The 55265-nt window shown below is 67.0% G+C and carries 61 protein-coding genes, 1 tRNA gene and 5 pseudogenes (1 of these 67 running past the window's edge); 44 read left to right on the top strand and 23 right to left on the bottom strand.

What is annotated here, in order from left to right; translation table 11 throughout:
• The 3 genes from AB0I98_RS35600 to AB0I98_RS35590 form a co-directional block, all read left to right on the top strand.
• On the top strand, positions 1–7 hold the final stretch of the coding sequence (locus tag AB0I98_RS35600) for a TadE family protein (protein WP_362949148.1). Its footprint begins 458 nt before the window's first position; 7 of the gene's 465 nt are visible here — the last part of the coding sequence; the start codon falls outside the window, past its left edge; the stop codon is at positions 5–7.
• On the top strand, positions 4–456 hold the full coding sequence (locus AB0I98_RS35595; protein ID WP_362949146.1) for a hypothetical protein: 453 nt from the start codon (positions 4–6) through the stop codon (positions 454–456). Before AB0I98_RS35600 ends, AB0I98_RS35595 begins: the two co-directional genes overlap by 4 nt.
• A 998-nt stretch (positions 457–1454) precedes the next feature.
• The gene (locus tag AB0I98_RS35590) at positions 1455–3185 is read left to right on the top strand and encodes a BTAD domain-containing putative transcriptional regulator (RefSeq protein ID WP_362949144.1); all 1731 of its coding nucleotides are present in this window, start codon (positions 1455–1457) and stop codon (positions 3183–3185) included.
• On the opposite strand, the gene AB0I98_RS35585 is transcribed toward AB0I98_RS35590, so the two are convergent.
• The 4 genes from AB0I98_RS35585 to AB0I98_RS35570 all read right to left on the bottom strand — a co-directional run bounded on the left by AB0I98_RS35585 (position 3174) and on the right by AB0I98_RS35570 (position 5881).
• Positions 3174–3530, bottom strand: a complete 357-nt coding sequence (locus tag AB0I98_RS35585) for a winged helix-turn-helix transcriptional regulator (protein WP_362949185.1) — start codon at positions 3528–3530, stop codon at positions 3174–3176. The two genes, AB0I98_RS35590 and AB0I98_RS35585, sit on opposite strands and share 12 nt — an antisense overlap.
• A gap of 414 nt (positions 3531–3944) precedes the next feature.
• Positions 3945–4742: an SAM-dependent methyltransferase gene (locus tag AB0I98_RS35580; RefSeq protein WP_362949142.1), complete on the bottom strand. Its 798-nt coding sequence runs from the start codon at positions 4740–4742 to the stop codon at positions 3945–3947.
• A gap of 78 nt (positions 4743–4820) precedes the next feature.
• Positions 4821–5051, bottom strand: a complete 231-nt coding sequence (locus AB0I98_RS35575; RefSeq protein ID WP_362949140.1) for a DUF397 domain-containing protein — start codon at positions 5049–5051, stop codon at positions 4821–4823.
• The gene (locus AB0I98_RS35570; protein ID WP_362949138.1) at positions 5048–5881 is read right to left on the bottom strand and encodes a helix-turn-helix transcriptional regulator; all 834 of its coding nucleotides are present in this window, start codon (positions 5879–5881) and stop codon (positions 5048–5050) included. The genes AB0I98_RS35575 and AB0I98_RS35570 overlap by 4 nt, the downstream gene beginning before the upstream one ends.
• A 438-nt stretch (positions 5882–6319) precedes the next feature.
• On the opposite strand from AB0I98_RS35570, the gene AB0I98_RS35565 reads away from it, so the two are divergent.
• Positions 6320–6772: an ATP-binding protein gene (locus tag AB0I98_RS35565; protein WP_362949136.1), complete on the top strand. Its 453-nt coding sequence runs from the start codon at positions 6320–6322 to the stop codon at positions 6770–6772.
• A gap of 61 nt (positions 6773–6833) precedes the next feature.
• Positions 6834–7703 carry a hypothetical protein gene (locus tag AB0I98_RS35560; RefSeq protein ID WP_362949134.1) on the top strand — a complete coding sequence of 290 codons (870 nt, stop codon included), beginning with the start codon at positions 6834–6836 and terminating at the stop codon, positions 7701–7703.
• Between the two features lie 210 nt (positions 7704–7913).
• Here AB0I98_RS35560 and AB0I98_RS35555 read toward each other — a convergent pair whose 3' ends face one another.
• Positions 7914–8261 carry a hypothetical protein gene (locus AB0I98_RS35555; RefSeq protein WP_362949132.1) on the bottom strand — a complete coding sequence of 116 codons (348 nt, stop codon included), beginning with the start codon at positions 8259–8261 and terminating at the stop codon, positions 7914–7916.
• A gap of 76 nt (positions 8262–8337) precedes the next feature.
• Positions 8338–8868, bottom strand: a pseudogene (locus AB0I98_RS35550) (hypothetical protein); the annotation flags it as partial.
• Between the two features lie 350 nt (positions 8869–9218).
• Between AB0I98_RS35550 and AB0I98_RS35545 the strand changes: the two are divergent.
• The 23 genes and pseudogenes from AB0I98_RS35545 to AB0I98_RS35435 all read left to right on the top strand — a co-directional run bounded on the left by AB0I98_RS35545 (position 9219) and on the right by AB0I98_RS35435 (position 25173).
• On the top strand, positions 9219–9440 hold the full coding sequence (locus AB0I98_RS35545; protein WP_362949130.1) for a hypothetical protein: 222 nt from the start codon (positions 9219–9221) through the stop codon (positions 9438–9440).
• Positions 9441–9746: 306 nt separating this feature from the next.
• Complete coding sequence (locus AB0I98_RS35540) at positions 9747–10349, top strand: hypothetical protein (RefSeq protein ID WP_362949128.1); 603 nt, start codon at positions 9747–9749, stop codon at positions 10347–10349.
• A gap of 731 nt (positions 10350–11080) precedes the next feature.
• A complete protein-coding gene (locus AB0I98_RS35535) occupies positions 11081–11455 on the top strand; it encodes a hypothetical protein (RefSeq protein ID WP_362949127.1) in 375 nt (124 codons plus the stop codon).
• A 75-nt stretch (positions 11456–11530) separates the two neighbouring features.
• Complete coding sequence (locus tag AB0I98_RS35530; RefSeq protein ID WP_362949125.1) at positions 11531–11911, top strand: hypothetical protein; 381 nt, start codon at positions 11531–11533, stop codon at positions 11909–11911.
• Positions 11912–12033: 122 nt separating this feature from the next.
• Positions 12034–12429 (top strand): hypothetical protein, encoded by a 396-nt coding sequence (locus AB0I98_RS35525; RefSeq protein ID WP_362949123.1) that lies wholly within the window; start codon positions 12034–12036, stop codon positions 12427–12429.
• A 378-nt stretch (positions 12430–12807) separates the two neighbouring features.
• Positions 12808–13014, top strand: coding sequence for a hypothetical protein (locus tag AB0I98_RS35520; protein ID WP_362949121.1), 207 nt, complete (start codon positions 12808–12810; stop codon positions 13012–13014).
• A gap of 548 nt (positions 13015–13562) precedes the next feature.
• Positions 13563–14042 carry a hypothetical protein gene (locus AB0I98_RS35515; RefSeq protein ID WP_362949119.1) on the top strand — a complete coding sequence of 160 codons (480 nt, stop codon included), beginning with the start codon at positions 13563–13565 and terminating at the stop codon, positions 14040–14042.
• Positions 14043–14247: 205 nt separating this feature from the next.
• On the top strand, positions 14248–14859 hold the full coding sequence (locus AB0I98_RS35510; protein ID WP_362949118.1) for a hypothetical protein: 612 nt from the start codon (positions 14248–14250) through the stop codon (positions 14857–14859).
• Between the two features lie 282 nt (positions 14860–15141).
• Positions 15142–15216 (top strand) — tRNA-Ile (locus AB0I98_RS35505).
• Positions 15217–15633: 417 nt separating this feature from the next.
• Positions 15634–16230 (top strand): hypothetical protein, encoded by a 597-nt coding sequence (locus AB0I98_RS35500; RefSeq protein ID WP_362949117.1) that lies wholly within the window; start codon positions 15634–15636, stop codon positions 16228–16230.
• 332 nt (positions 16231–16562) lie between these two features.
• The gene (locus AB0I98_RS35495; protein WP_362949116.1) at positions 16563–16874 is read left to right on the top strand and encodes a hypothetical protein; all 312 of its coding nucleotides are present in this window, start codon (positions 16563–16565) and stop codon (positions 16872–16874) included.
• Positions 16875–17067: 193 nt separating this feature from the next.
• A complete protein-coding gene (locus tag AB0I98_RS35490; protein WP_362949114.1) occupies positions 17068–18261 on the top strand; it encodes a DUF932 domain-containing protein in 1194 nt (397 codons plus the stop codon).
• A gap of 207 nt (positions 18262–18468) precedes the next feature.
• Positions 18469–18783 (top strand): hypothetical protein, encoded by a 315-nt coding sequence (locus tag AB0I98_RS35485; protein WP_362949113.1) that lies wholly within the window; start codon positions 18469–18471, stop codon positions 18781–18783.
• Positions 18784–19191: 408 nt separating this feature from the next.
• Positions 19192–19929: a hypothetical protein gene (locus AB0I98_RS35480; RefSeq protein ID WP_362949111.1), complete on the top strand. Its 738-nt coding sequence runs from the start codon at positions 19192–19194 to the stop codon at positions 19927–19929.
• A 302-nt stretch (positions 19930–20231) separates the two neighbouring features.
• A complete protein-coding gene (locus AB0I98_RS35475) occupies positions 20232–20492 on the top strand; it encodes a hypothetical protein (RefSeq protein ID WP_362949110.1) in 261 nt (86 codons plus the stop codon).
• 88 nt (positions 20493–20580) lie between these two features.
• On the top strand, positions 20581–21354 hold the full coding sequence (locus tag AB0I98_RS35470; RefSeq protein WP_362949108.1) for a hypothetical protein: 774 nt from the start codon (positions 20581–20583) through the stop codon (positions 21352–21354).
• The gene (locus AB0I98_RS35465; RefSeq protein WP_362949106.1) at positions 21344–21808 is read left to right on the top strand and encodes a hypothetical protein; all 465 of its coding nucleotides are present in this window, start codon (positions 21344–21346) and stop codon (positions 21806–21808) included. The genes AB0I98_RS35470 and AB0I98_RS35465 overlap by 11 nt, the downstream gene beginning before the upstream one ends.
• Complete coding sequence (locus tag AB0I98_RS35460) at positions 21805–22233, top strand: hypothetical protein (RefSeq protein WP_362949104.1); 429 nt, start codon at positions 21805–21807, stop codon at positions 22231–22233. The genes AB0I98_RS35465 and AB0I98_RS35460 overlap by 4 nt, the downstream gene beginning before the upstream one ends.
• Positions 22230–23063 carry a hypothetical protein gene (locus tag AB0I98_RS35455; RefSeq protein ID WP_362949103.1) on the top strand — a complete coding sequence of 278 codons (834 nt, stop codon included), beginning with the start codon at positions 22230–22232 and terminating at the stop codon, positions 23061–23063. Before AB0I98_RS35460 ends, AB0I98_RS35455 begins: the two co-directional genes overlap by 4 nt.
• Positions 23044–23478, top strand: a complete 435-nt coding sequence (locus AB0I98_RS35450) for a hypothetical protein (protein ID WP_362949101.1) — start codon at positions 23044–23046, stop codon at positions 23476–23478. Before AB0I98_RS35455 ends, AB0I98_RS35450 begins: the two co-directional genes overlap by 20 nt.
• Before the next feature lie 78 nt (positions 23479–23556).
• On the top strand, positions 23557–24120 hold the full coding sequence (locus tag AB0I98_RS35445) for a hypothetical protein (protein WP_362949099.1): 564 nt from the start codon (positions 23557–23559) through the stop codon (positions 24118–24120).
• 52 nt (positions 24121–24172) lie between these two features.
• Positions 24173–24478: pseudogene (locus AB0I98_RS35440) on the top strand (ATP-binding protein); the annotation flags it as partial.
• A gap of 149 nt (positions 24479–24627) precedes the next feature.
• Positions 24628–25173, top strand: coding sequence for an AAA family ATPase (locus AB0I98_RS35435; protein WP_362949183.1), 546 nt, complete (start codon positions 24628–24630; stop codon positions 25171–25173).
• A 19-nt stretch (positions 25174–25192) separates the two neighbouring features.
• On the opposite strand, the pseudogene AB0I98_RS35430 reads toward AB0I98_RS35435, so the two are convergent.
• Positions 25193–25300 (bottom strand): annotated as a pseudogene (locus tag AB0I98_RS35430) (AAA family ATPase); the annotation flags it as partial.
• Here AB0I98_RS35430 and AB0I98_RS35425 point away from each other — a divergent pair.
• A pseudogene (locus AB0I98_RS35425) lies at positions 25287–25403 on the top strand (AAA family ATPase); the annotation flags it as partial. The pseudogenes AB0I98_RS35430 and AB0I98_RS35425 overlap by 14 nt on opposite strands.
• A 52-nt stretch (positions 25404–25455) precedes the next feature.
• Here AB0I98_RS35425 and AB0I98_RS35420 read toward each other — a convergent pair.
• From AB0I98_RS35420 to AB0I98_RS35410, 3 genes are all read right to left on the bottom strand, one after another.
• Positions 25456–26052, bottom strand: a complete 597-nt coding sequence (locus AB0I98_RS35420) for a DinB family protein (RefSeq protein WP_362949098.1) — start codon at positions 26050–26052, stop codon at positions 25456–25458.
• A gap of 117 nt (positions 26053–26169) precedes the next feature.
• Positions 26170–26637, bottom strand: a complete 468-nt coding sequence (locus AB0I98_RS35415; protein ID WP_362949096.1) for a hypothetical protein — start codon at positions 26635–26637, stop codon at positions 26170–26172.
• A gap of 103 nt (positions 26638–26740) precedes the next feature.
• Positions 26741–27592 (bottom strand): transposase, encoded by an 852-nt coding sequence (locus tag AB0I98_RS35410; protein WP_362949095.1) that lies wholly within the window; start codon positions 27590–27592, stop codon positions 26741–26743.
• A 469-nt stretch (positions 27593–28061) separates the two neighbouring features.
• Between AB0I98_RS35410 and AB0I98_RS35405 the strand changes: the two genes are divergently transcribed.
• Positions 28062–28973, top strand: a complete 912-nt coding sequence (locus tag AB0I98_RS35405) for a DUF5677 domain-containing protein (protein ID WP_362949094.1) — start codon at positions 28062–28064, stop codon at positions 28971–28973.
• Positions 28974–29150: 177 nt separating this feature from the next.
• Here AB0I98_RS35405 and AB0I98_RS35400 read toward each other — a convergent pair whose 3' ends face one another.
• Positions 29151–30122, bottom strand: coding sequence for an AraC family transcriptional regulator (locus AB0I98_RS35400; protein WP_362949093.1), 972 nt, complete (start codon positions 30120–30122; stop codon positions 29151–29153).
• Positions 30123–30204: 82 nt separating this feature from the next.
• On the opposite strand from AB0I98_RS35400, the gene AB0I98_RS35395 reads away from it, so the two are divergent.
• From AB0I98_RS35395 to AB0I98_RS35380, 4 genes are all read left to right on the top strand, one after another.
• A complete protein-coding gene (locus tag AB0I98_RS35395; protein ID WP_362949091.1) occupies positions 30205–31041 on the top strand; it encodes an NAD(P)H-binding protein in 837 nt (278 codons plus the stop codon).
• Between the two features lie 74 nt (positions 31042–31115).
• Positions 31116–31706 (top strand): DUF3105 domain-containing protein, encoded by a 591-nt coding sequence (locus tag AB0I98_RS35390; RefSeq protein WP_362949089.1) that lies wholly within the window; start codon positions 31116–31118, stop codon positions 31704–31706.
• A gap of 80 nt (positions 31707–31786) precedes the next feature.
• Positions 31787–33319, top strand: a complete 1533-nt coding sequence (locus tag AB0I98_RS35385) for an MFS transporter (RefSeq protein WP_362949087.1) — start codon at positions 31787–31789, stop codon at positions 33317–33319.
• Between the two features lie 158 nt (positions 33320–33477).
• A complete protein-coding gene (locus AB0I98_RS35380; RefSeq protein WP_362949086.1) occupies positions 33478–33897 on the top strand; it encodes a pyridoxamine 5'-phosphate oxidase family protein in 420 nt (139 codons plus the stop codon).
• A 233-nt stretch (positions 33898–34130) separates the two neighbouring features.
• Here the strand turns inward: AB0I98_RS35380 and AB0I98_RS35375 are convergent, their stop codons facing one another.
• Positions 34131–34913: a hypothetical protein gene (locus AB0I98_RS35375; RefSeq protein ID WP_362949084.1), complete on the bottom strand. Its 783-nt coding sequence runs from the start codon at positions 34911–34913 to the stop codon at positions 34131–34133.
• On the opposite strand from AB0I98_RS35375, the gene AB0I98_RS35370 reads away from it, so the two are divergent.
• The gene (locus tag AB0I98_RS35370; RefSeq protein ID WP_362949082.1) at positions 34908–35249 is read left to right on the top strand and encodes a hypothetical protein; all 342 of its coding nucleotides are present in this window, start codon (positions 34908–34910) and stop codon (positions 35247–35249) included. The genes AB0I98_RS35375 and AB0I98_RS35370 overlap by 6 nt on opposite strands.
• Before the next feature lie 1425 nt (positions 35250–36674).
• On the opposite strand, the gene AB0I98_RS35365 is transcribed toward AB0I98_RS35370, so the two are convergent.
• The 4 genes from AB0I98_RS35365 to AB0I98_RS35350 form a co-directional block, all read right to left on the bottom strand.
• Entirely contained in the window at positions 36675–37004 is a 330-nt protein-coding gene (locus tag AB0I98_RS35365) for a helix-turn-helix transcriptional regulator (RefSeq protein WP_362949081.1), read from the bottom strand.
• Positions 37005–37013: 9 nt separating this feature from the next.
• Complete coding sequence (locus tag AB0I98_RS35360; protein ID WP_362949079.1) at positions 37014–38081, bottom strand: tyrosine-type recombinase/integrase; 1068 nt, start codon at positions 38079–38081, stop codon at positions 37014–37016.
• Positions 38082–38183: 102 nt separating this feature from the next.
• A complete protein-coding gene (locus AB0I98_RS35355; protein WP_362949078.1) occupies positions 38184–38783 on the bottom strand; it encodes a transposase family protein in 600 nt (199 codons plus the stop codon).
• On the bottom strand, positions 38756–38941 hold the full coding sequence (locus AB0I98_RS35350) for a hypothetical protein (RefSeq protein ID WP_362949076.1): 186 nt from the start codon (positions 38939–38941) through the stop codon (positions 38756–38758). The genes AB0I98_RS35355 and AB0I98_RS35350 overlap by 28 nt, the downstream gene beginning before the upstream one ends.
• 265 nt (positions 38942–39206) lie before the next feature.
• Between AB0I98_RS35350 and AB0I98_RS35345 the strand changes: the two are divergent.
• The 7 genes and pseudogenes from AB0I98_RS35345 to AB0I98_RS35315 all read left to right on the top strand — a co-directional run.
• Positions 39207–39518, top strand: a pseudogene (locus AB0I98_RS35345) (hypothetical protein); the annotation flags it as partial.
• A 162-nt stretch (positions 39519–39680) separates the two neighbouring features.
• Positions 39681–40457 carry a hypothetical protein gene (locus AB0I98_RS35340; protein WP_362949074.1) on the top strand — a complete coding sequence of 259 codons (777 nt, stop codon included), beginning with the start codon at positions 39681–39683 and terminating at the stop codon, positions 40455–40457.
• A 333-nt stretch (positions 40458–40790) separates the two neighbouring features.
• On the top strand, positions 40791–41270 hold the full coding sequence (locus tag AB0I98_RS35335) for a hypothetical protein (RefSeq protein WP_362949073.1): 480 nt from the start codon (positions 40791–40793) through the stop codon (positions 41268–41270).
• A 71-nt stretch (positions 41271–41341) separates the two neighbouring features.
• Positions 41342–41581, top strand: coding sequence for a hypothetical protein (locus AB0I98_RS35330; protein WP_362949071.1), 240 nt, complete (start codon positions 41342–41344; stop codon positions 41579–41581).
• Positions 41571–42083, top strand: a complete 513-nt coding sequence (locus tag AB0I98_RS35325) for a hypothetical protein (protein WP_362949070.1) — start codon at positions 41571–41573, stop codon at positions 42081–42083. Before AB0I98_RS35330 ends, AB0I98_RS35325 begins: the two co-directional genes overlap by 11 nt.
• A 400-nt stretch (positions 42084–42483) precedes the next feature.
• Entirely contained in the window at positions 42484–42654 is a 171-nt protein-coding gene (locus tag AB0I98_RS35320) for a hypothetical protein (protein ID WP_362949069.1), read from the top strand.
• Positions 42651–43061, top strand: coding sequence for a hypothetical protein (locus AB0I98_RS35315; protein ID WP_362949067.1), 411 nt, complete (start codon positions 42651–42653; stop codon positions 43059–43061). Before AB0I98_RS35320 ends, AB0I98_RS35315 begins: the two co-directional genes overlap by 4 nt.
• Before the next feature lie 21 nt (positions 43062–43082).
• Here AB0I98_RS35315 and AB0I98_RS35310 read toward each other — a convergent pair whose 3' ends face one another.
• On the bottom strand, positions 43083–44204 hold the full coding sequence (locus AB0I98_RS35310) for an IS630 family transposase (RefSeq protein WP_362949066.1): 1122 nt from the start codon (positions 44202–44204) through the stop codon (positions 43083–43085).
• A 109-nt stretch (positions 44205–44313) separates the two neighbouring features.
• Between AB0I98_RS35310 and AB0I98_RS35305 the strand changes: the two genes are divergently transcribed.
• Entirely contained in the window at positions 44314–44664 is a 351-nt protein-coding gene (locus AB0I98_RS35305) for a hypothetical protein (protein WP_362949064.1), read from the top strand.
• Positions 44661–45404: an FCD domain-containing protein gene (locus AB0I98_RS35300; RefSeq protein WP_362949063.1), complete on the top strand. Its 744-nt coding sequence runs from the start codon at positions 44661–44663 to the stop codon at positions 45402–45404. The genes AB0I98_RS35305 and AB0I98_RS35300 overlap by 4 nt, the downstream gene beginning before the upstream one ends.
• A gap of 508 nt (positions 45405–45912) precedes the next feature.
• Here AB0I98_RS35300 and AB0I98_RS35295 read toward each other — a convergent pair.
• The 6 genes from AB0I98_RS35295 to AB0I98_RS35270 form a co-directional block, all read right to left on the bottom strand.
• Positions 45913–46857 carry a C40 family peptidase gene (locus AB0I98_RS35295; protein WP_362949061.1) on the bottom strand — a complete coding sequence of 315 codons (945 nt, stop codon included), beginning with the start codon at positions 46855–46857 and terminating at the stop codon, positions 45913–45915.
• Positions 46858–46863: 6 nt separating this feature from the next.
• Positions 46864–47913 (bottom strand): replication-relaxation family protein, encoded by a 1050-nt coding sequence (locus tag AB0I98_RS35290; RefSeq protein WP_362949060.1) that lies wholly within the window; start codon positions 47911–47913, stop codon positions 46864–46866.
• Positions 47914–48002: 89 nt separating this feature from the next.
• Entirely contained in the window at positions 48003–50558 is a 2556-nt protein-coding gene (locus AB0I98_RS35285) for a DUF87 domain-containing protein (protein WP_362949059.1), read from the bottom strand.
• Positions 50548–51399, bottom strand: coding sequence for a hypothetical protein (locus AB0I98_RS35280; protein ID WP_362949058.1), 852 nt, complete (start codon positions 51397–51399; stop codon positions 50548–50550). The genes AB0I98_RS35285 and AB0I98_RS35280 overlap by 11 nt, the downstream gene beginning before the upstream one ends.
• A 91-nt stretch (positions 51400–51490) precedes the next feature.
• The gene (locus AB0I98_RS35275) at positions 51491–53395 is read right to left on the bottom strand and encodes a DUF87 domain-containing protein (RefSeq protein WP_362949057.1); all 1905 of its coding nucleotides are present in this window, start codon (positions 53393–53395) and stop codon (positions 51491–51493) included.
• On the bottom strand, positions 53392–54510 hold the full coding sequence (locus AB0I98_RS35270; RefSeq protein ID WP_362949055.1) for a PrgI family protein: 1119 nt from the start codon (positions 54508–54510) through the stop codon (positions 53392–53394). Before AB0I98_RS35270 ends, AB0I98_RS35275 begins: the two co-directional genes overlap by 4 nt.
• Between the last annotated feature and the right edge of the window lie 755 nt (positions 54511–55265).

Here is a 55265-nt window from a genome sequence, read left to right as displayed (position 1 = left end):
CCCATGACACATCTGCGCGTTAGTCGGGCGGGACTTGGCGACCGGGCACGGCGCGACGAGGGTCAGATCACGGTGTTTGTCGTCCCCCTCACCGTCGCCGTGGTCATGTTTGCTGGACTCGTCCTGGACGGCGGCCTCGCGCTGGCCGCAAGAGCCCGAGCCATGGGCGAGGCCCAGGAAGCCGCCCGCAACGGTGCACAGGCCCTCGACCTGGCCGCCTACCGAGCGGACGGGAGCGTACACCTCATCCCCGAGCAAGCCCGTGCCCTGGCCGAGGGGTACCTCGCATCCACTCCAGACACCGGCACGGTCAGCGTCACTAACGACACGGTCACCGTCACGGTGACAGCCCAGCAGCAAACCCAACTCCTCGACCTGATCGGCCTTGGGGCCATCACGGTGACCGCCACAGGCTCCGCCCATCCCGTCTACGGCGTCACTGCGCCCGAATCCTGACCAGGTTGGCCATGCCCGATCGCGAACACCGATTCAGGCCCACCGGGAGGGGCCACATCCTGCTGTCACGCAGCGCAAGCTTGCTGCGGGGGGTGCTCGCCGTAACCACGCTGGTTGCTCTGGTCGGAGGAACACCGTGGGCTTTGACGCGCTTGGTGGGCTGGCCCCTCCCGCGCCGCCTCCCGAGCTGGCCGGAGATCGAAAGTGCCCTGATTGCCCCAATGCCGGTCAGCCTGCTGCTCCGCACGATGGCCTGCATCCTCTGGCCGATCTGGGCAGCGTTCGTCCTCGCCGTTGCTCTAGCGCTCGTCGACGAGGCACGGGCACTCCCGCGACCAGCCATCCCTCACCCAGGCCCGCTTAGGGCTGTAGCTGCGGTGCTTGTCGGCACGATCTTTGTCGCTCTGCTCTCCCAGCGGGCTGCCGTGTCCTCGTCTCCGGCCGGCACGGTTGCGACGGCCACCGGAGCCTCAACGCCCTCGGCAGCAGGCAGCGTTACCGTGCCTGGTCGTCTCAGCGTCACGAGTGTCCCTGAGAGCGTGGAGGTCGCTCCGCCTCGCGATGGCGTTTACGACAGCCTCTGGCGCATCGCCGACCGCACGCTCGGTGACGGCAGTCGATGGCCCGAGATCTACGTCGCCAACCGCGGGCGCCCTCAGCCCGACGGGAGCGCCTTGACCAACCCGAATCTGATTCGTCCCGGCTGGATCCTGCGACTTCCGAGTTGCCCACCCGTCAGAGACCACCCCTCCGAACCCCGAGAGCCCACAACGCCGAACCCCTCAACCGACGCCTTCCCACCTGGTGGCAACGCAGCGCCACCGTCGTCGCCGGCTCGCCACACTCACGAACCCCGCCCGGAGCCCGGAATTAGCCTGCCCAACGGAGCCTTCGTCGGTATCGCCCTCGCCGCGCTGATCGCGGCCGCGGTGCTCATCGTTCGGCGGCGGCGACGAACCCGGTATCTCCCCGGGAGCGGTGATCGCGACAACCTGGCCATGGCGCCTGTCGTGCGTGCACTGCGGCTTGCGTACGACGAGGCGTCGCGACCGGACGAGCGGGACTTCCCGGATGTCCCTGATTGGTCTGCAGAGTCCCGTCCGGCGCATTCCGAAGCCAGCGGATCGGCGAGCGAGGCCACCTCGACATCGCCGGATGTGCCGTGGGACGACAGAGCCATTGGCGTCAAGGATGGCCAGGCGCTTGCCTGGGATCTCGCTCAGGCCCACGGTCTCGGCCTTGTTGGACCTGGCGCTCACGACGCTGCTCGGGCTTTGCTGGTCTCCCTTCTCGCCCGACAGCACGAGCCATCTGCACGCTCCATCAGGGTCGTCGTCCCGGCTGCCGACTGGCGCTTGCTGATTGGAGAGTGCGCCGGCGACTCTCCCCAGTTGCACGTTGCAGGCGACCTTGTTGCAGCCCTTGATTGGGTGGAGTCCGAGCTCTTGACGCGCGTTCGGAACCACATACAAACGGCCACCAGGCCCGATTCGCCTTCGTCGCCCCATGCAGACCTGGTGCTCGTGGCCACCCCTGCGCCGCATGCCGACAGCCGCCTGCAGGCAATATTCGACAACGGTTCAGCCTTCGGCCTGGCCGGCATCCTGCTTGGGCAGTGGCGGCCGGGGGTGACGGTTGGTATCGCGCCGAACGGCATCGTGACAACGGCCAGCCCCTCTGCGCCGGACGCCTTCGGTGCCGCACGATTGTTCACGTTGCCTGCTGACGACGCTCAGGTGCTGATCGACCTTCTCGTCGAAGCGCAGCCTGCCGCGGGGCTCCCACCGATACAGCTCAGCGAGTCCACGAGTGCCGCGCACGACGAGGAGCGAGGCGTGCCGTCCAGAGCACTGGGCACGTCGCCACCGTCGACGTCCGGAGATGACTCAGGACAGCCCAGTCGCCTCCAATGTGCGACCGGACAAGTTCCCGTCTCCTCCAAGCCGTTGCAGCTCATCGTCCTGGGCAGTTCATGCCTGATACACCGTCAGGGAGCGGGAGAGCAGACCATAGATATCACCTCGGCTCTCGCACCTAAGCAGCGCGAGCTCCTGGTGTATCTGGCCCTCCACCGCGAAGGCGCACGACGCGAGTCCATTGTCGCGGCCATCTGGCCGGGGGCGCCTCAGGACCGTCCATACAACAGCTTTCACGCGACGCTGAGCCAACTGCGGCGTGCCCTGCGCACGGCGACCCAGGGTGCGATCAGCGATGTCACAACCCATGTAGACGGGCGCTACGCCCTCGACGACGCCCAAGTCACCGTGGACCTGTGGCACTTGAGGGACGCCCTCGACGCCTCCCGTCCGGGCGTCGGCGTGCAGAGCCAACACAGCGCTCTGGAGCGTGTTGTCGAGCTCTATTCCGGTGACCTTGCTGACGATGTCGGCGCAGAGTGGATCGAGGCACCTCGGGAGGCCATCCGACGTGATGTCATGGACGCCGTCAGCGCACTCGTGCGTCTCCTGCGCGAGAGGGAACCAGGCAAGGCACTGTCCCTGTTGGAGTATGTCCGAACGTTCGACCCGTTCAATGAGGCCATCTACCGCGACATCGCCCGATTTCAGGCGCACTTGGGGCACCAGGATGCCGTAGCGCGCACCTTCAAGCTGCTCGAGACAACCCTGGCCGAGATTGACGAGGAGCCGAGTCCGGAGACAGTCGCCTTGCTCGGCTCCCTGCAGCGTGTACATCCCCCGCGCCGTGGGGAGAGCGACTCAACCACTTGAAGTGTCTTCAGCGCGCCGCCGCTGACGAGCACGGTCCAGCAGGTCCGAATGAGTCTCGGCCCACATGGCCAGTGGCGCAGCGACCGATAGTAGTTCCTCTGCCGCCGAGGACAGTTCATAGGTCGCGCGATAGGGGAAATCAGACTCTCGGTCGTGTTTGACGAGTTCGCCTTGTTCCAGTCGCCGGAGGGTCCGATTCAACGGGCTGTCCTGCAGGCGCCGATGTTTCCTGCCCGGCCAGCCAGCAACGTTGTCCTGCGCGCGAATGACGTTGAGTAGGCTCGTGTAGTGTAACGGGCCTCCATGCAGGGCTATGAGAACGTCCCAGGTCCACTCACCACTCATTAGATACCGGACGTCGTGTACACCTCGCGCGAAGCGACGGTCGTCCGGCGTCAAAGAGTTCGATGGCTCTTGCTGAACGTGTTCGTCGGGAGCGGTGTCTAGGGGTCGCTCAGGATCACTCTTTGGACCGCGGTGTTGCCAACGGCTCATCTCATCAGGCATGAAATACCCCTCGAGATCAGTCGCGAATGATGAATGGGTGGCACGGTCGTTGCGCGAGGTGTGATTTTGGCATGACGAAACTCCTCCTCGGTGGGGGAGGCCTCCGCGCCTGGCGCTGGTCAGTTGAAAGAGTGACTAGCGAGTTGTTGTCTGATCAGAAACAGGGCGGTGACCCGAAGGACTACAGCGCTACCTATGGCATACACCAGGATGCCGACGTAACTTCAAGGTCAGTACGTGTCGGCGGATGCATCACAACTTGCGAGCGACCCCCACATACAACGGCTGGTCTTCACGAATTCGCATTCCGGGATCTGGATGCCATTGAGTGGCCAGTGCGACACCGGGCTCGCAAACTTCGAGAGTCTCGAAGAACTGCGCGACCTCGCTGTGCGACCTCGCCTTGACCGGCGTTCCCCCAGCGCGGTAGATGCTGTCGATTCGATCCCAGATCTCCGGATCGAACTCCCATGTGACGTGGGAGAGCATGAGGTAGCTACCCGAGACCATGGGTTCTAGCAGCATTCTGACGATCTGCCAGGGGTCCTGATCGTCGGGCACGAACTGCATCAGGGCAACCAGCGACAGCCCGATCGGGCTGTCAAAATCAAGGTATTCCCTGGCATACGCGAGAATGCCTTCGGGTTCTCTGACGTCGGCGTGGACGTAGGCCGTGCAGCCTTCCAATGTTCCCTGCAGCAGCGCTTCAGCATGACGCAGGACGATGGGATCGTTGTCCGCATACACGACGCGAGCGCGAGCATCGATCTCCTGAACGATCTGGTGGAGATTCGGCTCTGTCGGGATTCCCGTCCCGATGTCGAGGAACTGGTGGACTCCGCGGTCCGCGACGAACCGGGCAGCTCGATGCATGAACTCGCGGTTCGCCCACGCAGTTTCCTTGACCCCTGGGAAGAGTTCTACCACCTTCCTGGCCGCTGCGATGTCAGCGGCGTAGTGGTCCTTGCCGTCGAGGAACCAGTCGTACATGCGAGCCGAGTGGGGCTTGCTGGTGTCGATGTCGTCCGCGCTGAATCCGGTGTCTGTCACTTCAGTTGTCCTCTGCTCACGGCGTCGGCGTGGTCATGAGTGCCAGGTTGGTGTGGCCAGTTGGTGTACGAATCAGGCTCAAGCGATCAGGAAGTCCGCCGCTCCATCCCTGACTCCCGCGACGAATTCGGCGATTGTGGCGGGGGTGCAGATGAGGGCTGACCCTTCAGGGTCTGTCGACTGCCTCAGGGCGACGCGTCCATCGCCGAGTTGCTTCGCCTCGACGCAGTTGCCGTTATTGCTGCCGCTCCAAGGCTTCTGCCATCCCTCACTACCCAGATCCTTGGCGGCATTTGCTGTGTGCTTCATGCGTCTAACTCCTTGCGGACGTTCAGGAGAAATTCCCTGGTACGTCCCTTCGACATTGCTTGCGCGCTCATCCTGTCCAGCACCTCACGATGCAGTGCCACTTCCTCATCGTTCTCGCTGTATGTGGCGCTGCTGAGGTTGTCTGTGCAGACGATGTCCGGGAAGTCCGGCATCGGAAAACGGAAGAGCGTGAAGGGGCCGAACGCACCAGGATGCAACCCTGCCGTGAACGCCAGCACCTGAAGGGTTACGTTCGGAAGATCCATCGCCTCGACCAGACGATCGATCTGGGCCTTCATGACCTCTGGCTCGCCGGCGGGACGTCGCAGCACAGTCTCATCCATGATGATCCACAGCTGCGGTGGTGCGGGATCCGTTCGGGTCAACAGGACCTGGCGCTCCATCCGTAGGGCCACTCGCCGATCCAGTTCCTCCTGGGTAGGCCGAGGCCGATTCAGGCGGAGAACATCTCGTGCGTAGTCATCTGTCTGCAGAAGGCCCGGTACGACATGGGGCTCGTAGCCGCGGATGTGGGTGGCGGAGTTCTCCAGGCTGACGTGCACGGCAAACCAACTCGGCAGCGCATCACGGTAGCTCTGCCACCAGCCGGGCTCGTTGGCCTGATCCGTCAAGGCGAGGAACTGCATCGCCTCGGTCTTGTCGACGCCGTAGATCTCCAGCATCGCCTTGACCGTCGCCCACTTCAGGGTGACTTTGGCCTGCTCCATCCTGATGACCGTTGTGTGAGCCTGGCGCAGCCTGTTGCCAACCTCTTGGGCCGACAGGCCCTTGGCCTTCCGCAGCTCCTGCAGCCGTCTGCCGAGCACCATTTGAAGAACGGTCGGAGCAGACCGCGGTGCGCTCACTTCGCATGCCTCCTCGAACCCCCGGACGCCCAGCAGTGTGCCACGAGCTGCGCAAGCCGGACAGACTGCACACCGAGGCAATGCACTGTGCAAAGTGAAGTGTTGCCAAGTGGCTTGTGAGGCGAGCATAGTGACGGGGTGACCAAGTTCACCCGCGTGGAACGGCGGGCGCCGGCTTGGGGCTGGCACGCCGAGCCGCAGGGTGACCCGCCCCGGATGCTGTGTGCTGTGCGTCCTGCCCGCGCTATGTCACCTTGTCCGCCAGTGCCAACCCAGGTGATTGCGCTGCAAGCCCCAACTCGTGTGCTGGTGACTCTCATTGATCTTCCGAGGGCCGGTACACCGCCACAGCCCTCGCGTCGCACGGCCTCGTCCGGCTTAGCCCCACGTTAGGAATCAACCGTGGCCCTGACCGACGCCGCCATATCTGGCGACCCACCCCCCACGCTCGACACCGCTGCACGTCGGAGAGCCTTCGTCCTGCCGGCTGACGGAACCGCCGTTGGGGAAGCCCGTCACCTGGTGCTGGAACAACTCAGAGACTGGGACATCACGTCTGACGGCTGCGACACGGCGGTCCTCGTGGTGAGTGAGTTGTTCACCAACTCGGTGATCCACACGAACAGCGAGGCCATCACATGCAATGTGGGGGCCACCGACGACCAGCTGCTGATCCAAGTCGCTGACGATGGCAGCGGTCAGACGGAGCCGACGCCTCGACAAGCCCACCCCCACGCCGAAGAGGGACGAGGGTTGATGCTCGTCAAGGCTCTTTCTGAACGCTGGGGCGTTGCCGTGGCCGGGCAAAGAGAAATTCGGGTCGTGTGGGCGACGCTGCGCCTGAACCAATCATGAGCGCGTCGAGGACCTTGTCTCGGACCACGGCCTCATTACCTGGCCAGGAGGCGCTTCGGCCATGCAAGAAGGTCTGAGTCAGCTACGTGGAACAGGCCTTGCCCTCGAGATGCTCCGCAACCGCTGGACCTACCCGGTCCTCGTGGCTCTTCGAGATCACCCGCTCCGCCCCGCTCAGCTTCTGGACCACATCAACGAAGGCAACAGGCGCAACGCCGATCTGGTGGGCACGCGCGTCCTCCACGAGAAGACGCTCTATATGACGCTGCGCCGGATGGAAGGAGACGGACTCATCATCCGTCAGAAGCGCGCCGGGTCAGGGAATGGTGCGACTCCCCGGGAGCTGCCCCCCATGAGCCGGGGGCTGCTCGCCGCTCTGCACTGCATCGCAGCATGGGCCGGCGGCCAACGTGACCAGCTCGCTACGTTCCTTCGGGTACACCGAGGCTGGGCTCGAGCGGGCAGTCAACTCGGTGACCCCAAAGCCGTAGGACCACGACATGCACTCAGCCCGGACCAGGAGTACTGGCGCGACATCGGCATGGCGCTAGTGATACTGCGACTTCGGTGGGGATTCGCGGTGCTCAGTCAACTGCGCCATGGCGGGCAACACCCGACCGGCATTGGCGCGGCCGTCAATGCCGGCATTGCACGCAACCGTGACATCACAGGGCACCGCACCATGTCGGACAAGGTGCTCTGGGACACCCTGCACAGACTTGTCGAGGCCGGGTTGGTCAACTACCAACCTCGACAAGGCCAGTTCGCCTCGACCGCGCGCTGCGACCTCACGTTAGCCGGCCGCACCCTCCTCGCCGCCCTGGCTCCGCTCGGCGTATGGGCCGGAGAGGTTGAAGAGCACCTGGCATTGATCGTCCGGAGGCGCCGCGGTCTCGATAGCTACGGTGATGAGGTGGAGCGACAGGGTTAGTTGACGCTGAGACAGGGTGCGGGGCCGAACCGAACATTCCCATCGTGAGGACCTCTGCCGGGACTACGAGGGCTCGCCGCGCATGTCGACAGGCGCACCCTCTCCTGGGGCGGGTGTGGGCCCCTTCCGCCCGAGTTGATCCATTTCTGGAGGAGGTAGGGAGAGTGCACGTGGGAGAAGTGGGGCCCTTGATGCTGTGCGGGTCCGGTCTCACGGGTGTGGGGCGGGAAAGGTGACCTCGGGGTAAGGCGCTGACAGCCCGTAGAGCAGGCGGGTGTGTCGGTGGCGCAGGTGCTGGTCGAAGTAGGCGTTGACGTAGGTGCGTACCACTTCGGTGGCGCGGCGCCCGTCGATCGTGCCGGCCGCCTTGGCGACCTCCTCGGGCGGGGATGCCGAGGATGGGTGCCGCCTGGTGCGCAGCAGCACGGCGAAGTCGAGAAAGGTGTCGTGGGCCGCGCCGGAGAGTTTCAGGTGCCATTTCGGGCCGCGTTGGTTGGCCCAGAACGTGGCCCAGCCAGCGTCTCTGCCGTGGTCTGGTTCCGCCCTGCCGAACAGCATCAGGGGGCGGTCGGAGCCGGCGACGGCAGCGGGCGTGCACAGGGTGCCGTCGAGGTTGATCCCGGCGGTTGATCGCGGTGAGCTGGTCGAGAACGAACCGGGTGTCGGCGCCCCGGACGTCGACCGACTTGCTGGTCACCTCGACCTCGTTGGCGTCGTTCAGTTCGGGCATGGCGGTCGGCTCCAGGTGTCCGTCGGGGAACTCGACGGCCAGCGAATCGTGGGTGTGGTCGATGGTGACGACGATGTACCCGCGGCTTGCGAGGTCCTCGACGAGGGCGGTGGCCTCGCTGCGCGGCCCGCGCAGGCCGTGGGAGTACAGCAGAACCCGCCACCCGCCCCGGCGCCGCTGCACAGGGGTAACGAGAATCGCGCCGCCGCCGGCGCTGGCCCGGGCGGGGCGATCGAGGCCGCGGTCACGGGCGTGGCCGCGGCTGCCAACCGCCAATTCAGAGGATCCGCACCTTTCCGAGATAGAGGGCCGCGGAGCGGCGGGAACGGCCGGTGGCCATCTGAACGAGGCGGATCGCCGCGTCCCTGCGCAGCTGACGGCGCGGGGCACGCAACCATCGAACGCACCGGCGACGCCGTCAACGTCGTCGCCCATGACCTGGAACCGCTCCGGATCAGCACCCCGACGCGGTGCCGCAGGGGGCGATGACGGCTCGACTGAAAATCAAGTCTGGCCAGTTGTGCAGCGCCCCTCCGGCCGGACTCGTCGCAGGTGGATAGGCGCTGGGCCCACTCTGTCGCAGCAAGCAAGATCGCAACTACCGAACGCGGTCGCCAATAGGGGTTCCAATTTCAGTGCCAATACATCTCCCAATACATCCGCCTCCTAGGCCGGTAGCCCCCGCGCCCCTCCTTGGTGCAGGCAGCCGCCCCCTTGGCCCCTTCCGGGGCTGCGCGCAACTGAGGTGCCGGTAGGCACTGCAGCAGACGGGACGGCGCCAGAGAGTGGCGAGCACATATGGCGTGATGGCCTTTTGCTTAATGTTTTTATTGGCTTTTATATCCGGCATTCTTTTTCTTCGCTCGATTCCCTCTCTCCTCTTTTATTGCTCCGCAGTGAATGCCTGCCCCATTGCTTCACCTGCCTTTGGCGGCCTTCCCTTTCTTGGTGATGTTGAATTGTCCGTTGGTTTCGAATTCCCGCAAAGAATCGGGAAAGCTGAGTGATAGCCCTTGAATTGAAGCGGGAATGCGAGAGAATGGAAGGGTAGGGGCGCGGTATAAAGGGTACGCGTCAATGAGCGATCGGAGAGGATCGTGAGTGATCTTCCCGCAAAGGGAATACAGGCGAACAAGCCTGTGGGAGACGTCACGGCAGAGGACATGAAGCGGGTGACGTCGGAGGACTTTACGGAACTGCAAAGGATCGCGCGCGGATACTGCCGCACGGTTGATTCCACACGGTCCCGTAAGCGGATGGACGGAAGCGCCACCGTAGCGCGTAGCGGGTCCGCACTGTACGGAACCGATGACGTGAGCGACGACGTCACCCAGGATGCCGTTTTGATCTTCACAAAGCGGCTGCGCGAAATCATCGCAACATGCGAGGTTTCGGCTGTCTGGGTGGAAACCCGCGAAACGTGCGCATGGCAGTACGTTCGCAGGGACGGCGAAACGATCATCGTGACCCGTAAAACCCTCCAATACTGGGCGGTCCGCGATGCTGCCGCGCGGAACGGGTACAGGCTGGACGTCAAACCGGAACCGGTAGACGCTACTCCGGGCGCACAGATCACGCGCGGAATCCCGCACGCGGACAAACTGTCCACTCTGGCGATGACGCCGTATCTGTCGGGGCAGAGCGAAACGATCTTCCGGTCTGCGTGGGGTGACGGAAGTGAATTCCCGGTTTTGAGCACGGTCCTGGACATCGCGAAGCAGGCGGATGATCTCGGTCGTGCCAGCGTGCTCGGACGGACCGCGCAAGATCTGTACGGCGGACCGCGTCACTCGTCGTCCAAGGTGCAGCGCACGCGTGACGCTGCGGTCAAGGAATGGCGAGCGTTGACAGCGTCTCTTGACGCTGTACGCGACGAACTGATCTACCGCAGCACTGAGCCGCCTCACACTGCCTGATAGCGGGCAACCGCAGGGGTCCCCGGGCTGGAAAGCCCGGGGACCCTTCGCTTGTCGCACACGGCAGTGTGAGCGGCTGCACCGTGGGCGGCAATCGGGTGGTGTGCCACCCCGTACATGGGTGACAGGGCTCTACGACAGCAGCCGATCGGGTGCAGCTCTCGCCTAACTCCATGAATGCCGGACGCGCGTAATCTCCGTCATTCGGCCGCCTCTTTTTCCGCCGGGGAGAATCTTGAAATTCTTTCCCATGATCGGTATTCGGGTGGGTCGACGTCCCGTATATAGGTGAGTACGCGTTACGGTAGCAGCCAGACGCGCGAATGTCAGCCTGTCGTTTCCCACCCTGTTTCCGGGTGGGAAGCGACAGGGGTACGGGCTCTTGTCCTGATAGGCAGCCAAGACGTGTGCCCGGACATGGCGGGCCGACCTGCCGCATGCCTGAAAACAGATCTTCAATAATTTCCCCCGGTGATCGGTAATCGGGGGCTTTCGGGATCTGTATTTAGGTGAGAGCGCAATACGGCACACCGTGAACGCTCAAGATTCCCTGCCGTCCGCGCTCGACGCGTATGCCTCACCAAGAATCTCGCTTGATCGACGATCGGGCGTTTTTGGAAGGCGTATTCATGTGAGAGCGGCGTACCGTCCGGGGCCCCCGGATTTGGTGGCGCGCTGCTCTCTGCCCGTTTGGTGAGTTCATCCATTCCTGGTCAGACGGGGAGCTGATCATGAGCGACACCACACTGGTCACCAGCGACTTAATCGACCTGTACGACGCTGTGTTCACGCGCGGCGGCTTCACGGTCCGGTTCAACGCGGACGGGACCCTGACCCCAGCGGCAACGGGGTTTGCCGTATCCGCCACTGACGAACAGTGGTCCGTCCCAGCCGACGTGCCGTTTGCGGACTTCGCGGCGGCCGTTGAGCAGCTGCACGCCCTGTACCCCACCGCCAATGCCGTCGGGGGATGGGTGGACGGCCAGCAGTTGTACCTGGACCCGGTCGAGATCACCGACGACCGCGCCAAGGCGGAGTACCTCGGTCGTCTGCGGAATCAGATCGCGATCTACGACCTGTCTGCCTCCGAAGAGATCAGGCTCTGAGCCTGCCCGTGATCAACCGCCCCTGCACGGGCCGCTGTTCGCGGGCAGGACCAGAACCGATCTGGGGAGGCGATCATGAAACTTGTCTCACGCGCCACCGGCCACGAGATAGCCCCCGGCTCGACGGTGCACATGCAAACCGGCCCGACAGCCGGACGGGCATGGCGCTTTGAGCACATCGTCGAGCGGCCGGACGGCAATCATCACGTGCACGTCACCCGCGTAGGCGGGAAGTTGGGGCGCATCCCCCGGCAGTGCCACCCCGATGTGTTCGGGTGCGAGATCACGATCGACATCACCTGGCGCCGGAGCGTCCGCAACGCGGCGCATCACGCGTGGACCAAGGTCGACGACTACCTGCTGGCGGGGGCCTTCGCGCTGGTCCCGCTTGCCTTCTTCGAGCAGTACCACTTGGCCGAAACGATCACATCGGCCCTGGGGTTCGGCGGTCACTGATCTGCCGGAGCATCGGACGCATCCCCACGGGGTGCGCCCCTCTGCTCTTACAGACGAGAGCACGTCCGTGCCGGTTGGCCTGCCGGTCCGGATGCGTGGCCGAGGGATTGAGGAGAGAGGACATGGAGGCTCAGCACGTTGCCGACCTGATCAACCAGGTCAGTTTCCGCCCTGGATGGGAGTTCCGCGCGGACGTGATGGTGGAGGGGGCGCCGTTTGTGATCGTTCAGGCGCTCGTCGAGACCGTCAACTCCGACCGCGACCAGGCGCTCAAGGGCTACCCGGAGGAGATCCTGCTCGCGCCTTCGGTGATCATCGACGCCGACGAGTACATGATTCCGGACGACCTGTATGCGGACATGATGCAGTGGATCATCGAACTGGAGATCCACGAATGCCGCGAATTCTTCCGGGTCGGGCCGGACAAGGACGCCCCCTTCCACCCTCACCGCCGAGACGGACAGAGTGCGTGGGACGAAATGACGGGCGCCCCGGTCAGCGAGGGGTTCCGGTCATGAGCCGCAACCTTGACCGCGTGTGGTAGGTGATCGGCTGGCTCGCCCTCAGCTGCGCCCTGTTGCTGAACGTGGCCCCGGGTCTCTTCGGCGTCCACTGAGTGTCGCCACGCTCTCGCCCCCTCTTCCGGATGACGGTCGCTTGGACCGCTGGGAGGGGGCACCGCCCCGACGAGGTGTGATTCTCGCCCAGGTTCCGTGCCGTGAGCCGCCTCTGACCTGCCCGTGCCCGGCCCACAGCACGTCGATCAGCCGCGCCGGCAAACCCATACTCCCGCACCCCTTCAACTCCCCCCCCCACCCCGGAGGGGGTGCGGGGCCACACCAGGGGCGCCGCCTGGCGGCGCCCCTTCCACATTCTCTGACTGGAGGGAGGGCTCCATGGTGAGCGCCACCGAGGAAACTACGCGTGTCAAGGTCGAGATGGCCGTGACCGAGGAGGTGACCTACGAATTCCCGATCACGGTCGATGTGCCCGTTGACGTAGTCGACGACACGGAGGCCCTGACGGAGTATCTCGACCTGCACGACGAGCTGTGGGTTGACGACCTGCCGATCACTGGTGGCAGCCTGCCTCGCTGTCGGTGAACGAGCGCGAGGCGGACGCGGCTAAGCGGCTCCCACTCGACGAGGCAGCGTGATCGGCGCCATCCGACAAGCTCCGCCAGTCTGCCGCCGGTGTCGGAGATAGTCACTGCCATCGACAGGCGGCCCGCCGCACCACGGGTCCGTCGCATCCATCATGGCGCCGCACCGCTCGGCCCGCAGGGCAGTGCGGCAGCGGGGGTTCCTCTCCTTCCCGCCCTCCTTGGAAGGAGCCCCCGCACTCGCCAACGCTGCTCTGCTGAGCCGGGCCGTGCCGTCTGCTGTCCGTCCCGAACCTGCCTGGAGCAGCAGGGAGTTGCCTGTCGCCCCCACCGTACAAAGGCCAGTCCGTTTCGTCGTCGAGCAGAGGCGACCCGTTCGGATCACAGGCAGGCGAACTGGCAGATGGCCGAACTGCACAGACCCGTTGGGTGGCTACTGCGAACCGCCTAAAGCGCTCCTAAAGCAGACCAACGAGCCATTCCACAGGACGCCCAGCCCGGTGTGACCGGGCTGTCTCCCAATTCCCCCTCATTCGTAGAGGTGTCGCTATGAGCATCGCCGAGCGCGCTGCAGCCGCACACCGGCTGCTGCAGAAGCGCACCATCGAACTGCCGATTTCCCCCTACACCGCTGCTGATATCACCCGGGCGGCAGGGCGGTTGGCTGCTCTGCTGGGGATCGACCCTGCACAGGTGCGGCCGAGGGACAACTGGAACCACATCACCCTGCCCGTCGTGCCACTCACGCTGTACGCGAGCGACCCCGACGACCCCGGCACGCAGTACACGTTCTCCTACGGCGATCCGCTCTACGACGATGAGCCGTTCCTCCTCATGGGTCCATGCCCGGTGTGCGATGCCGCCGTACCGCTCGCCGAGGTCCGCTCGCTGGCAGACCTGGGAGCCTTCCTGACGACCGGCCCGGAGCCGCTGCCGGAGAACCACGTCCTGCCCAGCAGCTACCCCGACGAATTCGACCAGCACCCAGCCCACACCTCGCAGTGCCCCTACCGCGAAGGCGACTGCTGATTCGGTGTCAGCCCCCTCTGGCACCACCCGCCTGCCCTTCATCTCGCCTGGCGCCAGCGCCCCACAACCGCACCGCCGCACTGCGCGCGCAGCGGCAGCGTGGCAGCCGACTCTGACCGACGACTCACCCGGGCACCGGCCATCACCGCAGGATGTGCCGGGACTGGCGAGTCGTGCCCGCCCCGACTTCCGGAGGGAGGAAGCCGTGATCCCGATCAATGTGTCTCCCCAGACGCGTGAGCGGTTCGTCCGCAACATCATCGCCGCATGGCACTCCGCCACTCCGGAGCAGCAGCAGTGCGGGCGCACCTGGTACCGCACCGCTCACGAACTCGCCGCGATGATGACTGAAGGCAACCCGCGAGCAGGTGCCGGCGTCATCGCCGCCCTGTCAGCGAACAAGTCCTGGCCGGAGAACCTTCGCTTAGCCCGCCAGGCATGTGAAACCGGCCTCAGCTCCGGGCACTTCACCGACGCGTTGAACAAGGCCGCCCAGATCATGGCCGGAGCAGACCCGGCTGACGTACTCCCCATGGAGCGCAAGACCGGACAGTTCTTCCGCCTGATCGCCAACCCGGACGACCCGGACGCCGTCGTGATCGACCGCCATGCCCATGACATCGCCGTGGGCGAGACGTACGGGCAGCGCGACCGCGGCCTGTCCAGCGCTGGACGCTACGCCCTGCTGGCCCACTGCTTCCGCGAGGCCGCCCTGCGGCTGGGCGAACTACCCAGCACGGTGCAGGCAGTCACCTGGGTCGCCTACACCGAGCGCATCGCGGGCACCAGCACGCGCGGCCCCCGCCGGGCGATGTGACTGGCCCCGCCGCTCTGCACTCGGCACGCCGAGTCCGGCGGGACCGGGTTGGGTCCCAGGCACTGAGCACCAGCGCTCTGAGTCGGGGTTCATGGTGCCGAAAACCGGTGGCCGCATTTTCACTCAAGATCGGTAATCGGAGGATTCCCTCCACCGTATCTAAGTGACCCTTCGGACGCTCACTGCCACGCAGCGGTTGCTGCTCGGCGCAGCAACAACGAGCGCCGACAATCCTAGTTTCACTGCCGCGCCCTGTCCCTTTGTGGGGCGCGGCAACCTCTCGGTTGCGTAGCTCAGTTGGTAGAGCGCCGGTCTTATAAGCCGTTGAGGTCGCGGGTTCGAGTCCCGCCGCAACCACTCCAGGGGCTGGCGTTCCTCGCATTACTACGCGAGAAAATGACACGCCGGGAGCCTACAGTACGAGCTGCGGTAATTCTGCTCTCGCCTCGCCCGACCGGGCGATCGTGCTGGCTACCATGCCCGCTGGCGTTATGGCCCTGCATTCTATGCGCCCGTATCGGAGGCTCGTCCACAGGCAGCTCCATATGCGGTGCCGGTAATCAGCCGGGCGCGTCGTCCCTGAATAATTCCTTGATCGGAATTCGGGGCTTCCGGTTGCTGTACGCAGCGGGAATGCGATTGACGTCAACACGGCTCGCTGCGTGCTACCTCACTCGCGATTTCAGCGACCCCTCGATCAAGGCCATGCCCGCGCGGGTCGCTGAATCACGCTGCGCACGAGGCTATTCCATGATCCCCTGGAGGGAGGAGAGAATGAACATTACGGGAGTTCCCCTCGCGGACTTCTACGCGATCACGGACGATGTTTCACGCCGTGCGTACGACGGTAACGTCGCCGTCGCCCCCGACGCGCACAACGCACGTGGGAATTCCATCACCGCACGGTTACGGGTAAGGGACGGCCGTGGCGCAGGGGCGCGTACGGCTGCATCAGGACGGCACGGCCCATATGCCTGCTGGCACGCCTATCGCGACGTGTTGTGGACCGTGTTCTCGGCCTACCCCGACGCTCGGGCGCGAACCGCACTGGAGACGTATCAGGGCATTTCGGGGTTCGAGCGGGACTTTCCAGCAACGCGCTATCGCAACATCGGCTCGGTGATGTATCCGGCCTATATGCCCGATCTGTGTGTTGTGGATGACTGCGGTGAAGCGGGCCCTCCATTCCTGCGGACAGTGGATGATTTGGCGGCCGTGGAAGAGTCCGCGTGTGTCTCCGATGACGACCGCGTTCTGGCGCGCATCCAACGGGAATTGCAGCGTGCGGACCGATACGGCCCGGAACCGATCGTGTTTGAAGGGCCTCCGTCCCTGGCAGGTGTGCCGGACCTGGCCTACAGCGGTCGTTGAGTGGCTGTCACCGTCCCCTGAGTAGTCGGGCAGGGCACCATGTCGGCCCGCCTCATGCAGGTATCCGGCCGGATGGCCGCCGGGACCTCCGGAGCTGGCCAACCGGCTCAACGCGGAGAACGTCCCCCTCCCGCAGAGGGTCCGTGTGGGGCGGCTCAGTTCCCGCACCGCCTGACACCGGACGCCTGATAAGGCCGTGACGAACCGGGTTTGCACGGCCGCAGACGAGCTCAGTCGCATGTGTCGCTACCGCATCAGCATCAGCATCAAGGAGATCACCAAGGAGTCAGGCCGTGGCTAACAACGGCTGGGAGTGCGACAAGGGAGACTGCATGAGGTCCCCCACCTATGCCCTGCGGACGGACCGGCTGACGACCACCTTCGAGGTGTGCAGCATCCACGTCACATGGGCGATCAAGTTCTTCATGGAGATACACGGCCGCAAGGTCGAGCCGTTCGTCATCTCGAAGATCGCTTTTAGGCGGGAGGCCAGTCAGGCCGTACCCGCGATCAAGGCCGAGCTGCTCGACGAGGCAGCCGACCGCATCCAGGACGAGATCACCATCCAGACGCGAAGCGAGGAGCACGGCAAGCGCCGTGCCATCGAGCTGCTGCGCGAGATGGGCAAGCAGGCGCGCTCGTAAGCCGCAAGCGGCACCGGACCGCGCGCCTGCTCAGCCACGGGCGCCCCGCCGAAACCGGCGAAGAAGTGTCGCACGGCACTGATCGACGTCATCGGGACCCACTACCGGCGCACGGTCCACATCCGCCTGACCAGGGTCGCTCAGGTGGCCCTCGGCAACCACATCCTCAAGCAGATCACGAAGGAGTCGAACCATGACGACTGACGTCAACGCCGCGTTCGCGCAGGAGAAGACAGCCCAGATCGAGGCCGTACGCGGGGAGGCGCGCGCGTTCCAGGAGCGCATCGACCGGGGCGAGATCGCACCGATCGGCGGTGACCGTTACCGCGTCCTCACCGGCTGGGACGAGGGCGAGACCTTCACCGTGCGACGCAACACCGAGGGTCGGATCGAGCAGATCCTCGCCCAGCACGGGCTGGACACCACTACGGGCGGCGCCGCCCTCTACACCACCACCCCGGCCTGGCACGGCCTGGGTGCCGTGATCCCCGGCGGGACCACGGACATCGACGAGGTACTGAAGCTGGCCCGGATCGACTGGGAGGTCAGCAAACGGCCCGTGCTGTACGAGTGGGACGACGGCATCCGCGACGCCACCGACCACTACGTCACCCTCCGCACGGACACAGGCAAAGCCCTCGGCACCGTGGGAGATCGGTACAAGGTCTTCCAGAATCGGCGTGTCTTCGAATTCCTTCAGGACCTGGTACAGCGCGACGACGCGGTCTGGGAGTCGGCCGGCGCCCTGCGCGGCGGCCGGAAGACCTTCGTGACCATGCAGATCCCCCACTCCATTGTGATCGACCGTGGCGGCCTGGACGACGAGATCGCCCTCTACCTCGCCGCGATCAACTCCCACGACGGCACGTCCTCGGCCGAGTCCGTCGTCACGCCCTGGCGCATCGAGTGCGGCAACACCGAACGCTTCGCGACCCGGGACGCCGTGCACCGCTGGGGCATCCGGCACACCAAGGGTGGCCTGTCGGCTCTGGAAGAGGCCCGCCGCACGCTCGGCCTGACGCTCGACTACGCGAAGGCCTTCGAGCGCGAGGAGAACCAACTCGTCCGCACCGACCTGTTGATCGACGACTTCCACAAGGTGATCGACGGAGTGTGGAAGGTCGACGAGGACGCCACCGACCGGCAGAAGACCTTTGCCCAGCAACGGCACGACGAGCTGGAGGGCATGTTCCACGACGAGGCCCGGAAGCTGGGACGCACCGCGTACGCGGCAGAGCGGACCATCACCGACTTCCTGGACCACCGGATGGGGGTCGTGCCCCGCAACCTGTCCGAGGACCTGGCGCGTGCCCAGCGGTCGTTGGAGGGGACGAACGACGACCTGAAGTCCAAGGCCCACCGCAAGCTGCTGCTTCTGGCGCGCTGACCCGTCCGGTGGCACGTTCCGGACGGGCTCTACCAGGGCCGGTAGTTCAAAGGCAGAGCAGGGCGGTAGGCCGATGGATGCCGGTTCGAGTCCCCGCCAACGACCGTGGCGTGTCTTGGAACCCGACATCGCCGGGGCTGGCCGTTCGATCCCCGCGCAACCGGCGCCTGACCGTATGCCCGCCGGGGCCAGGGCTACGCCCCGGCAGTGGCCCGCGATCACGGTACGACGCGATTCGTCATAGGCCTGTTCCTCAACGCCGTGCTGGACGACGACTACCTCACGGACAGGCTCGGCGGCGAGCTGCCTTCACCACAAGGCACCTCGTACCCAGCTCAAGGAATAGGCGCAGAACCCGCTCATGCTCGAAGCCCTCGCAACCGATGCGGAGAGACATTCACTCCCGCAGATCTGGGCGACCTTGAGCATGTCGAAACGGTCGACGGCACAGCCTGCAGCGGGAAAGGCAAACTCGCAGGCATCGCCAAACTCCTCGGCTCCGAAGGGATCCAGGGCATCTAACGAGAGCCCTTCGGTGGACACCTTGAGGGAAGACACCTGACCCTGCCGAGCCGCCCTGCGCATCAATCGCAGGCATGCACCCACGGCCCTCATCCCCGCAAGACCGGACGCCCACGGTGGCAGCCGTGGGGGTCTTGCATGCGGTCACACCATGGAGAAGTACGTCGATGAATACGGACATTCACGCGGGCACCATAGGACGGAGCGACGCGCCCCTTGATAGGCGCTTCCGCGCGCTCGATGCCGCGTGGGACATGGCGGCACCTGACTCCCCGCGCGCGAGTCGGCTGACCACCACCGCCTCCTGCCGATTCCCGGCGACGGCACCGGAAACGCCGTCGCTACCACCCCGCCTTCGAACCCGCGACCATCCCGGTCTCGCCAGCCACGCACAGGAGATGTGAGCCGGTGACCAGGCATGTAGTCCAGTACTCCGGCGGGATCGGTAGCTGGGCCACTGCCCAGCGCGTTGCCGCCGAATACGGTCCGCACGACCTTGTCCTTCTCTTTGCGGACACTTTGGTAGAAGATCCAGATCTGTATCGCTTCGTGAGCGAGGCGGCGGGCCAGCTCGGGGTGCCGGTCACACGCGTAGCCGACGGGCGAACTCCATTCGAGGTCTTCTGGCACCAGCGCTTCCTGGGCAACAGCCGGTATGCGCCTTGCTCGGAATTCCTCAAGCAACGACCCTGTCGGAGCTGGCTGGAAACTCACGCTGATCCGGCCGATACCGTGCTGTACGTCGGCATCGACTGGTCCGAGCAGCGCCGCACGGCGGCGATCGAACGCGGCTGGGCTCCCTGGACTGTCACCTTCCCGATGTGCGACCCGCCGTACCTGACCAAGGACGAGATGCTCGACCAGGCCCGAGCCGCCGGGGTCGAACCACCCGTGCTGTACGAACTCGGCTTCGGGCACAACAACTGCGGCTCGCTATGCGTACGCGGCGGCCACCAGCACTGGGCGCGCGTCCTGGAAATCTTCCCCGAGCGATACGCGGAAGCCGAACGCCAAGAGCAGGAACTGCGAGCCGAACTCGGCGACGTCGCGATCCTGCGCGACCGCTCCGGCGGCCGGACCCGCCCGCTGACACTGACCGAATTCCGCGAGCGCCAGGAATCACTCCGCGAAATTTCCGCAGCATGAGCATCGTTCCACAGCAGCCTCATTGAGCGGAGCGAATTACCGCGTGATCGGTAATCGGCTGGATCCGGGCGACGTATCTAAGTGAGGAACACCTGTCGCTGCCGCGCATTGCGATGTTCGCTGCTCATGGTCGATTAACGCATACCCGGATCACGCGCCGCGACTGCCGCTGTACCCGCAGCAGCGCGTTTCACCACCCGAGAGGAGTTACAGCTGTGCGACACATTGGCCCGCTTCCGCAACGCCCCTACGCGACGCCCGCAGTGAAGGCAACGTCTGCTCAATTCGGACTTGATCACATCATGGCTGTGATTGAGGAAGCTGGCATGCAGGAGCTTTATAGCGACCAGGACGGCTGGGCGCGCTTTGACAACGAGCGAGCTCCTGACATCGCCGGAGAAGTCATCTACGACGTGCTGTCCTACGTCTACGAGGTCGGAGGAGAGCAGGCCGTACGCCAGGCTGTTGCCGCAGCAGCTCGTCAGCTCATTGAGGCGCTGGAATGCGAAGAGAACGCAGAGCCGCTGCTGGAGGAACTCGCCCGATATGCCGGAGACGAGTAGACGCACGTGGCATCGGCCATGTCCGGCGCAGGAGTGAAATCCGGATCCGGCCCTCACCGCATTCGCGCACAGAATCAAGGAGGGAAAGATGGACACGAGCTCAGGCGTGCGCGAACTCCGCAAGCAGGCAATCGAAGACCTGACAAGGGAAGGCCGCGACCCGGAGCGGTACAACGTCAACGGAATCATTCGCGACGCCTGGATCAACGGCAATGGATCGGCCGAGGTGTGGCGGGCGGCCGTGGACAAGCACCGCATCCAGTTCCTGGTCGGGGACACGGTGCGTGTGGCCGTGGAGATCGACGGCTTCGAAGAGTATCTGTACGGCCGTATCGAAGAGTTCCGCACGGCCGACAACCGGACGTACAGGCGCCGGGTCCCCAACCCGCCCTCGGCCTACGTCGAACTGTTCGAGCGGTACTCGGGGGCGCTGAGGCCGCTGTCAGAGATCACCCCGGAGATAGATGACTTCGAGATCACTTCCGAGCACGAGGAAGTGCACCGAGGCGCTCCGGCACACAACTTCGGGATCTTCCACTGCGCCAGCGGGATCCACGGCGGCTACACGCCGCCCGCTGACGTGCTGGTGATCCACAGAGCGTCCGGGATCGAGCGCAGGTTCTGCAACGACTGCAACAACGGCGGCCAGCGGGCCCGGCTCGGCCACCAGATGTGGTGGGACCGGCAGATGTGCCGCGACACCATCCAGGAGCTGACCGAGCACCCGGAGCAGATCACCGGCCCGGCCGACGACGAAGACGCGGACGCATCCCGCCGCTGGGCCGACGCATTCCCCTACCTGGTGCCGGCGAAGGCCGCGGAGTTGTACGCGCAGTGGAAGGAGCACCGTGGTGCTGCCTGAGATCCGCATCCGTATCCAGCACCCGGACGAGCCTGACGCGTATTCGTGGTGGGACTTCACGGCCGAGGACGCAGCAGAAATCCTCGCGGGCCGGAAGTTCCCGTACGTCGCCGAGATCATCGACTCCGCTGGCCGGGTGCTCAACGACTGCTCGAACCTGATCGCTGGGCCCGGCATGGAAGGAACGTATACCTCTCCGGAGCTGATCCCGGATGACGCCCTGGCGTACTACGCCACGGATCACTGGGTGCCTGAGTGCGGTATTGAGGCGGGCGCCCTGATCCACCACGGCGACCAGTTCCTCCGCGTGATGGGGCCCGAGTACACCGACCAGGAATACGGCTCCATCGGCTACGCGACTGGCTTCTTGTTCTGCCAGCCCACCACCGGCGGCTCCCCGGTCCGGATCTGGGCCGAGGACGCCACGCACCGAGTACGGGAGGTAACCGCATGAACTACAACCCCTACGACGAGTGGGACGCGTACATGAGGCGTCACAACGGCTACAGCTCCGACACCGCGGCGGAGCTGGAGGGCCAGGGCTATCCGGTGTGCGACTTCAACTGCTGTCTGGAGAAGCCGGGTCCGGACGCCCCGCGGTGCGGGACGGTCGTCCACGACCCGAGCGACCCGCCCGAGGAGCAGTGCCGCGGCGTGGCCACGCACACGATGTTCTATTCGCTCAAGGACTGGGAGACCCAGACCCGCGAGTACTTCCGCGAGCCCGCCTGCCTGCCGTGCGTGCGTACCTTCCGGCGGCGTCCGTCGCTGAAGGTGACGGCCTACGTGATCGGCCAGGAGCCGACTCCGCTGCTCGTGCCGGACAAAGGCGCGCTTGAACAAACTGATCAGCCGGACAGCAGAGGGGAGGGTGAATGAGGGCCGAAGCACAGGGGTGGACGATCGTCCACTCCAAGCGCACCGAGTGGCGCGGCGAATTCGGTGGTGTGTTCCTGGGCGAGCACGATGGAGAGTGGGTCGCCGGGCGGATGTACGTCGGCAAGAGCATGACCGACGGATTCGGCCCGGGCGGCGAGTGGTGGTACGCGACCTACTACGACCTGCCAACGGAGCACGAGTGCTACCGGGCGCGGCGTGCGGTGCGCGAGTACGTGCGGCTGGCGAAGGAGACCGCGCAGTGCTGGGACGGCATCTTCGAGCAGCGGGCCGGTGAGGCGATCGACCGCCACTGGGCGCGCAGGGCGCCGCTGGACAACGTGGCGGACATGTCGGCGGGGTGGGTCCACCCAGGCCTGACTGGAGACATCCACGGGCACACTTTCCTGCTGCCCGCGGTGGACGCGAAGTACGAGTTGTTGCAGTACATGCGACGCAGCTATGCCGTGAGCGAGGCGTTCCGGCAGCCGGAAAACGGCAAGACCGGCTCCGATCTCCACCAGGCTTTCCAGGCCGCGGTCGAGGCGGTCGGCCCGGTGAACCTGAGCGTGGCCGGCGACCGGTTCTCCCTGTCGTACCAGGGCCGTTACAACGACGCCGACGAGCGCTGGCGTCGTATCCCCCGCAACCCGCACCCCGATCGAAGCACTGGCAGTCTGACGAGTCGGCCGCCCGAAGGCATCGATCCCGGTCGACCAACACCAACGGAAACGCCCAGGGGCTGCTGCGGGCTTGGGACCGAGAACGCCCGGACATCGCCCGCCGCCTGTGGGGACTCAAGAAGGATGCGCAGTGACCGGAACCGAGAATGAAACGGCCGTACGAACCGCCTATCGCGTCACGTGGAAACGCGACAGCACCGACAAGTCGCACACAGAGACCTGCGTGGTTCACACCAGCCAACTGCGCCGACCGGGTGACACGAAGGAGCGGGACGGGATCCTGCGGCAGATGCTCGCCCTCCGCTGGCTGCCGATCGGGCAGATGCAACCCGAGAACATCGTGCTCCTGGACGTCCAGCCGTGGTGCAACTGCGAGCCGGAACCCATCCGTGACTGCGCCTACAAGCAGGACGGCGGCAAGCGCTTCAGCCTGTCCGCCTCGCACGGCAGGCCCGGGTTTGAAGTCATCACCGACCGCCACAGCAACGAGGTCCTCGGCATCGTCCACAACACGCTCAGCGTCGAGTTCCTGACGCTGGTGCGCAGCAAGTACGGCCACCAGTAGAAGCAGGGACACAGCAGCAACGTACGCGGCTCGCCCATCGGCAGCCGCTTTTTTCATGCCTGAAGGGAGGCGCTCTGTGTGAGGAAGAGGCTGCCGCGCTACAGCCCGCCGGTGATCGCGCCGAAGGACGAGTACGACGGGTACGCCATCAAACTGGACCTGGGTGACTGGTGCTACGCGCTGGATTGCAGCCCGTGCATCTACGGGCCAGGCTGGTATCCCTTCTACGAATACGTCACCCGGCCGGTACACGACCCCAGCGCGCCGCTCGCCGGGCCGAGGGACGTGGCCACGGGACAGATCAGGCCCACCTCGGTACGGATCTCGCCCGACGTGGAGTGGTACTCGTGGCGCAACGAGTACGTCACGCTCTTTCCGTACTACAACGACCACCGGGTGAAGGCGCGCACCCGCCTGTACGTCCAGAGGACTACGGTCCGGGGAATCGAAATCGGGATTGACCTGCGCACCGAGGTCGTGATCCTCCCTGAGGGATGCCCGGACAATCTCCAGGAGCAGGCCGAGGTCAAGGGTCGGCGCATCCTCGACTTCCTGAAACGGGCGCGCAGCGAGCGCCGCCGGGGACTGACAGCCCCGGACAAGGTGGTCCACCCGGGGATGCGAGACGACAACGACGGCTGAACCAGCCCTGCCTCCGCAGTGGTTCGCCAATCCCGACGGGCCGCTTTGAACCACGCTCGCGACCTGCGAGTGGGTCAAGAAGGGCGAACCGCTCTGCCTGATCGGCGACTCCGGGACCGGCAAGTCCCACCTGCTGATTGCCTTGGGCACTGAGGCCGCCATGCAGGGCTTCCGCGTCCGCTACGTGCTGGCGACCAAACTCGTCAACGAGTTGGTCGAAGCCGCCGACGACAAGCAGCTGTCCAAGACGATCGCCCGCTACGGACGTGTCGATTTCTTATGCATTGATGAACTCGGCTACATGGAACTCGACCGGCGCGGAGCCGAGTTGCTGTTCCAGTGGCTTCGACAGCGTGAGCTGGCCCCGCCTGTCAGTGGGTTTCGGCCCCACTTGGCGATCGTTCGGGCATGATCTGTCAGTGTGTTTTGGCCCCACCCTCGCGTCGCGGTGTGTGGTTCAGGGGGCGACTGTGGCCGGTGGGGGTATCCATCGACGGGGAGATGTCTGTGATCGTCTGGGTGAACGGCGCGTTCGGCAGTGGGAAGAGCACGCTGGTGGATGAACTGCGTCCGCGCTGGCCCGAGGCGCTGGTCTATGACCCGGAGATGGTCGGCTATGTGCTGCGCGAGATCGTGGAGGTCCCGACCGGCGATTTCCAGGATCTGCGGCTGTGGAGGCGGCAGGTCGCCGACCTGGCCGTGGGGCTCGTCGAGGAGTATCAGCGGCCCGTCCTGGTGCCCATGACGCTGGTCAACCCCGGCTATGTCGAGGAGATCTTCGGTGCGCTGAAGGACGCAGGGATCGCTGCTCACCACTTCTTCCTCAAGGTCTCCGAGGATGTGCTGGTGAAACGGATCGACGGACGGAGCTTCACGCCTGACGACCCCACGCAGGATGAGCGGGTGCGCAAGTGGTGCAAGTCCAAGATCGAGTCGTGCATGGCCGCAGTGGACACCCTGCCCAGTGACACCGTGTTCCTGGACGGCGAGCTGAGCCCGCGGGAGCTGGCCGACGACGTGCTGGCCCGCGTCGGCGCCGTCCCGGGCCGGTAGTCCGGGTTCTCGTGCGTGGTCAGCCGCTGCCCTGCTGGTTCTTGGTGTGGGCGAGGCGGTAAGAATCGGTGCCGGTCTCGATGATGTTGCCGCCGAAGGTGAGCCGGTCCACGATCGCCGCGCCTATCGTCGACCGGCTCACCTTCAACGGCGCCATCATCCAGACCGGCACCGAGTCCTACCGCCTCGCCCATACCAAAGCCCTGGCCGAGCAGACCGCAGCCGGCTGAACGGCGCCGCATGGCCGACCCCGGAGCCAACGGGGTCGGCAGCAGGACAAGATCAGCCGTTCACTTCCCGCGCCACGCGCTCCAGTCGGCTCCGGTGGCCCTCCCACCACGTCTGATCCCCTGGTGGCATGTTGTCTTTGCCCTGCAAATAGCCGACGGATCCGTCGATGAGCTCTCGCACGATGTCGGCGTGACCGGCGTGCCGCTGAGTATCGGAGATCACGCGCACCACGATGTGGTTCAGCGTCACCTCTCGCCGTTCCTCCGGCCACCACGGGACGTGACCGATCGCGTCAAGCGGCAGCACCGCGATCGTGCTGTTGGAGTGCTCCCACGCCTGGCGATACAGCCCAACGATCTGTTCCCGTGATTCGTCTGCTGCGGCCCACATGTCCGAGTTGGGCTCTGACTCCTCGGTATACCACCAGGACGGTGGGTCCTCGTCGAAGAACGGCCGCCCAAACGTGTCGCCGAAGTATCCCAACTCCACGCTGGCGACATGCTTGACCAGCCCCAACAGGTTCGTGCCCGTGGGGGTCAGCGGGCGGCGGATGTCGTACTCCGAGAGCCCATCGAGCTTCCACACCAGGGCGTCACGCCCTTCTTGCAAGTACCGGAGAAGGTCCGCTTTCGGGTTCGGTTCGATCATGCTGGGCAGTTTCCCATCCGGCACTGACAGCCGGGAGTGACATCAAAAGTCGGCTCTGGCACAGATCTTGGGGAGCGGTCGCGGAGCGTCACAAGGCAGGTCGCTTCGCGGCTGTGATTACACCTGCTCTTGGTAGACCCGGATTTCCTGGGGGTGGAAGTTGCGGACGATCGGCCAGAATTCCTGGCGGCCAAGGCCGCCGGCCCAGGCGTCGAGTTCGTCGTCCGTGTCGTGGAAGAACCAGGTCTCGAAGTGCCCCAGCGCCCGAAGTTGGGGGACGGGCTCGTACCGAAGTTCGCAGTGGAGCTGGATGTAATGATCGTGCTCGCCGGAAGCGTCGTTGATCTCGAACTGCCGGACCAGGTCCAGCGTGAAGACGGGCGATCCCTCGAAGGCGTGAGTCCCGTACTGGAAGAGAAGGCCATCAGCGTCCGGCGTGTCCGCGGTGTCGAAGCGCTGGGAGCCGAAGCGCACGAACCTGAGCCACACCTCGTCCAAGTCCAGTTCGGCGAGGGGCTGCTGTCCACGGCTCAGCTCATGTTGAAGTCGCTCCTCGGCCCGGTCTATGGGCGGTCTCTCCGACATTCTGTCCTTCGCAATCGACGGAATCTGTGGCCTCGCGGTGATCTTCTCAGCCCACCACACTCGCTGACGTGGCCAGGGTTGGCTGCAGAGTCTGGGCGGGACGTTATTGAAGCAGGATCATCTTGCGGAGCAATTCGAATCCGGCACGGCCGTAGAGCTGCCTCTTGATCTTCTTGATGCGGTTCACGGCGCCTTCCGTGCCACCGGAGCTCCAGTGCAGGGTGAGGCCGGCGGTCACCGCGTCGAGGTCTCGGAGCAGGTGGAGGGCAAAGTTGGTGAGGCCGGGCAGCTGGCTGGCATCGACGGCCTCGATCCATGAGGGGAGCATGAGACCCAGCCGGTGAGCCAGGATCTCGCCGAAACCGCGGACATGTTCGGCCGCTGTATCCAGTTCTGGACAGCGAGCCAGGACGTCCTTCAACGCAGCGCGCTCGTCTTCGCTCAGGGTTGAGGGGTGACGGGTGAGCCAGCCGGTGACCCGCCTGACGGTCGGCGGCGGGGGTGGCGCCTGCGGCGGTGCGGCGCGCAGGGTGGCAATGTAGGCGCGGACCATCTGGTAAGTGACGGGCGCGTTCTCAGCGGTCAGTTCGCGATGAAGGCGGGTGACGTTCGTGCAGCCCGCGGCGAACCGCCGTTCAAGATAGGGCTTGTAGGGGTCGAGACGACTTGGCCGGGGGCGGTTTTCTCGGAGGGTGTCCTGCCAGGTGGCAGCACGTGCGTAGCGCAGCACGGTGTTGAGCCCCCAGCCCAGATGCCGGGCGATCGCCCTGCGGGAGTGCCCCTGGGCGAGCAGCTCGTGGACCAGGGCGTGCGCGGCCTTCTTGCGCTGGGCCCGTCGGCCATCAAGGTCCGGTCCGCCGCGCACCGAGTCGTCGGGCGACGCCGCAACGTCCTTTCGCATCGGCGCTGTTGGTCCGTTCAAGCATTCGCGGTGGGCAGCAACGCAGGTTTCCACGGCTCGGCCGATGCCCTGCCACAGGTGGAACCGGTCGGCGACCTGGATCGCGGCGGGAGCGCCGAGTCGCGCGCCCTCTATCGGTAAGTCCGGCTATCAGAACCTGCGGAATGCTCAGGACGAGAGGGCCTCGGCCAGCCGTCCGGCTGTGGAGGCGTCCTGGAAGCCGGGCTGCTACTCAGCCGTGCCGCAACAACCGACCGGACACAGAGCGTCTTTAGCGGCGGCGGTCGCGGGTGAGGGTGGCTCGGGTTGATTGACGTCATCCGAGTCGGGCCTGGTTTGGCACCCAAGCAAACTGTGTTCCAGATGCGTCCGACTCCAGGCGCAAATGGATTCGCGGTGAATACAGTCAAAGGCCCTGTCTAATTCCATTGCCGTTTTTGGCCTATTTATTCCTCGCGCTGCTGGCGTCACGGTGGTGGAAAATGCCCAGCAAACCCTCTACTGGGTTGGCTATGGTGCGAGCATGTCGCAGAGCAAGAAGCGGAAGAATGACCACCGAAAGCGTCCCGGTGCGCAGGTGTCGGGGAACCCCCAGGTGCGGCGCTCGGTGTCCTCAAAGGGCCGGCTGGGGCCGTTCTTCAAGCTACTGGGCGAGATCGCGGTGGCGGCCGAGCAGGCCGTGCAGTCGACGCCGAACGCGGCTGATCAGCTTGTCCGCTTCGACATCGAGATCTTGATGCGTGGCGCCAACAGCGTTAAGGCGGTCCGGACTCTGCTGGAGCAGGGCCACTGGGAGCCTGCAGTCGGTGTGACCCGTCAGCTGTTCGAACTCCTGGTGAACATGGAGTACCTAGGCGCGATGGAGGACCGTGCAGAGGGGACGCTGTTGTTCGCCCGGTTCGGTCTCCTTCAGGTGCTGCTCGCCCAGCAGAGGAAGGCTTCTTACCAGCAGGAGAAGGGGCATTCTTTCGACGCTCAATTGGACGCGATGGTGGATCAGCATTTGGCGAACGACTTCAGCGATTTCCAGGGAAAGCCGAAGGCGGACGGCTCAGTCAGGTGGGTGTCGAGTTGGTGCCGGAAGGACACAGCCGAACTGGCCAAGCTGTCGTCGGATCCCATGCGTGCCCATCAGTACAACATTCTGTTCCGAGTCTGGTCGGAGCAGGCTCATGCGGCTCCCGGCGCCCTGATTGCGGACATGTTCCGTGGCAGCGAGGAGGGGTGGGTGGAGCAGGCTGTTATAGAGAACGACCAGTCGAGCGTCGAAGCCGTTCTGTTCACGGTCATGTTCTTCCTGCGCCTCTGGCTCGAACTGCCGAACGTCCCGGCGTCGCCTGAGCGTGTGGCCGGGTGGTTGCGTGAGTTGAGCGCCCTGAGCGGTGGGCCCGCCCTTCCGCCTCGCCCTTGGACTGCGGAGGAAGTTTCTGCATGATGGTCGAGCCCCAGGGACACTTCATGCTCGGCTTCGCCCGCCTCCACAACCTCACCTTCACAGGGTGGCCGACACCGGCGACCGGGAACTGTCCATCCTCGCAAGGCGATCGGCTGGTGCCAGCGCCACGGCTGGATCGAATACCTTCGCGAAGAACCAGAGATAGTCCCGGTAGTGTCAGATTTCCGTCCGTGTTTCGCGCGTGCGGTATTCGCTCGGACTGACGCCGTGTTCTTTCTTGAAAGCGTTGCTGAGGGCGAAGGCGTTGGCGAAGCCGACGCGGTCGGCCACTACGGCGAGGGTTGTGTCGGGCTCGCGGAGTAGCTCAGCGGCGAGCGCCATGCGGCGTTGCCGCAGGTAGGTCATGGGTGGTTGCCCGACCAGGGTGTTGAAGCGCCGGGCGAGGTGCGCTCGTGACACGCCGGTTTTCGCCGCGAGTGCGGGCAGGGTCCACGGGTGGGCGGGGTCGTCGTGCAGCAGGCGCAGTGCCGGGGCGACCACGGGGTCGCTGTGGGCCCGGTACCAGGTGGGGATCTCTGCGCTGGGACGGGTGAACCAGGCGCGCAGGGCGGTGATCAGCATCAGGTCCATCGTCCGGTCCAGCAGGATCTGCTGCCCGGGTTCCTCGCGGGTGATCTCTTCGAAGGTCGAGTGACTGACCGGACAGGTCCCCACGGACGATTCGATGACGGCAAGCGGTGGCAGGGCCGAGAGCAGCCGGCCCGGCGTGCCGACGTCGACGGTGTACAAGCCGTTGATCAGAAGGGTGCGGTCCGGCTCTGCGGCGTTCCAGGCGCCCGCGTCCGGAGTCCGTGCGGGAAGCAGTTCCTCGCCCTGTGGGGTCGTGCAGCGGCCTCCGGCCCGGATCACCACGTCCGGTTCTGTGCTCGGGTCGTCCGCGATCACATAGGGCGCGCCCCCGCACAGCACCGCGACGTCACCGGGGCCGAGCCGGACCGGGGCACCGCCCTCGGGGGTGATACAGACGGAGCCGTGCACAAGGACCGCGAGGGCCAGCGGTGAGCCGTCCTCGAAGCGCGTCGCCCAGGGACCGGTCAGGGAGGACTGGTTGAAGAGCGCGCCACGGGTGCGTACCCCGTTCAGGAGATCGGTCAGCGGATCGATGCCGGTCAGTCCCGCAGGGTCCATGTCGGTCAGCGTAGACGAACGCGTATGGACGTGAGCCTGTGTGGCATGGGTGAGGCGGTCGGCGGCTGGTTCAGTTGAGCCCATGAGCGACGAGATGATCCTGGTGACCGGTGCTACGGGAAAGACGGGCCGCCGGGTGGCGCGGCTGCTGCAGGAACAGGGGGTGGCGCTCCGCGCGGCCTCCCGTTCCGGAACGCCGTCCTTCGACTGGACCGACCGGGGCACTTGGGAGCCGGCGCTGCGAGGGGTGACGGGGATGTATCTGGTGGTTCCCGACCTCGGCAGCCGGCAGGCCGCGGATGCCATCGGTGCGTTGGCCCGGCAGGCTGCGGCGGCCGGGGCACGGCGTGCGGTGCTGCTGTCCGTGCCCGAGGGCGGGGGCGTGGACTATGAGCAGGTCCTGAGCGCGGAGCGGGCGCTGGAGCACGCGGGCCTGGACTGGACCGTGCTGCGGCCTCGGTGGTTCTTCCAGAACTTCAGCGAGGACTTCCTGCTCGCCCCCGTGCTGAGCGGCGAGGTACGGCTGCCGGCCGGGGACGGAAAGGAGGCATTCGTCGACGCCGAGGACATCGCCGAGGTGGCGGTCGCCGCGCTCACCGAGGACGGGCACGCCGGGTGGCACTACGAGCTCAGCGGCCCGAGGCTGATGACCTTCCGGGACGCGGTCGAGGAGATCGCCCGGGCCACCGGCCGCGACCTCCGCTACGTGCCACTGACCCCCGAGGCGTACGCGGACGAGCAGCGCGCCCAGGGCGTGCCCGAGGAGTGGGTGCAGCTGTCCGTCGGCCTGTACGACTACGTCCGCTCCGGTGGCCTTGCCACACTCAGCGACGGCGTTCAGCGTTCGCTGGGCCGCGCTCCCCGGGACTTCTCCGACTACGCCGAGGCCGCTGCCCGGCAGGGTGTCTGGAACGCCTGACCTTTCCCATGGGGAAGACCAGCAGGACAAGGGCCACGACAACCACGAGAGCCGCGCCGGAGCACGAAGCAGTCTTGCAGGCGGTACTCCGAACCCGCGAGCGCCGCCACCGCGTCTTCCTCATGACGATCGGCGCCGTCGTCCTCACGTGGTTCGCCGGCTACTGGGCTCTCAACGCCCACGAGGACAGCGAACGGAAAGCCGCCGCGGCCAGGAAACACGTACACGGCGAAAGAGTCTGGGACGCCGACAGGCTGACGTACCGCCACGTCAAAGGCGCTGTGGACTATCCCATGACTCCGCCCGTCGGCGGTGACCACTACGCGGCATGGATGACCTGCGACGGCACCGTCCACACCAGGCCGATCCGCAACGAGAACGCCGTCCACTCCCTCGAACACGGGGCGGTGTGGGTCACCTACAACGACACGGCCACCGCCACCGACATCAAGAAACTCGCGGACACCGTCACCAGGACCCCCTACACGCTGATGAGCCCCGTCACCGGTCAGTCCGCAACGATCACGCTGTCCGCCTGGGGCCACCAGCTCAGCGTCGACACGGCATCCGACCCCCGTGTCCGGCAGTTCATCACCGCCTACGTACAAGGCCCGCAGACACCCGAACCCGGCGCCCCCTGCACCGGTGGTCTGACCTCGCCATGACGGGCCTTACAGCCGGTCCAGGGCGTCCGTACCTGACTGACACTCCCATATTCTCCTTCGCCACTCCTTGGAGCTTTCCCTTGCCTTCCGACAGCACCACCGGTGCCCCGGCGCAGCCGGGCATCGAGGCGTCCGGGGCTTCACCCGGCGGCCGGCATCTCGGCCTGGCGCTCTTCGTGATCGCCGCGGCCCAGCTGATGGTCGTCCTCGACAACACCATCACCAACATCGCGCTGCCCAGCATCCAGACCGACCTGGACGTGTCCGACGCGAACCTGGCCTGGATCGTCAACTCCTACGCGCTGGCCTTCGGCGGTCTGCTCCTGCTCGGCGGCAAGGCAGGCGACCTCTTCGGCCGGCGGCGCATGTTCCAGGGCGGCATCATCGTCTTCACCTTCGCCTCCCTGCTGGGCGGTCTGGCCCCGAACGAGGGTCTGCTCATCGGCGCCCGCGTGCTCCAGGGCGTCGGTGCGGCGATCGCCGCACCCAGCGCTCTGGCGCTGATCACGACCACGTTCCCGGCGGGCAAGGCACGCAATACGGCGATGGGCGTGTACGCCGCCATGGCGGGCGTCGGCGCCACGGTGGGTCTGCTGCTGGGCGGCATCCTCACCGATGGTCTCGACTGGCGCTGGGTGTTCTACGTCAACATCCCGATCGGCCTGGCCGTCCTCGTCGGCACCAGGACGCTCGTCGAAGCCCAACATCACCCCGGCCGCCTGGACGTCCCCGGCGCGATCACCGGAACCAGTGGCCTGATCGCCCTGGTCTACGGCATCACCCGCGGCGGCGAGCACGGCTGGACCGACGGCCTGACCCTGATCTCCTTCGCCTCGGCCGCGGTACTGCTGGTCGCGTTCCTGCTCATCCAGTCGCGTGCGGCGGACCCGATGATGCCGCTGCGCCTGTTCAAGGACCGCACCCGCTCCGGCAGTTACGCCACGATGCTATTCATCGGCGCGGGCATGTTCGCAACCTTCTACTTCCTGGCCCTGTACATGCAGCTGATTCTCGGCTACAGCGCTGTCAAGACGGGCTTTGCCTATCTGCCCTTCAGCATCGGCATGGCGACCGCCGCGGGCGTCAGCTCCAAACTGGTCACCCACTTCGCACCGCGGCTGATCGCCGCACCGGGTCTGATGGTCGCGGCGGGGGGCATGTTCTGGTTCGCCACCCTGGAGACCGACTCCTCGTACGTGGGACACCTGATGCCGGCGATGTTCATCACCGCCCTCGGACTGGGCCTGAGCTTCGTCCCGATGACGGTGTGCTCGGTGAGCGGCGTGGATCACCTGGACACCGGCGTCGCCTCGGCGCTGCTGAACACCGCGCAGCAGATCGGCGGCGCGCTCGGACTCGCGGTCCTGTCGACGATCTCCACCTCGGCGGCCGACGACAAACTCCCAGAGGCCGCGTCCAGCCTCTACCGGGGCCTGGCGATACACGACTTCGGCCTTGTGGCCAAGGCAGGCGAGGCGCTCACACACGGCTACACCATGGCCTTCATCGCCTCCGGTGGCATGTTCCTGGCCGGGCTGGTAGTCGCGATCCTGGCCGTCAACGCCGACAAGCAACAGCACACCGAGGGCGCGGCGCCCGTCCATATGGGCTGACCTCTCAAGGGCGTCGGTCCCGTCCACGTGTGCCGACACCACCAAGGGCGCGGCCCGGCCGGCGCGGGCCGACACAGCCCGCGACGACGCCGGGCGGGCCCTCCACCTCGGGTCATTGCGGTGACCACCAGGGCAAGTTGAGCTTCGGAGGAATCGCAATGAGGCTGCTGAGCGAACAAGAGATCGCCTACCTTCACGGACACAGGATCGGACGGCTGGCCACGGTGGGAACATCCGCCAACCCGCATGTAGTGCCAGTCGGGTATCACCTCGACACCGACCGCGGCACCATCAAGATCGGCGCAACCATGCTGGCAGACCGCGGTCAGGAGCGCCTGTACGTACGCCATCTGCGAGCCAACCCGCAGGTGGCATTCGTAGTGGACGACCTGAAGGTGGAGCCGTCCTGGACACCAAGCGGGATCCTGTTGAAGGGCACAGCCCGTCTGCACACCGAGGGCGGTGAAGTCCTCGGTCCAGGCTTCGGCCCGAACTGGATGGACATCGTGCCCAACTGGGTGTCGTCATGGGGAGTGGACACCGCCACCACGTATCTCCCCGTCCCCCGCGAGGAATGAGCGTGGTTCACTCCCGCCGCCAGCACCATCGACCTTAGTTCAGGCAATACAACAGCGCCGAAAACGTGGCCATCCGACTCGCCGAGGGGAGCGAGGGGCACCACCCGCACTCACCGTCTGGGAGCACGCACAGGTCGCCGGCGCGGAGCCGAACGGCGGCGAGCCCACAGGGCCAACATCACGCTGAGCTACACGTCACGTGGTTCGCCGTTCGTTAAGACCCTTAAGATCAACTATTGGGATTTACCGCATGCCTTGCGGCGGGAGAGCTCAGCGGCATAGTCAGCTCGTACGGAGCCAGCCTCCTTGGTCCACTTCTCGGCCCGGTTGATGTGCAGTCCGAGCAGGCGGCTGAGGACGACGGCGGGGAGATCAGCAGAGAGATCCATCAGCGTGGTGTTGCGGGCGGGCCGTGCCTTGATGCCCAGGGCCGTGAGCTTGCGCATGAGCTGTCGGCTGCTGATCGGCTGTCCGCCGGCCTTGCCCGGGAAGAGCCAGGGGTGATCGCCACTGCGTCCGAGGGTCGAGTAGCCGTGCCGCTGCTGGACCAGTTCCAGCACGAGGGAGTCCAGCGGGGGCGGCAGGTCGGTCGGGTGGGACCCGAGCGTGAGCGCAACCCCGCCCTCCGTGCGGGTGACCTGGGCGAGCCGGATCCGGGAGGTCCGGCTCAGAGGCTGGGCGAACAGCAAGAGAAGAAGTCCTGCGACGCGGGTGGTGGTGTCGACCCCGTCTCCCTTCACGAGTCGGCGGACGTGGGCCCATCGTTGATCTTGCTCGATGATGACCATCGAAGCGTCCTTCGACGGGATCGGGATCAGGACGCGGTGAGCGTGGCGGTTCCGTACAGACCAGACCAGGAAGGTTCGGGCGAGGTAGCGGACCCAGATGTCGGTGGCCAGCCAGTCGTCGATGTCGTGCTGGGTGCATGTGGCCAGGCTCATGCTGCGGGCCCGGAGCCATGCGACCAGCTGGATTGCGGCCTTGACCTCACGGCGGACGACCACCGCCTGGTGCACGGTGACGGGCCGTTTTTCGGCATCTCGCCGGAGCCGCCGCAAGTGGTGCCAGGTAGCGAAGCCGCGAACGACCTGGCGCTCCCGGGGATCCTCTATTCGGGCGACGGCCCGGGGCAGCCAGCCCTCAAGTTCGGCGAGGCGCTCGTCGCGAGCCGGAAGAACACCGACGGCAGCCAGAGCCGCCCGCAAGTGACGGACCGCTTTCACCGGGTGCCCAAGGCCGTCGAGGAGGTCGTGCGTCACGGACCCCTTCTCGGCGGCGAGAGCAGCCAGCAAACGCCGCGGAACGGGTTCACGAAGCCAGTAGAGAAGAGAGAGGGGATCGCCCCGGTGTAAGCATTGGAACACCGGTTCCAGGTCCGGCCGGACGATGCCGTCGGGCCCACCGAGCAGGCCGGTCAACTGCCGGTCGAGAGCGCACGAGTTGCAAAGCCCGTGATGATAGAGCCGTTCGAGGACACCACATTGGACACAGTTGCGTCTGGCGATGGGGTGCTTGTCGTAGCAGACCCGGCAGAGCGCTTCCCCGTTCGGGCCACGTCCGGTGAGCGGCTTGGCCCTGCCGCAGTTGTGGCAGGGCACTGGAACCCGAATGCAGCTGTGACACAGAGGACCGCCGTCGGGAAGCCGAGCTCTCACAGACCGCTCGTTGCCGCAGCGCGAGCATGTCTGGGGCGGCCGCAGCCGGTTGGAACATGCCTCGCAGCGGGGCGCCTCGCTCTGCGCGAAGTAGCAGGGCCGGGTCCGGCCGCAGTCCGCGCAGACGGCTGTCGGTGGTCGGAAGCATCGTCCGCAGAGCCGCTGGTCACCGTCGCGGCGAACGACGTTGACGGTCCGTCCGCAGCTGGTGCACGGCTCGTGGTTGACCGGGTCGGCTCGCGTGCAGGGGTGACACAGCGGCTGGTCATCGACCGTTCTGGTAGCGACCGGCTTGGTTCGCCCGCAGCGCGAGCAGGGCATGAGGCGGAACTTTTCGTAACAGGACCGGCAGGCCCGCTGGCCGTCCAGGACGTGGCGGAGCTTGCGGTCGGTGCCGCAGAACGGGCAGGGCGGCAGCACGATGTTCCGGGCGCCGCGGGCCAGGAGATCTTCGATCAGGAGGATGAGCTTGTGCGGCCCGTGGGCACCCTCGCCGGTCAGCAGGCGGGGGTTGTCCTCCAGGGCCAAGGCCAGCTGCCGCTGGTGGGCAGGCATCTGACAGGTTGCCCGGACCGCGGCGGCTACCTCATACCGGGCGAGGCCGGGGTCAACTGCGACGGCATGGTCGCAGACGACATCGACGGGGTCCTTGCTGCCGGTGTCGGGGTGAAGGGCACAGCGTGGTCGGCCGAGGTGGTCGTGGCTGGCGACGTGCGCGGTCCGGCCGCAGATGATGCACGGGTTCGCAGCCGCGGCTTGCTTCATTTGGCAGTAGGCGCAGATCCGTTGGTTGCCGTCGAGGTTGGGCAGGCGGTGCTGTTTACCGCAGTGGGCGCATCGGGGCAGCACGACCCGTGTGGCGCCGACCGCCTGCAGGGCCCGTACGAGTTTCTGGATAGTGACGGGTCCCTCGGGACGGCCGGACGTCAGCAGTTCGGGGTCCCGGCTGAGGGCCTCGGCGAGCTTGCGGTGATGGGACCTCATCTTGGCCGTCGAGGCGATGGCCTCGGCGACCACGGCCAGGGAGAGTTCGGGTTCGATAGCCAGCACTACCTCGGCAATCAACGCGTTCGGCTCGGTGAGGAACCGGGGAGGCTGGTCGTACTCCTGGTACACGCCGGCCTACTCCTTCACGATGCGGGCCCGCGTAGGCCGGAGGCCGCCGAGTCCGCTGTGGGTTTCGGAGGCGCCGCCAGCCGCCTTGCGGCGCTGGGCGGCGACGGCGACCGGCTCGATCAGCTCCTCCATTGAGCAGCCGAGGATGTCGAGCAGGGCCATGAGCGTCTTCAAGCTCAGCCGCTCGGGCCTCTCCACCACGAGCCGGTAAGTCTGGCTGGGGGACAAGTCGATGCCCCGCTCGGCCAGCAGTGGCCGTAGGTCGGTGGTGGAGAACATGCCGCGGGTAGCCATGACCTTGCGCAGGTGCCAGCGGTAGTCCAGCTTTGCCGTCATGTCGTATCCCTACTGGTCAGCGGTGAGTGCACGGTCCAGGACCTTCCGCATCATCGTGTTCATGAAGTCCCCGCTGACCCCGGTGTAGATGGCGGTCGTGGAGGCATAGAGATGTCCGACCTGTTCCTGGATGAACTTCGGGTCGGCTCCGTCCTCGATGTTGTGGGTCACATACGAATGCCTGAGGCAGTGCGGAGTCAGATCCTCGTCCATGCCCAGGGCGTTTCGGTATTCGGCAAACCGGTCCTCGATCTCCCGGGGCTGGAGCCGGCCGCCCCGCTCGGTCAGCCAGAGGGCTGGCCGGTCGCTCGCGCGGTATCGGGGGCGGAGGTTGAGGAGGTAGTCCTCCACAGACTCAACCGCCCAGGGCATCAGGCTGAGCACCGTGCGGCGACGGGGCGGGGAGCCCTTGGTCCGCTTGCCGTAACGGACGTGCAGGGCACCGAACTTGCCCAGCTCAGGAGCCTTCGGGTTCTTGTAGAAGTCGGTCGTGTCCAGACGGGATGCTTCGGTCGCCCGCAGGCCCCAGCCGTAGATGGTCTTGAACACCGTGGCGTCGCGGTAGGCCGCCATCGCCCCCTTGCGGCCCAGCCGGATCGCCCGTTCCACCTGGTCGTCTGCGTAGTCGAACATGGCCTGGCATTCCTCACGGGTCATCGGCCGCCGGTCAGGGCTGCCCTCGTACTCGGTGAGGTGGGCGACGGTGTTCCACTCGTGGCAGATCTGGACCGGATGCGTGCCGAAGCGTTCCTCGCAAATCTCCGGCCACTGGTAGTACGGCGAGGTGATGTAGTCGCAGAACTGCCGGATTGAGCCCTGGTAGTTGCGGATAGTCGACTCGGCCCGGTCACCCGCAGCAATCAGTTCGGTCATCCAGTCGTCGAGGTCACCCGCCGACCACGTCCACGGGTACTCGTTGGCATACTCCATGAACCGGCGTACCACTGACAGCCGGTCGCCGATCGTCTTCGGCTGCAGCCGCCTGCCGCCCCGCTGCTGCCGCCGCCACCCTTCCAGCATCGCGTCGAACACCGCGTCCTCAGGCTGAAGGAGGGCGACGCCGTCGACCAGGATCATCCGGCCAAGCGGGTCATCCGACCCCGAACGAGCCACGTTGCACCCCTTCCTCTGGGTGCGCGAATCATGCATCACATGCAAGCTATGAAGCAAAGATGCTGGTCAGTCACCCGAGTTGAAGAAGACGACAAGGAAGGGAAGGACGCAGATCAGCAGGTCGCGCCGTGCGGGATCACGCTTCAGATGCAATTCCCCGGGGTTGGCATAGGCACCCGCCCGGTCCCGGCAGATGATCTCCACACCTGGATGGGTGGCCAGCCACGCGGCCAGCGGCCCGGAGTCGCGCGTCGGAAGCACGTCCACCACGCGATGGGTCTCTCCGCAGGTCAGGACGGTGGAGTAGGACTGCCCGCGGCGGGTGGCGAAGTCGTCCACACCCAGCACACGCGGCGTGCTGAGCTGCGGGTCAGGTAACGCCATGACCTTGCGCAGCAGGGTCATCCGTCCCACGTGGAAACCCAGCTGGGCAGTCAGTCGGGCGCCGGCCCGTCCGGCGAGTGCGAGCCCGACACGCTCCAGGACGCGTCCCAGCCGCGTGGTGAAGCGCGCGTACGGGGCGGTCAACTGAGTGAACGGCTCGGCGAACGTACGACGCGGGCAGTCGTCCGTGCTGCAGATGAAACGCCGGACCGTCAGATGGATCACGACGCTCTGTTCAGCGAGCGGCAGATCCTTCAGTCTGCGCTGGTAGGAGTCGTGCACTCGGTCCGAGGAGCGGCCGCAGTCCGGACATGCTGCCCGGCTGCCCGGCTTCTGGCCGTGACGTCGACCGTGCCGAAGGCGGCGGTCACTGCTTCGACCTCCACGCCATCGATTCCGTCGAACACGAGCGAGTCCCAGAACATTGCGTCGGCCTGCATGACCAGCACCGTCACCGCTCGTTGCGGTCACCGGAGAGGTCAAGCACAGACCTGACAGAGCGTCACTCCTTGCTGCAAGACGGAAAGGCGCACGCGGTCTCGCGCGAATCCGGGCTCTTGCAATCGAACGCCGCAGTGACGCTCCGCGACCGCTCCCCAAGATCTGTGCCAGAGCCCAAAAGTCACTGACATTGATCTTGCCTGCTGCTGCGAAACGACTCCCCAAGTCACCTCGAAATGACTCCCCTCGAAAGTGACACAGCCAGACGACAATACAGAGGGCGACACACGACTCGACGAGACCGAAGCGCTGGAATTCACCACGGTCCTCGCCCTCGCCATCGCGACGCACAGCGCCGGAGGCCTCGTGATGCGCACCAGCGCCCCCGGCACGAGCGACCGCGTCTACGGCTGGCGACTGCGCGGAGACGGACTCCAGCCCCTTACCGCGGCCGAGGTGTTCGACGCCTACTGCACCAACACCGAATCAGGAGACATCGTCTCCCCGGAATCGGTCGGCGACCCACTCTCTGGCGGGCTACGACGACGCACCCGGAACGATCCACAGGCTCAGTGACGTCCGGTCAGCTTCCCTGAGTTGAATACCGCGGGGAATTGACGCGCCAGCCCCGGAGAGGCCAACGGCTGCGCCTTCTAGCACCGCACGCCTCCGCAAATCTTCTTCAGCGGATCGCCGGTCGGGAGGCGCTTTTTCACGTCCAGAAACGGAGGAAAGGACGTGCCATTCAGCCTTGCCGAGTTCAAGCGCCGTGCCCAGACTTGCACGGCATTCCAGTGCGTCAACCACACGCACCCCCATCTGTCCGGTCCACGGACCATCACGTCCATCGGGCCGAAGGCCATCCAGTACGCCATCGAGGGCTTTCCGAACACCGGACGCACCGAGTGGCCGAGGAAAGGCCTCTACCGCATCGAGGGCAACAAGATCACTTGGTTGCACGACGGCGACGGGAGTGATTGCTTCACCTACATCTTCCCGTTCGACGCCGACGCCGAGCCCCGGCACGTTGCGCCGGAGGAAGCCAACGCGCTGCTGGCCGGGGCGACCGCGGTCGGGGAGCACCGGCCCAACGGGGCCACAGTGTGGCATCGCGACGGCTGGCGGTACCCGGTGACCTGGAGCGGCACCCCTATGGGCGTCCTCCCCGGCGAGCCGGTCGACGCTCATGTCCTGGCCGCCGGGTCGGGTACCTACCACGTGGACCTCTCCGTCGGCGGGACCGCGTGGTATCGGATCCCGGAGCCGGCTGTTCCCCGCCTCTTGCTGACCGGGGTGGCCGACGCCGAGCGCGACGGCGCCCGCTTCACCAGGGACGGCTGGATCTTCTACCTCGCCTACGACTCCGGCCTGTGCGTACGCCTGACGCCCACCGGCCTGGACCGGCAACTCGTCGATCTGGCCTTGCTGGTGAGCACGCAGGACCCCGGATGGGACGACTCGGGCGTTGCCCTGGACATGGCCGAGCGGGTCCTCAAGACCGCCGGACTGCACTGAGGGCGGCCGAACACCTACCTCGAATGCCCGGGCGGGGTGGACTGCTGCAGGTGTTCCACCGTCCCGGCGGCGAGGCGGACGTGGCGAGAGTGCTCCCATTTGCGTGCGACCTCCAACTGGCCTGCACCGGGCCTGTGCGTCCGCTGATCAAGACTCCGGCGGCGGCTTCGTCTGCATTCCCCGCTGCCGGTCGCGCCCGCTCCCGGCCCTCCCTGCCCGGGAGCGAGCCATACAGGTGCTGTGACCCGTCGCCTTTGCGCATTTGCCCGGCTTTGGGCACCGAGAGAGCCAGACCCATCACCCCATTGCCTCGCCACAGGAAGGAGAGCGCTTGTGGACCCATTCGTCCTGCATGAGGAAGCGGCCCATGCCTGGCTGACCCAACTCGTCGTTGCTTACGAAGTAGATGCGAGCTTTGGCGGCGAGGTCTCGGTGCGCAGCGCTGACTCCCAACCGATCGGGATGGCCTGGGACCCCCGGCAACCGGGCGAGGAGGACGGAGTGTCCCTCCTGGTCGAGGCCGCTCAGGCCGCCGGTGTGGTCGGCAAGCCGGAGGAGATGACCATCACCTTTGAATTTGTGGATGATGGGGACGAGGGCACTAACTGCTGGCTGCTGGACATCGCGGTCCCCAGTCCGCTGAAGGTTGCGACACTGAGCGAGGCGATGGCGGTGCTGGGAGAACCGGATCTCCACCGGGCGGGGATAGAGGCCGCTGTCGCTGTCCTGCGGGAGGCCGTTCAGGCAGCCAATCTCCTCGTCCACCAATTGTCGGACTACGTCGAGGCCAGCATCGAGCGGGGCGGCAACTGATCTACAGCCACGGGCTCCGTAGGCGTCCCGGATGCGGGAGACTGCCGGGGGGGAGCCTGGAGGTAGGGACAGTGAAGATCGATTTGGCTCAAGCCCGTGCCACAGTGAAAGAACTGGCCGAAGAGCTAGAAGCGCTGGACGGGACGGAAGTGCTTGAAAGGCCGAGCCGCGTAGCACGTCGCGAGAACAGCCACACCAGCCGCACGCTGCTGCGTCTGGCCCACCTGGGCGACCGCGTCTCCGTGGAGATCATGGGCGTTTACCACGACTTCAAGCTCCGGGATAACCCGCCGCAGGGAAGTGACCACTGACGTGAACCCGGACACCGAGAGCCTGGTGCTCGATGTTGCCGGCCGACTGGAACGGGCCATCCTCGAGCGGGACTGCCCGGCCATGGTGGCTTTGCAGGGCGACCGTACTCTCGTGCTGTCCGACTACGACTACCTGCGCGATGAGCCCACCGCCGCGGCGTTCGAGCAGCGCGCGGCCGAGAAGGCCCGGGAGAACCACACCTCCCGCTTCGTCTTCGCCGTCCCGCAGGTCTGGGTCGACACCGACGACACGGTCCAGGCACGGGCGGTGTCCAACCACCCGCTGCGCGAGGGCGAACGTGAAGTGATCGCCTGGATGAGCTACGACGCCCACGACGGCGTGGACTACGGATTCGTGCCGTATGTTCGCCGACCCAGTGGCGAGCCGATTTTCGCCGACCCTGAAGTCTTCACAGCTGCCGTCCGTCCCCGTGAGCAAGCGCCCGGCTGGACCCTGCTGCGCGCCCTGATGCAGGGTGGCGCCGAGCCGAACGGCACATAAGCCGCTCGGCCCCCTCCCCGCCACGGCGGGCCATAATCCAGCCGCAGGACGCAGCACCCGAGGGCAACCCTCCGCTGGCGAACCTCACAGAGCCCGGACCGGTCGACCGTGCGACGAGTCGTGAGTCGCACCTCGCATCCGCACCACCATGAGCGTGCCATGGGCAACGGTGCTGTTGCTGTCCCCTCACCGCCTGCCGGCCATGGCCACGGCTCAAGGCGGCTCCGACCCGGCGGACGACGAAGAACGGTGCGAGGACCCCCGCGACGATGTGTCAGTGCGGACCACTGGTGCCGTGTGCGGGGACGAGACATCGCCTTCACGAGATCGGTATTCGGGGCGTTCCACACCCCGTATTTCTATGAAGGGAAATTTTTCCGGAGAGATTCAAGGAGCGGCTATGAAGAGAATTCGCTGGTTCATCACGGGATATGAGCGCAACGGCAGATTCGAGGCGTCGGACACCGCCACCCCCTCTGACGATGCCGAACGTAGAAAGCAGTTCGACGATCTGCTCTATAGTGCTCTGACCGGATTGGTCCACCGGGTTGGCGGTACTGTCCGCGCATGAATCAGCTCCCCTGCACTTTGGAAGCCCTCGTTGTGCGCACCGACTTCTCGGCAGACGGTGCGTGGAGCGCACTGCGGGCGTCGCTGTTCTCGCCCAGCAAAGACGGTTTCCTGGCCAACGTCGCAGTCGTGGATGACCGGAGGTACGAGGGTTTGACATCCGCCCAGGCCCTCGACCTGATTCCCGCGGAGTACCAGCATCCGCTTCTTGTCGTAGCGGACTCTGTAGCCCTCGCCTCGACTGAACGGCCGCTCCTCGTGCTGGACCTGCAGGGTGAGCGTGGGCGTGGTGTCCGCGTTGTGGCAGCCCAGCTGTGGAGCATTGAGAACAACCTCTCCGGCGCGAACATGGACTTCGAGGAGTTCGTCGGCGCCGTCGACGAGGACGGCGTCTTCCGAGGCTTCTGAGTCACTGGCTGTTGGGCGGTGTCAGGCTGCGGCGCCGAGGGGGCGTCCGCCCCAGCGGATGCCCTTCTCGCTGCCGATGCGGGCGCGTTCCTGGCGTTCGGCGGCCAGGACGTCGCGGTGACGGGTGTTGGCGTTTCGCCACCGGAGGTAGGCGTGCAATGCCCGTGTCTGCACGGTGTGGTTGGGGTGGTGGGAGTTGGCGATGGTGAACTGCCGCAGTGGTCCGAAGTGGGCTTCGATCGGGTTGGCCCAGGAGGCGTAGGTCGGGGTGAAGCACAGTTCGACCTTGTGTTTCCTGGCCCAGCGGCGGATGTCGGAGCCCTTGTGGGCGGACAGGTTGTCCAGGATCACGTAGATCGGTGCACCATCGGGCCGGGCGGCGCGGATCGACTTCAGCGCGGCCAGCGTGTTCACGGCGCCCTTCCTGCGGTGGTTGACGCCCCACAGGGTGTCGTCGCCGACCGAGTAGCAGCCGTGGAAGTACCGCACTCCGTGGGTGCGGTGGTAGGTGGCCGGCACTCGGTCGGGCCTGGTCTGCGCGGCCCAGCAGCTGCCGCCGGTGGGTCGGATCCCGAGGGGGCCGAACTCGTCGAAGGCGAAGACACGGTCCGGGAAGCGGTCCAGGACCTCCTCGATCCGGTCCAGCTTCGCCTCGCGCTGGGGGTCCGGGGATTCCTTCCATGTCTTGGTGCGCTGAAAGGTGACACCGCGGCGGGCGAGCAGGCCGCGTAACGCCTCGCGGCCAATGCGGATCGCCCGGCCGTGGATTTTGCGCAGGTAGGCGACGAGTTTGCGCAGTGACCAGCGGGTGAAGGGCTGGCCGAGTTTGGTGGGGCGGGTGGTTGCCGTCTGGATGACGAAGTCCTCGTCGTCAAGGCTGAGTTGGCGGGGACGGCCTCCCGCCCATCGAGGGTCCAGACAGGCCAGGCCGATCTGGTTGAAGCGGTGGATCACATCGCGGACGGTGTCCTCGTCGGCCTGGACCAGCTGGGCAATCACCGGCACGCGGTTCCCACCGGCCGAGGCCAGCAGCATCATCGCGCGCCGATAGCGCACCGTACTGGTGCTGCCCCGGCGCACGATCTGCTGCAGCTTCTGCCCCTCTTGGTCGGTCAGTCTGCGCACACGGACAGGCTCGGCCACCGCGCCTCCAGCGGTCGGATCGGACGTCACCTCACATCCAACCGCCACGACCACCGACCCGGCGAACCTATGCGGTCAGAGCAATAGCGACGGAGCCCAGGACGATGGCATGCAGGTGACGATGAACCTCGACAATCCCTTGCACTGCTTCCGCGATTTCCAGGCCTGCGTCCCGAACGCACAGCTCGACCATGAACCCGACAGGTCCGAACTGGACCGGGAGATCCAAGCGTTCGCCCTCGACATGCAGGCGAGCGGTCCCGAGTCCGACGTCACGGAGTTCTTCGCGACCGGGTATGAGAGCGACCGCAACATGGAGCACGGACGGCGCTCTTCCCGGGGCAGCGCGTACCTCACGATCGACATCAGTGGCGCGCGGGGCGAAGTCCCGTATCTGGCTCGTGACATCGGTGAGAGCTACACGTGGCGACCGACCATGAGTGAGGAGGAGAAGGCGTGAGCAACCCCAGCATCAACAGCCGCAGAGGACGTGGGCTGCACGGTCAACTCGTCCAGCGCCTGGGCCAGATGATCGTCTCCGGCGACCTGGGCGCGGGCCACCCGCTGGTACCCGAGGAGATCGGGCAGCGATTCGAGGTCTCCCGCACAGTCGTCCGTGAATCCCTCCGTGTCCTGGAGGCGAAGGGGCTGGTCAGCGCCCGCCCGAACGTCGGTACGCGTGTGCGCCCCGTCAGTGACTGGAACCTTCTCGACCCGGACATCATCGAGTGGCGGGCCTTCGGTCGGCAGCGCAACGTCCAGCGCCGCGAGTTGAGCGAGCTGCGCTGGACGATCGAGCCGCTCGTCGCGTGCCTCGCCGCCGGCCACGGACACGGACACGGACACGACAAGGCACAGCATCAACTCGCGGACGCTGTCGCGAGCATGGGGCACGCAGTCGGGCAGGGCGACGCGATTGCCTTCTCGCGCGCCGATGCGGAATTCCACGCCCTGCTCATCCAGATGGCTGGCAACCGCGTGCTGGAGCACCTCTCCAGGATCGTGGCAGCCGCTCTCCAGGACTCCGACGACCTGTTCAGCGGCTGCAACCCTGGCAACAAGGCCTCGCTAGCGCACCACGCTCAGATCGTCGACGCCCTCGCCACCGGCAATGGCTCGGCGGCCGAAGCAGCCATGCGTCAACTGCTCACCGACCCCACCGAGGCAGACCCCAGATTGCCCACGCAACGCAAGCCCTGACGTGGGGCCGGTGGCGTGCCCCATACCCTTTAACGCGCCAGAGGTTCCACTCAGAGGCAGCGCCACCCGGCGCCTTCCCGTCCTGCTCGCGTTCAGGGTCGTTCCTGCTCTTGAGCGGCGTCTTCCCATACCTGCTGGCAGAACGACGTACGGTCCAGGAATCGAACGCTCACTTACTCAAACATATGTGTAGGTTCCGGCCTGGCCAGTCGGTCGGCAGCGCTGTGGCCAGCGGATATGGCGAGCTGTCCAGACGATCTGTCGGCGGTTTTGTCCGGCCGATCTGTCGCTTCTTACGCGCCGAGGTCAGGTCTGGGTAGTTGGCCCCGCTGGCCGTCCGACCATTTGTCGTCGTCGGCACGGATGAGGGACGAGGGCGGACATCGGTGTGTCGCTCCCCGACCAGGGGTAGCCTGCCGAAGAGACAGGACGCCAAGGCTGTGGGTGGTCTGAAAGCCGGAGGCAGGAGCCTCCGGCGACGGGCGCAAACCGACAAGTGGCCGATTGTTCAGGCCGTTGGTCTGGTGGCACCCGCGTAGTCGTCTCCCTGGTACCTGTACGGCTCGATCCTGATCGGCTTTCCCGGGCGGGGGGCATCGATCATCTGTCCGCCTCCGGCGTAGAGGCCGACGTGGTGGATGCCACCGTTGGGGCTGCCGTAGAAGACCAGGTCTCCCGGCTTGAGCTGTTGTCCTGCGGGGACGTGGGGCCCGGCGTCGTATTGCTCTTGGGCGGTACGGGGCAGGGTGATTCCGGCGGCTGTGTAGGCGGCTTTGGTGAGGCCGGAGCAGTCGAATCCCGCATCACCGGTGCCCGGGCCGTTGCCGCCCCATTCGTAGGGGAGTCCGAGCTGGCCTTGGGCGTAGTTGATCGCCTGAAGAGCGGCGTCGGTCGGGGCAGTGTCGGCGCCGAATCCTTCATCGCTGGTGTATGCCTGGGCTTGGGCGAGGACTTGTGAGACGTACACGTTGTCGTGGTTGTAGGTCTTGATCGCGCGGGGAATGTTCTTGCCGTCTCGGGCACCTGAGTCGCACAGGTACGCGGCGGCGGCGTAGATCGCGTCCTGCTTGTTGTACGGCGAGGGCGGAGTGGCTCCGCCCTTCGGCAGCGGGTGTTTGGCGGCAACGCTTTGGAAGGTGGGCAGCAGGAACTGCATGGGGCCGCGGGCCCCGGCCTCGTTTTGAGTGCCGCTGGGGACGCCGGGGAGTGTCGAGCGGCCATGGTCTGATTCCTTCTTGCCGATGCCGGCCAGGACGGACCAGTCCAGGCCGGGGCAGGTGGCGGCGGCGTCCATGTACAGGGTGAGGTAGTCGGACGGGATGTCGGTGAGTGCGGCCCTGCTGGGCTGGGTGCCGCTGCTGCCGAAGGCGGACATCATGCCCCCTGCCCCGGCGCCACCGAGAACGGCGACCAGCACCAGCAGTCCCAGAGCCGCGGCGGCGATCTTTCCCATGTCCGTTTACCGCAGTGGGCGACGATCTGATGGGTCGGGCGGCAGCGGACTGGGCGGCTGGAGGCTGCTGGACAGGTCGGCTCCGCCAGCCTGGGCGGGATCGGTGGATGAGGCCGCCAGGGGCGGCAGGTGCGGCCAGGCGCGGCCGAGTTCGGCGAGCCGCAGGCGTTGCGGTGCGGGTTGCCGGGGGTCCAGGGGCTGCCAGCGGGCTGCTGCGGGGTCGCTGTGCTGGTCGTCGAGGAAGTCGGCGCTGGAGGTGGCCACCGGCACGAGCGACGGGTCGTCGAGGCTGGTGAGCGCGGCGGACAGGGCGCGGCGGATGCGGGTTTCCCGGCGGGCGGTGGGGACCCAGAACAGGACGGGGGTGGTGATGCCGGTGGTGGTGGCCAGCTTGGCGTAACCGGCGAGTTTTCCTCCCAGGCGGTCCGGGCGCTCGGTGCCGAAGTCGAACTCCAGGAACCACTCGAAGGCCGTCGGTGTGGGGCTGTGTTCGTGCCAGAGGCCGTAGGCGTCGGGGCGGACGATGTCGCCGAAGTGTTTGGCGCAGCGGGTCTCGGACCACCAGGCGGCGAGTTGGCCGGCGGCGTCGGGGCGGCGGGAGCGCGCGGTGAGAGCGCTGAAGAAGCCGTTGGTGCCCACGGTGTGGGCCAGGTGGAGGGAGTAGGCGATGCCGATCGCCCGGTCGTGCCGGTAGTCCAGGTCGCGCAGGTCGAGACCGTCCTCGCGGGCGAGCAGGGCGGCACCGGCCAGGTCGAGGACGTAGTGCATGGGGGCGGTGCCGTAGGTGATGAAGGGCTGGAACCGGTCGATCACGCGCCACTGGTACAGCCGCAGCAGCCGCATGTTGGCGGCCCGCACCGACGGCCAGGCCATCTCGACGATCTGGTGGGTGGTCAGCACCCGGTGCTCGTAGAGCATGCGGGCCAGCCACCGGTCGCGCTCGGTCAGGCGGGTGGCGAGGCGGGCGATGTAGCCGCTGATGGTGGCGTCGCGCTGGCTGATGCGTTGGGGCCGGTGCCCGCGCAGGGAGCGCTGGGGAGTGGGATTGGTGATCAAGACGGTACACCTCCGAATGGAAGGGAGAGGTTGGTGGAGTGGCCGTGCGGCGGCGCGGCTGGCCGCCGCACGGGGCCTGACGGGGTGAGTCAGCCGCTGGCGCGGGCCGGTCGGGGGTCCGCCGTCTGCCCTGTGGGTCCCTTGTGGGTCGGGACTGGCCTGGGGTGGGCGTTGCGGCGGGCGGCGGCGCGGATCTGCTTGGCCCGGCCTGGTACGGGCGGCGGGAGCTGCTCGGTGATGGCGGTGAAGGCGGGCGCTTCGGCGCCGTGCAGGACCGGGCGGACGACGGCGTGGAAGGCGTCGAGGTTGGACAGGTCGTGCGCGGTCAGCCGCGGTTCGGTGTGCCGGGCCAGGTGGCGGGCGTCCTCGGGAGAGGAGTTGAAGAAGATCTTGGTGCGGGCGTTGGTGCTGATGCCCTCCTCCAGTTCCTTGGGCATCTGGCGCAGGTACTGGTGGGCGAGCGTCATGGACAGCCGGTAGCCGCGGGCCTCGGCGAGCATGTCCTCCAGCGCGTACGGGAGGTTGAGGAAGTTGTGTGCCTCGTCCACGTACAGCCCGGCGTCCTTGCGCTGGCCCTGGGAGATACGGGCGCGTCGGGTGGCGGCCTGCCAGGTGCGGGCGACCACGATGGAGCCCATCAGATGAGCGGTCTCGGTGCCCAGGGCGTCCTTGGCGATGCGCACCAGGCAGATGCCGCCGTCGAGCACGGCGTCCATATCGACGGTGGAGGGTCCGCCGGCGAGGGCGGCGCGGACGAATGGGCGCAGCAAGAAGCCGCGGAGCTTGTTCATCAGCGGCGCGGTGACCTGGGCACGGGCCGGGCCGGACAGCGCGTCGTACCAGGACCAGAAGCCCCGCAGGACGTCGTCGCCGATCTGGTCGACGGCCCGCTGGCGAAACGACGGGACCGACAGCAGCTTGGGCAGGTCGGTGAGGACCGGAGTGCCGGGCTGCGCGTGCAGGGTCAGCAGCCCGGCACGCAGGATGTCGTCGGTGCGCGGTCCCCAACTGCTCGCGTAGACGCGGGAGAAGACGCTCACCAGGTTGTCCACTGTGCGGGCCGCGTCGGTGCCTTCGAGCGGGTTGAGGACGGGCGGGCGGGCTTTGCTGTCGGCGTCGAAGAGGATCACCTTGACCCCGAGCTCTTCGGGCAGCCGCATCAGCACGTCGGTGATCAGGTCCCCCTTGGGGTCGATGACGACCAGGCCGCGTCCGGCTTCGGCGTCGGTGAGGATCATCCGCGCCATGAGCTCGGACTTGCCGGAGCCGGTGGCGCCGAGGATGTGCAGGTGCTGGCGGGCGTCCGGCACCCGCAGCCCAACGGGGCGGGGGCGGCCGGTGTCGGTCAGCCCGATGGGCCTCACGGCCGGGCCGGTGGTAGCGATGCCGGGCGGGGGCGGCACCGCGCGGGCGCCGGCGCGTTGCAGGCCGGGAATGGCTTCGTCCCAGGGCAGGTGCGCCACCGCCGCCAGTTCCGGGATCGAGAGCAAGTCCCCTGGGCCCAGACGGCGTTCGGCGACGTACAGCCGCGGTCGGCGGAGCTTGGCGCGGCGGTAGTAGTTGTGCTCGGTGAAGGCGGCGAACGCGCTGGCGATGGCGTGGCCCCGGCCGCGCAGCCGCTCGCGGACCGCGGCGCGCTGCTCGGAACTCGCCTCGGCGGGCACGGTCGCGGTGATCGCGTAGCGGATGCGGGTCTCATACGGGGCGCCGCGCTGCTTGGCGACGATGACCTTATCCTCGGCGGACGCCTCCAGAGCCGTCTGGCGGTCCAGTACCGGGGCGGTGCGGCGGGACCGCGGAGGGCGGTAGCCCGGGGTGAGCAGGTCGAGCAGGCGGCTGATGGGGCGGACGGGGTGTCCGGCGCGCGCCCGCCGCGCCGCCCGGCGGGCCTTGGCGATCCGCCGCCCGGTGACGGGCCGGGCCAGGACCTGGACCACCGCCTGTTCGCCGGCGCCGAGTCCGACCGGCGCTCCGAGCAGGGCGCGGATCGGGTCGGCGGGGAAGTCGGTGCGGATCGGCAGGGCCTCGGGCCGGGCCAGGCGCAGCTCGCCCCCGGCGGTTTCGGCGTGCGGCCCGGCGTTCAGGGCGGGCGGCGGTGCGGGGGCGGTGCGGGTGTGGGCGCCGGGCCAGGCGGCCTCGATCGCGCGCTCGACCATGCCGGGCGTAACGACGCCGGGGACCCACAGGCGGATGTGGATAGTTTCGCGGTCGAAGGCGTACTCCCACGCCAGGTGGGGCTGGCCGGTCAGGCGGCGGCGCCAGGCGGGCCGCAGCAGCCCGAGCAGGTTCGCCCACAGGGCTTCGGCTCCGGCCGGGTCGGCGGTGGGCGGCGGCAGCACGCTGACGATCCGGGCGTCGGCGTTCAGCATGCGGCGGCAGCGGCGGCGCCACCACCAGCGCGCCCAGCCGAGCCCGGCGGCAGCGAGCACCAGTGCGGGGCCCGCGACGGGCCCCCAGACGATGCCCCACTGCGCCACGTGGGACAGCACGGCGTGCAGGGTTCCGCCGGGATCGCGCAGATAGGTGACCAGCGGGGAGTCCGGGCTGGCCAGGGCGGCGAGGAGGGCTGGGGACGGCGGGAGGTGGCCGAGGAACATGGCAGGGTTCTCCAGAAAGGACATCGCGAACGGGGCGTCAGGCGGCACGGCCGTGCCGCTCCGCAGCGGGCACCTGGTCGGATCCGGTCGATGCCGATGGCCTGGGCCGGGCGTCGCCGTGCACGAGCCGCAGGCCGCCGCGCCGACGGCGCTGGGCGTGGCGTTCGGCGTCGACTTCTTCCTGCCAGGAGCGAAACGTGCGGCCGCCCAGCCGGTGGAGGAAATGCGGGATGCGGTTGGCGGGAATACCCACCAGGCGCGGGCCGAGGACGGCCAACAGGTCGCTGGCCTCCTGCGAATGCCATCCCGCGGCGGCGATGGCCTCCTCATCGGGGAAGACATCCGCCACACGGTCACGCTCGATGTCCAGCATCGCGTCCTGAGTTCCGCCGAAGCTGTAGACCCACAGGAAATTGGCCGGTGGGTCAGGCTCCACCAGAGCCCGGAACCGGGCGACTTCCTTGGTGTAGGCGTAGAAATTCGTCTCCGGCCGGCTGCGGATAACCCGAAGCCACGCCAGCAGGTAGGGGTCTGAATGGAAGTCACCCGAATCGTGAATCCTCACCCAGGTGCCGCGGAATTTCCGCCTGCCGAGTTCGGCGAGCATCGCCTGTTCCCAGCCGGGCAAGTCGTCGAGGACGAAGCGGAGATTGGCCTGGTGCTTGGCTTTCACCGTGGGCCAGGTGTACGTGCCAAAGCGGGCGTAGCAGACGTGGCGGCAAATCCCGGCCGACGGACAGGTGTTGTAGGTTTTCCCGTCCGGAAAGCGGCCGGCCCAGGCGGGTAGCGTCCAGTTCCAGACGCCGATCGCGCGCATTTCACGGTTCTGGGTCAGTAGCCGCCCGGGCCGCCGGGGAACGAGAGTGGGCGCCGATGTGTGAGACGACATGGATGGCCTCTCAGAAGAAGGTCAGGAGAGATACGACGGTCTCTGTGCAGAGACCGGCTCGCAGGTCGCGGAAGGGGTGGTGGGGGACCGTTCAGCCGGCGTCGAGATCGACCTCGCTGCCGGAAGTGGCGTCATAGGCGTCGTCAGGGGAATCGGCCGCTTCGAGATCCAGGAACGGGCCCTCGGCGTCCGCAGCCGCGCCGTTGTCCGCGTAGGCGGCCAGCTCTGCCGGATTTGTGGTCACCAGGTAGTGCTCGGTGGGCGAGGCGACGGCGGCGAACGCGACCCGCTGTGTTCCGGCGGACAGCAGGCCTTGGCCGCGGTCGGCGGTCAGCAGGAACTGCCGCTCGCCCTCGGACAGATCGAACGTCCGGGTGATCTCGTCGATGGCCTGCGGGGCCTGGCGCAGCAGGATCTGGGTGGCGGCGTTGGCTACGACCGCCTTGCCCAGGTCGGAGCCGAGCACGTCCGCGGTGTCCTGGGTGGCCACGGTCAGCCCGGCCCAGTGCTTGCGGGACGCCTTGGCCATCCGGAACAGGAACTGTGCCCCGGCCGGGGCCTGCATCAGCAGCCATGCTTCGTCCACGGTCACCAGCCGGGGGCGGCGCAGCGCCGGGTTGGACACCCGGCGCCAGATGGCGTCCAGTGTCAGCAGGGTCCCGATGGGCTTGAGTTCGTCCGGCAGGTCGCGCAGGGAGAACACCACCAGGTGGCCGTCGGGGCGGGTGGTGGTGGGCCCGGCGAACAGTCCGGAGAACGCGCCGCTGGTGAAGGGGTGCAGCCGGGCCGCCAAGTCCCTCGCAGTCTGGTTCTTCGAGGCGTGCAGGATGGTGGCGAGGTCGGCCAGCAGCGGGGCAGCCCTAGTCCAGGTACGCGTGTCCGCGGTGATGCCGGCCTGCTGGTACGTCGCGGCGATCGCCTGGTCCAGCACCGCCCTCTCCGCCGGTGCGAGCGGCGAGCCGAGCAGCACGGCCAGGACGGTGTGCAGAAACAGGGCACGCCGGACCAGAGCGTCCTTGGGCGCGGTGCGCCGTCCGTCGGGCCGGGTGTGGATGGGCAGGTCGAAGGGGTTGAGCCGGACGTCCTCGGCGCCGAGATGCACATAGGTGCCGCCGACCGCGCGGGCGAGACGGGCGTACTCGTCCTCGGGATCGATGACGTAGTTCTCGATCCCGCGGTAGAGCGAGCGCAGCAGCTCCAGCTTGACCAGGTAGGACTTGCCCGCGCCGGAGCGGCCCAGGACGACGGAGTTGTGGTTGTCCAGCGCGAAGCGGTCCCAGTGGACGAGCCCTTGGCTGCCGACGTTGTAGCCGTAGAGCACGCCGGACGGGGCGGCGACCGAGGTGGGATCGGGCGGGGGCAGGTCGGGGCTGGTGAACGGGAATGCGGCGGACAGCGCAGCGGTGTCGAAGGTGCGGCGCATCGTCACCAGGTCGAGGCCCATCGGCAGGCAGGTGACCCAGCCCTGGAGACTGCGGTAGGTGGTGGGTTTGGCATCCAACAGCAGGCTGGCGGCCAGCGCCCGTACCGCCGCGACCTCGTTGGCCAGCTCCTCGCGGCTGGTGGCGTGGACGGTCAGGTACAGGCCGAGCCGGTAGAGCTTGCCCTCGCCGCGGGCGACCCGGGCGGAGAGGTCGTAGGCGTCCTCGGTGGCCGCCTCCACCTGCGGGTCGAGGAGTCGGCCATGATCCTGGGTGTGGCGGCGGCCGGATTCGAGCTTGGCGAGTTGCCGTTTGAGCCGGTTGGCGGCGGTGACCGGGTCGATCGGCTCGATGTGCAGGCTGACGTCGACCCGGCCGGGGTAGGTCAGCAGGGGCTGCAGCCACCCGGGATGCACCTCGCGCGGGTAGCCGGTGATCGTGAAGGAGGCCACCCACTCGCCGCCGACCTCCAGATGCCGGGGCGCGACGGCCAGGGAGTCCGGGGCGAACGCCCCGGCATCGCGGGCAGGCGTCGCGGGAGACGGGTGTCCTGTGTGGGTGCGCGAGCGGTTCACAGCGTGTCCCTGCCTTCCCCCTTGTCCCAGGGCAGAGAGTCGTCTTGCGTGCTGGGCCAGTCCTCCTCGGTCGTGGTCGGGGCGGTGGTGATGACGTCGTCGGCGCCGGCGAGCGCGGAGGTGGGCGGCAGCAGGCTGTCGGGATTGCACGCGGCGGCCAGCACGGCGGTGGCCTGCCCGGCGTCCAGCGGGGTGACGACGACACCGATGGGTCCCAGGAGTTCGACGGCCTCGCCGATTCGGCGGATCAGGCGGGCTTCGGCGGCACGCCGGACAGCGTGATCTTCAGCCCTGCCGGCAGACGGGGCTTTCCTGCGGTGGGCGAAAGCGGCCAACGGCGAGGCGCCGTCCAAGGCGTCGGTGGGCGTGCCCGGACCGAGCGGCTCGCGCAGGACGAGCAGGACCTGGCGGCACAAAAGGTCGCTGCTCTGGCCGAGTTGCGCGAGGTAGTCGGCGTGTTCGTGGGCGGCGGCTTCCAGCGCAGGGTGTGGCAACGACGGGGCGCGCTGGTGCAACTCGCTGATCTGCGCAGACAGATCGAGGCGTTCGGTACGGATGAGGACCTGGACGGGGGCGGTGAGCGAGTGCAGGTACCGGCCGAACGCGGTCACCAGGGAGTCCTGTTCGGCTGGCGTGCGCAGGGCGAAGTTGACGGTGCTGCACACTGCCACCACTGCGACCCCGTCACTGCCGAGGTCGATCACTCCGGTCTCGCTCACGCCTTCGGCGGGCAACCGGAGCGCGGCTGGACTCACGCCGCCGGTCGGCGGTTCGGGTTCGGTGGCCTGCCGGGTGAGCCAGGCCGGTGCCGGGTGGATGCCTTCGGGGGCGGCAACCTGGTGGCGGGGCGTCTTGCGCTGGCGCAGCGCGGCGAGCATCAGCCGGTCCAGCGCCATCCCGTCGCGCCTGCCCAGGGCCAGGAAGGCAGCGGTGGCCCCGATGGGCACGGCGGGCATCAGGAACACCGGCAGGGGCACGAACGCGCGGGTCAGGGACCAGAGGCCGTACAGCACGATGCCGGTGACGGCCAGGATCATCAGCTGGCGGGCGGTCAGGTTGGCCAGGACGGTGTCCTCGCGGTCGACGTCGGCGGGAATGCGCACGGGCTGGGTCACGACGGGTCACCTCCTGAGCGGCTGCCGCCGGTACGGCGCGGGGGTGGCGGGGTGCGCCTCGTAGGCGGGGTGCGGGTGGGTGGTGGGGAGCTGAAGACGGCCGAGGGCGGGGCGTTGGTGCGTGGGTGCCGCATGGGGGCGGCTCGGGGCTCTGGCACCGGCGGTCGGAAGGTGGCGGGTGCGGGCGGCCGGGTGGTGTGCCGGGGCGGGACGTGGGGCTGTGGAGTGGGCTGTTGGAAGGACGGCCGGGCCGGAACTGCGGACCTGTCGGTCACGCTGGTCGACGGGGTGGGTCCGGTGCCGCCGGGCGCCCGGAACACCGGCAAGCCGGGCGGGCGAGTCGGGCGTGCCGACGGCACGGCCGCCCGGGCAGGGGACGCGTCAGGTAGCGGGTCCCCGGAAGCCCGGAATTGCGGCATCGGCGGAGGGCCACCGGCCGGGCCGATCGGCTGGTCCCGCTCGGGGACCATGGGAAGCGGCTGGAGGAACAGCGGCGGGCGCCGCGGACCGCCCGCCGGCCTGCCCGGCCCGGCAGACGAGGGACCCCCGCTGCCGCTTGGGCGGCCCGCACCGCCCGAGGACGGCCGGGGAGAGCGCGATGTTCCGCCCGGCCCTGCGGAGGGAGGCGTGCGGCGCCCACCGCCGCGCGCGCCGCCCCCCGGCCCGCCCCCCCCCCCGCGCACCGCCGGGGCGGCGGTTACGTGGCCCGGGGCTGCGCCAGGGGGGGCACCGCCCCCCACACCCCCACGGGCACC

The sequence above is a fragment of the Streptomyces sp. NPDC050211 genome, from assembly GCF_040656035.1.
Classification (GTDB): Bacteria; Actinomycetota; Actinomycetes; order Streptomycetales; family Streptomycetaceae; genus Streptomyces.
Note: the sequence above shows the minus strand (reverse complement) of the source record. Positions and strands in the feature narration are given on the sequence as shown.

What these genes read in the sequence shown, in the direction of transcription:
- AB0I98_RS35490 (WP_362949114.1), top strand. Translation starts at nt 17,068, where the DNA reads ATGACGACTGACGTCAACGCCGCGTTCGCGCAGGAGAAGACAGCCCAG.
- AB0I98_RS35595 (WP_362949146.1), top strand. Translation starts at nt 4, where the DNA reads ATGACACATCTGCGCGTTAGTCGGGCGGGACTTGGCGACCGGGCACGG.
- AB0I98_RS35360 (WP_362949079.1), bottom strand. Translation starts at nt 38,081, where the DNA reads ATGATCCTGGTCGACGGCGTCGCCCTCCTTCAGCCTGAGGACGCGGTG.
- AB0I98_RS35570 (WP_362949138.1), bottom strand. Translation starts at nt 5,881, where the DNA reads ATGGTGCTCGGCAGACGGCTGCAGGAGCTGCGGAAGGCCAAGGGCCTG.
- AB0I98_RS35280 (WP_362949058.1), bottom strand. Translation starts at nt 51,399, where the DNA reads ATGTCGTCTCACACATCGGCGCCCACTCTCGTTCCCCGGCGGCCCGGG.
- AB0I98_RS35460 (WP_362949104.1), top strand. Translation starts at nt 21,805, where the DNA reads ATGAACTACAACCCCTACGACGAGTGGGACGCGTACATGAGGCGTCAC.
- AB0I98_RS35415 (WP_362949096.1), bottom strand. Translation starts at nt 26,637, where the DNA reads ATGTCGGAGAGACCGCCCATAGACCGGGCCGAGGAGCGACTTCAACAT.
- AB0I98_RS35395 (WP_362949091.1), top strand. Translation starts at nt 30,205, where the DNA reads ATGAGCGACGAGATGATCCTGGTGACCGGTGCTACGGGAAAGACGGGC.
- AB0I98_RS35590 (WP_362949144.1), top strand. Translation starts at nt 1,455, where the DNA reads ATGGCGCCTGTCGTGCGTGCACTGCGGCTTGCGTACGACGAGGCGTCG.
- AB0I98_RS35365 (WP_362949081.1), bottom strand. Translation starts at nt 37,004, where the DNA reads ATGACGGCAAAGCTGGACTACCGCTGGCACCTGCGCAAGGTCATGGCT.
- AB0I98_RS35530 (WP_362949125.1), top strand. Translation starts at nt 11,531, where the DNA reads ATGAAACTTGTCTCACGCGCCACCGGCCACGAGATAGCCCCCGGCTCG.
- AB0I98_RS35500 (WP_362949117.1), top strand. Translation starts at nt 15,634, where the DNA reads ATGAACATTACGGGAGTTCCCCTCGCGGACTTCTACGCGATCACGGAC.
- AB0I98_RS35405 (WP_362949094.1), top strand. Translation starts at nt 28,062, where the DNA reads ATGTCGCAGAGCAAGAAGCGGAAGAATGACCACCGAAAGCGTCCCGGT.
- AB0I98_RS35520 (WP_362949121.1), top strand. Translation starts at nt 12,808, where the DNA reads ATGGTGAGCGCCACCGAGGAAACTACGCGTGTCAAGGTCGAGATGGCC.
- AB0I98_RS35470 (WP_362949108.1), top strand. Translation starts at nt 20,581, where the DNA reads ATGGACACGAGCTCAGGCGTGCGCGAACTCCGCAAGCAGGCAATCGAA.
- AB0I98_RS35560 (WP_362949134.1), top strand. Translation starts at nt 6,834, where the DNA reads ATGCAAGAAGGTCTGAGTCAGCTACGTGGAACAGGCCTTGCCCTCGAG.
- AB0I98_RS35320 (WP_362949069.1), top strand. Translation starts at nt 42,484, where the DNA reads ATGAAGAGAATTCGCTGGTTCATCACGGGATATGAGCGCAACGGCAGA.
- AB0I98_RS35575 (WP_362949140.1), bottom strand. Translation starts at nt 5,051, where the DNA reads ATGAAGCACACAGCAAATGCCGCCAAGGATCTGGGTAGTGAGGGATGG.
- AB0I98_RS35525 (WP_362949123.1), top strand. Translation starts at nt 12,034, where the DNA reads ATGGAGGCTCAGCACGTTGCCGACCTGATCAACCAGGTCAGTTTCCGC.
- AB0I98_RS35305 (WP_362949064.1), top strand. Translation starts at nt 44,314, where the DNA reads ATGCAGGTGACGATGAACCTCGACAATCCCTTGCACTGCTTCCGCGAT.
- AB0I98_RS35515 (WP_362949119.1), top strand. Translation starts at nt 13,563, where the DNA reads ATGAGCATCGCCGAGCGCGCTGCAGCCGCACACCGGCTGCTGCAGAAG.
- AB0I98_RS35455 (WP_362949103.1), top strand. Translation starts at nt 22,230, where the DNA reads ATGAGGGCCGAAGCACAGGGGTGGACGATCGTCCACTCCAAGCGCACC.
- AB0I98_RS35535 (WP_362949127.1), top strand. Translation starts at nt 11,081, where the DNA reads ATGAGCGACACCACACTGGTCACCAGCGACTTAATCGACCTGTACGAC.
- AB0I98_RS35495 (WP_362949116.1), top strand. Translation starts at nt 16,563, where the DNA reads ATGAGGTCCCCCACCTATGCCCTGCGGACGGACCGGCTGACGACCACC.
- AB0I98_RS35400 (WP_362949093.1), bottom strand. Translation starts at nt 30,122, where the DNA reads ATGGACCCTGCGGGACTGACCGGCATCGATCCGCTGACCGATCTCCTG.
- AB0I98_RS35380 (WP_362949086.1), top strand. Translation starts at nt 33,478, where the DNA reads ATGAGGCTGCTGAGCGAACAAGAGATCGCCTACCTTCACGGACACAGG.
- AB0I98_RS35420 (WP_362949098.1), bottom strand. Translation starts at nt 26,052, where the DNA reads ATGATCGAACCGAACCCGAAAGCGGACCTTCTCCGGTACTTGCAAGAA.
- AB0I98_RS35315 (WP_362949067.1), top strand. Translation starts at nt 42,651, where the DNA reads ATGAATCAGCTCCCCTGCACTTTGGAAGCCCTCGTTGTGCGCACCGAC.
- AB0I98_RS35295 (WP_362949061.1), bottom strand. Translation starts at nt 46,857, where the DNA reads ATGGGAAAGATCGCCGCCGCGGCTCTGGGACTGCTGGTGCTGGTCGCC.
- AB0I98_RS35585 (WP_362949185.1), bottom strand. Translation starts at nt 3,530, where the DNA reads ATGAGTGGTGAGTGGACCTGGGACGTTCTCATAGCCCTGCATGGAGGC.
- AB0I98_RS35555 (WP_362949132.1), bottom strand. Translation starts at nt 8,261, where the DNA reads ATGCTGTTCGGCAGGGCGGAACCAGACCACGGCAGAGACGCTGGCTGG.
- AB0I98_RS35475 (WP_362949110.1), top strand. Translation starts at nt 20,232, where the DNA reads ATGGCTGTGATTGAGGAAGCTGGCATGCAGGAGCTTTATAGCGACCAG.
- AB0I98_RS35350 (WP_362949076.1), bottom strand. Translation starts at nt 38,941, where the DNA reads ATGCAGGCCGACGCAATGTTCTGGGACTCGCTCGTGTTCGACGGAATC.